General features: G+C 38.9%; 52 protein-coding genes, 1 tRNA gene, 2 pseudogenes and 2 other annotated features (2 of these 57 cut by a window edge). Of the genes and pseudogenes, 43 read left to right on the forward strand and 12 right to left on the reverse strand.

Going from position 1 to position 57671, the window contains the following annotated elements; all coding sequences use genetic code 11:
• From nusA to glyA, 16 genes and pseudogenes are all read left to right on the forward strand, one after another.
• Positions 1-785, forward strand: the 3' portion of a protein-coding gene (gene nusA, locus AC3XNE_RS09400) for a transcription termination factor NusA (RefSeq protein ID WP_489831811.1). Its footprint begins 406 nt before the window's first position; the window shows 785 of its 1191 coding nt (coding positions 407-1191); its start codon lies beyond the left edge, outside the window; its stop codon occupies positions 783-785.
• Between the two features lie 18 nt (positions 786-803).
• The gene (gene rnpM / locus AC3XNE_RS09405) at positions 804-1100 is read left to right on the forward strand and encodes an RNase P modulator RnpM (RefSeq protein WP_489831812.1); all 297 of its coding nucleotides are present in this window, start codon (positions 804-806) and stop codon (positions 1098-1100) included.
• A complete protein-coding gene (locus AC3XNE_RS09410; RefSeq protein ID WP_489831813.1) occupies positions 1090-1395 on the forward strand; it encodes a YlxQ-related RNA-binding protein in 306 nt (101 codons plus the stop codon). Before rnpM ends, AC3XNE_RS09410 begins: the two co-directional genes overlap by 11 nt.
• Positions 1396-1471: 76 nt before the next feature.
• On the forward strand, positions 1472-3796 hold the full coding sequence (gene infB / locus AC3XNE_RS09415) for a translation initiation factor IF-2 (protein WP_489831814.1): 2325 nt from the start codon (positions 1472-1474) through the stop codon (positions 3794-3796).
• A gap of 55 nt (positions 3797-3851) precedes the next feature.
• Positions 3852-4208 (forward strand): 30S ribosome-binding factor RbfA, encoded by a 357-nt coding sequence (rbfA, locus tag AC3XNE_RS09420; protein ID WP_489831815.1) that lies wholly within the window; start codon positions 3852-3854, stop codon positions 4206-4208.
• A gap of 198 nt (positions 4209-4406) precedes the next feature.
• A complete protein-coding gene (gene truB, locus AC3XNE_RS09425; protein ID WP_489831816.1) occupies positions 4407-5327 on the forward strand; it encodes a tRNA pseudouridine(55) synthase TruB in 921 nt (306 codons plus the stop codon).
• A gap of 11 nt (positions 5328-5338) precedes the next feature.
• A complete protein-coding gene (gene ribF, locus AC3XNE_RS09430) occupies positions 5339-6319 on the forward strand; it encodes a riboflavin biosynthesis protein RibF (protein ID WP_489831817.1) in 981 nt (326 codons plus the stop codon).
• A 108-nt stretch (positions 6320-6427) separates the two neighbouring features.
• Positions 6428-7459 (forward strand): heat-inducible transcriptional repressor HrcA, encoded by a 1032-nt coding sequence (gene hrcA / locus AC3XNE_RS09435; protein ID WP_489831818.1) that lies wholly within the window; start codon positions 6428-6430, stop codon positions 7457-7459.
• Positions 7460-7476: 17 nt separating this feature from the next.
• Positions 7477-8064: a nucleotide exchange factor GrpE gene (gene grpE / locus AC3XNE_RS09440; RefSeq protein ID WP_489831819.1), complete on the forward strand. Its 588-nt coding sequence runs from the start codon at positions 7477-7479 to the stop codon at positions 8062-8064.
• A gap of 50 nt (positions 8065-8114) precedes the next feature.
• Positions 8115-9983 carry a molecular chaperone DnaK gene (dnaK, locus tag AC3XNE_RS09445; RefSeq protein ID WP_489831820.1) on the forward strand — a complete coding sequence of 623 codons (1869 nt, stop codon included), beginning with the start codon at positions 8115-8117 and terminating at the stop codon, positions 9981-9983.
• A gap of 113 nt (positions 9984-10096) precedes the next feature.
• Complete coding sequence (gene dnaJ / locus AC3XNE_RS09450; RefSeq protein WP_489831821.1) at positions 10097-11221, forward strand: molecular chaperone DnaJ; 1125 nt, start codon at positions 10097-10099, stop codon at positions 11219-11221.
• A gap of 93 nt (positions 11222-11314) precedes the next feature.
• The gene (locus AC3XNE_RS09455; RefSeq protein WP_489831822.1) at positions 11315-11827 is read left to right on the forward strand and encodes a nucleoside 2-deoxyribosyltransferase; all 513 of its coding nucleotides are present in this window, start codon (positions 11315-11317) and stop codon (positions 11825-11827) included.
• Positions 11828-11889: 62 nt separating this feature from the next.
• Complete coding sequence (locus AC3XNE_RS09460) at positions 11890-12441, forward strand: GNAT family N-acetyltransferase (protein ID WP_489831823.1); 552 nt, start codon at positions 11890-11892, stop codon at positions 12439-12441.
• A gap of 122 nt (positions 12442-12563) precedes the next feature.
• A complete protein-coding gene (locus AC3XNE_RS09465; protein ID WP_489831824.1) occupies positions 12564-13415 on the forward strand; it encodes an alpha/beta hydrolase fold domain-containing protein in 852 nt (283 codons plus the stop codon).
• A 251-nt stretch (positions 13416-13666) separates the two neighbouring features.
• Positions 13667-15060, forward strand: a pseudogene (locus AC3XNE_RS09470) (thiamine pyrophosphate-dependent enzyme).
• 148 nt (positions 15061-15208) lie between these two features.
• Complete coding sequence (gene glyA / locus AC3XNE_RS09475) at positions 15209-16468, forward strand: serine hydroxymethyltransferase (RefSeq protein WP_489831825.1); 1260 nt, start codon at positions 15209-15211, stop codon at positions 16466-16468.
• A 60-nt stretch (positions 16469-16528) separates the two neighbouring features.
• On the opposite strand, the gene AC3XNE_RS09480 is transcribed toward glyA, so the two are convergent.
• Complete coding sequence (locus AC3XNE_RS09480; protein WP_489831826.1) at positions 16529-17032, reverse strand: GNAT family N-acetyltransferase; 504 nt, start codon at positions 17030-17032, stop codon at positions 16529-16531.
• A 216-nt stretch (positions 17033-17248) separates the two neighbouring features.
• Between AC3XNE_RS09480 and AC3XNE_RS09485 the strand changes: the two genes are divergently transcribed.
• Entirely contained in the window at positions 17249-18088 is an 840-nt protein-coding gene (locus AC3XNE_RS09485; RefSeq protein ID WP_489831827.1) for an aldo/keto reductase, read from the forward strand.
• A 76-nt stretch (positions 18089-18164) separates the two neighbouring features.
• On the opposite strand, the gene AC3XNE_RS09490 is transcribed toward AC3XNE_RS09485, so the two are convergent.
• From AC3XNE_RS09490 to spxB, 8 genes and pseudogenes are all read right to left on the reverse strand, one after another.
• On the reverse strand, positions 18165-19322 hold the full coding sequence (locus tag AC3XNE_RS09490; protein WP_489831828.1) for a site-specific integrase: 1158 nt from the start codon (positions 19320-19322) through the stop codon (positions 18165-18167).
• 139 nt (positions 19323-19461) lie between these two features.
• Entirely contained in the window at positions 19462-20190 is a 729-nt protein-coding gene (locus tag AC3XNE_RS09495; protein WP_489831829.1) for a hypothetical protein, read from the reverse strand.
• Between the two features lie 270 nt (positions 20191-20460).
• Entirely contained in the window at positions 20461-21054 is a 594-nt protein-coding gene (locus AC3XNE_RS09500; RefSeq protein WP_489831830.1) for a DUF5067 domain-containing protein, read from the reverse strand.
• Entirely contained in the window at positions 21054-21416 is a 363-nt protein-coding gene (locus tag AC3XNE_RS09505; protein WP_489831831.1) for a transporter, read from the reverse strand. The genes AC3XNE_RS09500 and AC3XNE_RS09505 overlap by 1 nt, the downstream gene beginning before the upstream one ends.
• Before the next feature lie 68 nt (positions 21417-21484).
• On the reverse strand, positions 21485-22261 hold the full coding sequence (locus tag AC3XNE_RS09510; protein ID WP_489831832.1) for a hypothetical protein: 777 nt from the start codon (positions 22259-22261) through the stop codon (positions 21485-21487).
• Positions 22262-22406: 145 nt separating this feature from the next.
• Positions 22407-23111, reverse strand: coding sequence for a hypothetical protein (locus tag AC3XNE_RS09515; protein ID WP_489831833.1), 705 nt, complete (start codon positions 23109-23111; stop codon positions 22407-22409).
• 53 nt (positions 23112-23164) lie between these two features.
• Positions 23165-23749 (reverse strand): LOG family protein, encoded by a 585-nt coding sequence (locus tag AC3XNE_RS09520; protein ID WP_489831834.1) that lies wholly within the window; start codon positions 23747-23749, stop codon positions 23165-23167.
• 113 nt (positions 23750-23862) lie between these two features.
• Positions 23863-25637 (reverse strand): annotated as a pseudogene (spxB, locus tag AC3XNE_RS09525) (pyruvate oxidase).
• Between the two features lie 331 nt (positions 25638-25968).
• On the opposite strand from spxB, the gene lepA reads away from it, so the two are divergent.
• Together lepA and AC3XNE_RS09535 are read left to right on the forward strand one after the other, a co-directional pair.
• The gene (lepA, locus tag AC3XNE_RS09530) at positions 25969-27798 is read left to right on the forward strand and encodes a translation elongation factor 4 (RefSeq protein ID WP_489831835.1); all 1830 of its coding nucleotides are present in this window, start codon (positions 25969-25971) and stop codon (positions 27796-27798) included.
• 323 nt (positions 27799-28121) lie between these two features.
• The gene (locus tag AC3XNE_RS09535; RefSeq protein ID WP_489831836.1) at positions 28122-28574 is read left to right on the forward strand and encodes a hypothetical protein; all 453 of its coding nucleotides are present in this window, start codon (positions 28122-28124) and stop codon (positions 28572-28574) included.
• 451 nt (positions 28575-29025) lie between these two features.
• Here AC3XNE_RS09535 and AC3XNE_RS09540 read toward each other — a convergent pair whose 3' ends face one another.
• Positions 29026-29991 carry a hypothetical protein gene (locus AC3XNE_RS09540; protein WP_489831837.1) on the reverse strand — a complete coding sequence of 322 codons (966 nt, stop codon included), beginning with the start codon at positions 29989-29991 and terminating at the stop codon, positions 29026-29028.
• 448 nt (positions 29992-30439) lie between these two features.
• Here AC3XNE_RS09540 and AC3XNE_RS09545 point away from each other — a divergent pair.
• The 14 genes from AC3XNE_RS09545 to AC3XNE_RS09610 all read left to right on the forward strand — a co-directional run bounded on the left by AC3XNE_RS09545 (position 30440) and on the right by AC3XNE_RS09610 (position 44493).
• Positions 30440-30527 (forward strand) — tRNA-Ser (locus AC3XNE_RS09545).
• 304 nt (positions 30528-30831) lie between these two features.
• Positions 30832-32076: a DNA/RNA non-specific endonuclease gene (locus AC3XNE_RS09550; RefSeq protein ID WP_489831838.1), complete on the forward strand. Its 1245-nt coding sequence runs from the start codon at positions 30832-30834 to the stop codon at positions 32074-32076.
• A gap of 281 nt (positions 32077-32357) precedes the next feature.
• On the forward strand, positions 32358-33656 hold the full coding sequence (locus AC3XNE_RS09555) for a Y-family DNA polymerase (RefSeq protein ID WP_489831839.1): 1299 nt from the start codon (positions 32358-32360) through the stop codon (positions 33654-33656).
• A 519-nt stretch (positions 33657-34175) separates the two neighbouring features.
• Positions 34176-34826 (forward strand): hypothetical protein, encoded by a 651-nt coding sequence (locus AC3XNE_RS09560; protein ID WP_489831840.1) that lies wholly within the window; start codon positions 34176-34178, stop codon positions 34824-34826.
• A 25-nt stretch (positions 34827-34851) separates the two neighbouring features.
• Entirely contained in the window at positions 34852-35622 is a 771-nt protein-coding gene (locus AC3XNE_RS09565; protein ID WP_489831841.1) for a TrmH family RNA methyltransferase, read from the forward strand.
• 120 nt (positions 35623-35742) lie between these two features.
• On the forward strand, positions 35743-36252 hold the full coding sequence (locus AC3XNE_RS09570) for an HD domain-containing protein (RefSeq protein WP_489831842.1): 510 nt from the start codon (positions 35743-35745) through the stop codon (positions 36250-36252).
• Positions 36253-36354: 102 nt separating this feature from the next.
• Positions 36355-36705: a winged helix-turn-helix transcriptional regulator gene (locus AC3XNE_RS09575; RefSeq protein ID WP_489831843.1), complete on the forward strand. Its 351-nt coding sequence runs from the start codon at positions 36355-36357 to the stop codon at positions 36703-36705.
• 40 nt (positions 36706-36745) lie between these two features.
• Positions 36746-36976, forward strand: a binding site (T-box leader).
• A gap of 175 nt (positions 36977-37151) precedes the next feature.
• Complete coding sequence (pheS, locus tag AC3XNE_RS09580; RefSeq protein ID WP_489831844.1) at positions 37152-38198, forward strand: phenylalanine--tRNA ligase subunit alpha; 1047 nt, start codon at positions 37152-37154, stop codon at positions 38196-38198.
• Positions 38199-38207: 9 nt separating this feature from the next.
• On the forward strand, positions 38208-40622 hold the full coding sequence (gene pheT, locus AC3XNE_RS09585; RefSeq protein WP_489831845.1) for a phenylalanine--tRNA ligase subunit beta: 2415 nt from the start codon (positions 38208-38210) through the stop codon (positions 40620-40622).
• A gap of 272 nt (positions 40623-40894) precedes the next feature.
• Positions 40895-41995 carry an endolytic transglycosylase MltG gene (gene mltG, locus AC3XNE_RS09590; protein ID WP_489831846.1) on the forward strand — a complete coding sequence of 367 codons (1101 nt, stop codon included), beginning with the start codon at positions 40895-40897 and terminating at the stop codon, positions 41993-41995.
• 19 nt (positions 41996-42014) lie between these two features.
• Entirely contained in the window at positions 42015-42662 is a 648-nt protein-coding gene (gene udk / locus AC3XNE_RS09595; protein WP_489831847.1) for a uridine kinase, read from the forward strand.
• 226 nt (positions 42663-42888) lie between these two features.
• Positions 42889-43362, forward strand: coding sequence for a transcription elongation factor GreA (gene greA, locus AC3XNE_RS09600; RefSeq protein ID WP_489831848.1), 474 nt, complete (start codon positions 42889-42891; stop codon positions 43360-43362).
• Between the two features lie 83 nt (positions 43363-43445).
• Entirely contained in the window at positions 43446-44204 is a 759-nt protein-coding gene (locus AC3XNE_RS09605; RefSeq protein ID WP_489831849.1) for an NADPH-dependent oxidoreductase, read from the forward strand.
• A gap of 61 nt (positions 44205-44265) precedes the next feature.
• On the forward strand, positions 44266-44493 hold the full coding sequence (locus AC3XNE_RS09610; RefSeq protein ID WP_489831850.1) for a hypothetical protein: 228 nt from the start codon (positions 44266-44268) through the stop codon (positions 44491-44493).
• Between the two features lie 143 nt (positions 44494-44636).
• Here AC3XNE_RS09610 and AC3XNE_RS09615 read toward each other — a convergent pair whose 3' ends face one another.
• Positions 44637-45596: a nucleoside hydrolase gene (locus AC3XNE_RS09615; protein ID WP_489831851.1), complete on the reverse strand. Its 960-nt coding sequence runs from the start codon at positions 45594-45596 to the stop codon at positions 44637-44639.
• A gap of 246 nt (positions 45597-45842) precedes the next feature.
• Here AC3XNE_RS09615 and prmA point away from each other — a divergent pair, with 246 nt between their 5' ends.
• From prmA to AC3XNE_RS09650, 7 genes are all read left to right on the forward strand, one after another.
• A complete protein-coding gene (prmA, locus tag AC3XNE_RS09620; RefSeq protein WP_489831852.1) occupies positions 45843-46727 on the forward strand; it encodes a 50S ribosomal protein L11 methyltransferase in 885 nt (294 codons plus the stop codon).
• Between the two features lie 16 nt (positions 46728-46743).
• On the forward strand, positions 46744-47517 hold the full coding sequence (locus AC3XNE_RS09625) for a 16S rRNA (uracil(1498)-N(3))-methyltransferase (protein WP_489831853.1): 774 nt from the start codon (positions 46744-46746) through the stop codon (positions 47515-47517).
• A 61-nt stretch (positions 47518-47578) separates the two neighbouring features.
• Complete coding sequence (locus AC3XNE_RS09630) at positions 47579-47881, forward strand: hypothetical protein (protein WP_489831854.1); 303 nt, start codon at positions 47579-47581, stop codon at positions 47879-47881.
• A gap of 182 nt (positions 47882-48063) precedes the next feature.
• Positions 48064-50298 carry a RelA/SpoT family protein gene (locus AC3XNE_RS09635; RefSeq protein ID WP_489831855.1) on the forward strand — a complete coding sequence of 745 codons (2235 nt, stop codon included), beginning with the start codon at positions 48064-48066 and terminating at the stop codon, positions 50296-50298.
• 25 nt (positions 50299-50323) lie between these two features.
• A complete protein-coding gene (gene dtd / locus AC3XNE_RS09640) occupies positions 50324-50770 on the forward strand; it encodes a D-aminoacyl-tRNA deacylase (protein WP_489831856.1) in 447 nt (148 codons plus the stop codon).
• Between the two features lie 66 nt (positions 50771-50836).
• Positions 50837-51784: an alpha/beta hydrolase fold domain-containing protein gene (locus AC3XNE_RS09645; protein WP_489831857.1), complete on the forward strand. Its 948-nt coding sequence runs from the start codon at positions 50837-50839 to the stop codon at positions 51782-51784.
• 31 nt (positions 51785-51815) lie between these two features.
• Entirely contained in the window at positions 51816-52460 is a 645-nt protein-coding gene (locus tag AC3XNE_RS09650) for an HAD-IA family hydrolase (RefSeq protein ID WP_489831858.1), read from the forward strand.
• A gap of 49 nt (positions 52461-52509) precedes the next feature.
• Here the strand turns inward: AC3XNE_RS09650 and AC3XNE_RS09655 are convergent, their stop codons facing one another.
• Positions 52510-53370 carry an N-acetylmuramoyl-L-alanine amidase family protein gene (locus AC3XNE_RS09655; protein WP_489831859.1) on the reverse strand — a complete coding sequence of 287 codons (861 nt, stop codon included), beginning with the start codon at positions 53368-53370 and terminating at the stop codon, positions 52510-52512.
• A gap of 191 nt (positions 53371-53561) precedes the next feature.
• Positions 53562-53741, forward strand: a binding site (T-box leader).
• Between the two features lie 174 nt (positions 53742-53915).
• On the opposite strand from AC3XNE_RS09655, the gene hisS reads away from it, so the two are divergent.
• The 3 genes from hisS to AC3XNE_RS09670 all read left to right on the forward strand — a co-directional run.
• Entirely contained in the window at positions 53916-55214 is a 1299-nt protein-coding gene (gene hisS, locus AC3XNE_RS09660; RefSeq protein WP_489831860.1) for a histidine--tRNA ligase, read from the forward strand.
• Positions 55215-55220: 6 nt separating this feature from the next.
• Complete coding sequence (gene aspS / locus AC3XNE_RS09665) at positions 55221-57011, forward strand: aspartate--tRNA ligase (RefSeq protein ID WP_489831861.1); 1791 nt, start codon at positions 55221-55223, stop codon at positions 57009-57011.
• Between the two features lie 187 nt (positions 57012-57198).
• A protein-coding gene (locus AC3XNE_RS09670) for a YitT family protein (RefSeq protein ID WP_489831862.1) crosses the window boundary here: on the forward strand, positions 57199-57671 show its 5' portion. Its footprint extends 400 nt past the window's final position; the window shows 473 of its 873 coding nt (coding positions 1-473); its start codon is at positions 57199-57201; its stop codon lies beyond the right edge, outside the window.

Genomic DNA, 57671 nt, shown 5'->3' on the forward strand with positions numbered 1-57671 from the left:
AAATCGTGACTGGTGAGGTCGAACGTCGTGATAACCGTTATATATACGTTAACTTGGGTAAAGTTGAGGCTTTGTTGTCTCGTCAAGATCAAATAGACGGCGAAGAGTACAATTCACATGATCGAATCAAAGTTTATATCTATAAAGTAGAAAACTCTTCGAAAGGGCCGCAAGTATTTGTTAGTCGTTCACACCCAGACCTTTTGAAACGGTTATTCGAACAGGAGATCCCTGAGATCTATGATGGAACAGTTGAAATTGTTTCGATCGCCCGGGAAGCTGGAGATCGTGCTAAGGTGGCTGTGCGTTCAAATAACGAAAATGTTGATCCTGTCGGAACTTGTGTTGGACCACGTGGTGAAAGGATCCAAACGATCGTTAATGAACTTAAAGGCGAAAATATGGATATTGTCCAGTGGGAAGAAGATCCGGCTGATTTTATTTCTAATGCTTTAAATCCAGCTGATGTACTTGAAGTTCGCTTTGATCCAGAAAACGAACGTGCATGTACTGTTGTTGTGCCAGATGATCAGCTTTCTTTAGCAATTGGTAAGCGTGGTCAAAATGTTCGTTTAGCTGCAAGACTTACTAGTTATAAAATTGATATCAAGTCTGAATCCGATATGCAAGAGCTTGATGAGCAACAGGAAGTAACTGGATCTGATGCAAAAATTGAATCAAAAAATGATGGTAATGATGGTGTGGAAGAATTTGGAGAAGATAATGAAAGCTCACTAGATGATACCGTTGATTCAAATGATGCTTCTTCAGATCTTGATAATTAATTTAGGAGGTGGTCGACAATGGCAAGAAAGATCCCGATGCGTAAAGATATTGTGTCCGGTGAAATGTTTCCCAAAAAAGAATTAGTCAGAGTTGTTAAGAATAAAGAGGGGCAAGTCAGTATTGATCCCACTGGTAAAAAACAGGGACGCGGTGCATATATACGTTTAGATGTTCCAATTGCAAAAAAAGCAAAAGAGAACAAAACATTTGATCAGACTTTTGGTATTAAAATCGAATCTTCGTTTTACGAAGAATTGATTGCTTATGTTGATCATCAAGTTGCACGGATGGAATTATTTGGCAATGGAAAATAAACAAAAAGTTTTAAACCTATTGGGCCTCGCACGTCGTGCTAGAAAGGTCACTACCGGGACAGATATGGTTTTAAAACAAGTAAGAGCACAGCAAGTAGTCTTAGTTTTTGTTGCAAGTGATTGTGCTGAAAATACGCGTAAAAGATTTAATGATAAGTGCCGAAGTTATAATGTTGACTTATCACAAGCTTTTAGTGAGCTTGAGTTGAGTAGCGCGATCGGGCAAAAAAGAAGCGTGATCGCCGTAACTGATAAAGGTTTCGGTCGTAAAATGCTTGAGTTACTGTCGACTTAGGCGGATCAAACGGAGTATCGTTTGGTTCGTTGTGGTCGGACAGATGCTCCGCAGAATCTAATCGGAGGTTGATGGTATGAGCAAGAAACGAATTTATGAGTTAGCAAAAGAATTAAATGTAAATAGCAAGGATATTATTAAAGTTGCTGAAGATAAGGGCTTTAGTGTGGGTAATCACATGTCAGTTCTTGGTGAAAATGAAGAACGGCAGATCCGTGAATTTTATCAACCTAAGAAAAAGTCTCCGGCTCAGAAAACAACTAATAAGAAAAATGACCATTCCAGAAAAAACGGAGCTGTCAATAACCAGCGCCCAGGTCATAAAAATACCAGAAATAGCGGTCAAAAGCAGAATAGTCAAAATCGTAATGCGAATAAGACTGTTCGTAATAGTTCAAATAAACGTCCGGTAAACCAGCAAAGTGCTCATTCAAAGAATGAAAATAATCAGAAAAATAATGATACACGCACTGCTCGTTCCGGTAATCCACGTTCAAATAACCGTTTTAACAATTCAACTAACAATAGTAATAATCGCAATAAGAATTTTAAAAAGAAGAACAGACGGAATAATAACCGTAAGAACAATCGTAATGTGAAGATCAAGCACAATCCTGTCTCACAACGTAAAAATAAGCCGTTACCAGAGAAGTTGGTCTATACGGTCGGCATGAACGTTGCTGATATTGCTAAAAAGATTCACCGTGAGCCGGCAGAAATCATAAAGAAACTCTTTATGATGGGAGTAGTAGTTAATCAAAACCAGTCTCTCGATAAGGATACGATCGAGATCTTGGCGGCAGATTACGGGATCGAAGCAGAAGAAAAAGTTCAAGTTGATGTTTCTGATATTGATAAGTTCTTTGACGATGAGCAGAAAAACCAAGAACATCTGGTACCAAGACCACCAGTTGTTACGATCATGGGTCACGTTGATCATGGTAAGACGACCTTGCTTGATAGATTGCGTAACTCGCATATTACCGAAGGCGAAGCTGGAGGGATCACACAGCATATTGGTGCTTATCAATTGCACCATGACGATAAGACGATCACATTCTTGGATACTCCAGGGCACGCAGCCTTTACAAATATGCGTGCACGTGGCGCAGACATTACTGATATTACCATTTTGGTGGTTGCTGCTGATGATGGAGTAATGCCACAGACGATTGAGGCTATCAACCATGCCAAAGCCGCGGATGTTCCGATTATTGTCGCTGTGAATAAGATCGACAAACCAGGTGCCAACCCGAACCATGGTATGGAACAATTGGCTGAATATGAGCTGATCCCTGAAAGTTGGGGTGGCGACACGATCTTTGTTGAAATTTCAGCCAAGTTTGGTAAGAATATTGATGAATTATTGGATATGATCTTGCTGGAATCAGAAATGCTTGAATTAAAAGCTAACCCAGAACAACATGGAGCCGGCTCTGTAATTGAAGCTCGTTTAGATAAAGGAAAAGGGCCAGTAGCATCTTTGCTCGTGCAGCAAGGAACGCTGCATGCTGGTGATCCGATCGTTGTTGGGGATACCTTTGGTCGTGTCCGTACCATGACCAACGCTCGTGGCAAACGTATCAAAGAGGCAACGCCAGCAACGCCAGTTGAAATTACCGGTCTAAGCGATGTTCCTGATTCAGGGGATAGATTTGTGGCCTTTGATGATGAAAAAGCAGCTCGGGCAGCTGGCGAGAAACGTGCTGAACAAGCTGTTTTACGCGAACGGCATAAGACTAATCATGTTACTTTGGACAATTTGTTCGATACCTTAAAGGAAGGCGAGTTGAAAGAAGTTAGCGTGATCATTAAGGCTGATGTTCAAGGCTCGGTCGAAGCTTTGGCACAAAGTTTCAGAAAAATCGATGTCGAAGGTGTGCGTGTCAACATTATTCATGAGGCAGTTGGTGCCATCAACGAAAGTGATGTTACCTTGGCAGAGGCTTCTAACGCCATTATTGTTGGTTTTAACGTTCGCCCGACACCTAGAGCTCGTGCACAGGCTGAAACTGATAAGGTCGACATTCGGTTGCATAATGTTATTTACAAGGCGATCGATGAGATAGAAACAGCTATGAAGGGTATGCTTGAACCTGAATATGAAGAAAAAATCACTGGTCAAGTCGAGATCCGTGAGACTTATAAAGTTTCTAAGCTTGGAACGATCGGTGGCGGTTACGTTACAAATGGTTATATCCAACGGGATAGTGGTGTTCGTGTGATCCGTAACGGTATCGTGATCTATGAAGGTAAATTAGCTAGTTTGAAACGCTTTAAAGATGATGTCAAGCAAGTTAAACATGGTTATGAATGTGGCTTGATGATCGAAAAGTATAATGATCTCAAGGTTGGAGATCAGGTCGAAGCATATGTTATGGAAGAAGTGCCAGTCCAATAATGGCTAACTGGCAGTTTATTACTAGCCTTAGAAAAGTAGTTAAAGGAGGATAATGATGGCACAACAGATACGTGTTGGCAGATTAGCGCAGGAGATCCAACGTGAAGTCAATGATATATTGCAAAAACGAGTTCGTGATCCACGTGTTCAGGGCATAACGATCACAGGCGTTGATGTTACTGGTGATCTGCAGCAGGCAACAATATATTACAGCATTTTATCTGATTTAGCTTCTGATCAGGAAAAAACTGCTAAGGGCCTTAAAAAAGCTACAGGTTTGATCAGAGGAGAACTTGGACATAGACTGAGCATTTATGTCACTCCAGAAATTGAGTTCAAACAGGATAGATCAGAACAATATGGTGAACATATTGATGAATTGTTGCGTAAGCTGCACCAAGAAGAACAATAGATATTACTGGAGTTTCTTGGGTAAAGTAACCGGGCAGTTAGCTACTTTATTTGAAAAATAGCTTCGGTGATAGGCCGCTACAAAACATTGTTTTGTAGCGGTTTTTTGTAAGAATAACGGTAATCGTTTTAAAGCGAAACTATTAGTTTTATTTTGTATGAGCGCTAAAAATTTGTAGCCAAAAATGAGGGGATCTTGATGGAAGGTATTTTACCTTTGTATAAAAAAAGAGGAATGACAAGTAACGATGCGGTTTTCAAGTGTAGAAAAATCTTTAAAACTGGTAAGGTCGGTCACTCAGGTACACTTGACCCAAATGTAGATGGTGTCTTACCGATCTGTATTGGTAAGGCAACTAAAGTGGTTAATTATTTGATGGATTCTGGCAAAGTATATCAAGGAGAGATCACACTTGGCTTTGCAACCGAAACTGAAGATCTTGAAGGCAAAACCGTCGCTAGAGACAAAATTGAAAAAAAGATATCTTCGTTCCAAATCGATGAGAAAATGGCTGAGTTAACGGGCACGATGATTCAGATCCCACCAATGTACTCAGCTATTAAGGTAAATGGTCGTCGTTTGTATGACTACGCTCGTCATAATGATCCTGTCGTGCGTCCAGAGCGCAAGGTGACTATCGATTACTTCAAACAAACGCGCCCAACCATTTATGAGCCAGAAAAAAAGCAGCAAAAAATATTCTTTGAAGTAGGTTGTCAAAAAGGGACATATGTCAGGACACTTGCTGTTGACTTAGGAAAGAAGCTAGATGTACCTGCAGTAATGTCTGATCTGACCAGACTAGAAAGCGGCGGTTTTTCGCTCGAGCAGTCGATAAGTCTAAAAAAACTGGCGGAAATGGATGACCAGCAGCTTGCTGCTACTTTAAAACCAGTCAGTTATGCTTTAAGAAAGTATGCTGAGTATGAACTGTCTGTGGATGAATGGAAGGTCATTAAAAATGGTGGTTTTTTAAAACCCGAGAGTGTACAAAACAAAATAAGTGGCAGTTTGCAGGAAAAAATTGTTTTATTTTATGAAGGGCGAGCACGCTGCATTTACTTTTATAATGCTCCTAAGAAAAGATATCAACCTGAACAAATGATCGATTTAGTCTGAGAGGAATGAAAATGCAAGTTATTAATTTAAAAGAGCCGTATGATAAAAATCTGTTGCCTGACAAACCAATTGTTTTGGCTTTAGGTTTTTTCGACGGAGTACATCGTGGCCATCAAAGAGTTATTAAAACTGCTAAAAAAATAGCTCAGAAAAAAAATATTGAATTGGCAGTCATGACTTTTGACCGGTATCCTAAAATTGCATATCAAAAACTTGATCCGTCCGAGGTACGTTACCTGACACTTTTGGACCGTAAATTAGAATTATTTTCAGAGATAGGTGTTGATTTGACTTATGTTGTTGAATTCAATCAAAATTTAGTACCAATGAGTCCCGAAGATTTTGTTGATAAATATATTGCAGGATTAAATACGATCGAAGCTGTTGCCGGCTTTGATTTTACTTATGGTAAACCTAGGGTCGCAAATATGAAAACTTTAGTAAGTTATGCCGCCGGAAGATTTGAAGTTTGTGAGGTACCTGAGCTTCAAGAACAGGCAGAAAAAGTCGGGTCAACACAGATCAAGAATGCTTTGGATCAGGGGAAGATGATGAAAGTCAATGAATTATTAGGTTATCCATTTGAGATTTCTGGCTATGTTGTTCACGGAAAGGCACGTGGCAGGAAGTTAGGTTTTCCTACTATCAATGTTGCGAGTGATGAGCAGCAAAAACTCCCTACTATTGGTGTATATGCGGTCAAAGTCAAAATAGATAATGAATGGTTCGATGGTATGGCTTCTGTTAGTCACAATGAGACTTTTGGTTCAAGCAACGAGTTGACCGTCGAGATCAACTTGTTTGATGTGAAACGTGATTTTTATGATAAAAAAGTAAGGGTCCAATGGTATAAGTATTTGCGGCCTTCAGTCAAATTTGCAGGAGTTGATCAATTAATTGATCAAATGGAAAAAGATGAAAAAGATTCACGTATTTATTTGCAGGATAAACAACCAGTAGAGGCGTTAACGTCGGCTTTTGAGGCAAAATGAAAAATTTACAAAAAACATTGACTTTCCTTGACGTTTAAGCCGATGTCGTGTATATTAATAATTGACTTAGCACTCAGGAGTGTTAAGTGCTAAAAAGAGGTGATTGTAATGTTAACAGAAAGACAATTACTGATTTTGGAGACAATTATTCAAGACTATGCTAATATCGGTCAGCCGATCGGCTCAAAAAAATTGCAAGAGCAATTGCCTGTACATGTCAGTTCAGCGACTATTCGCAATGAGATGGCAGTTTTAGAACGGGCAGGTTATATTATGAAGGAACATTCAAGTTCTGGACGGGCTCCATCGTTCAGCGGCTATCGTTATTATATCGACAACATGGTCAAGCCGACAAAGATCGATCAAGGAGTATTAGACGTGATCCATGGTGCTTTGGCTAGTAACTTTTCAAAAGTTGATGAGATCATCGCTATGTCCGCTAGGCTGTTATCTGAAATGACTGATTATACTGCGATATCTTTAAAGCCTGGCTCAAAAGACGTCGAGCTTGAAGGTTTTCGTTTGGTACCATTAGGCAGTTCGCAGGTCATGCTGATCATGGTGATCAGCGATGGAACTGTAGACAGTCAGATTTATAATGTTCCTGCTGGCATTCATAGTGATCAATTAGAAGCGGTCGTTCGTTTGATCAACGAAGAAGTAGTCGGATTGCCGCTTGACCAAGTAAGCATTAAGTTGCAGTCGAATGCGCCTAAGTTGCGTAATTACTTGCGTGGGTCGATCAGTTTACTCGATGTTTTTGATAATGTCTTGGGTAGAGCTGTCCACTCGCAGGTATTTGTCGACGGTAAGAAAAACCTGTTAAACTATTTGACTAGCGATAACATTGAGCAGGTCAAGTCAATTTATAGTTTTGTCGATCATGCTTCCGATTTAGGAGAACTCTTGAATACTAAGCGTGATTTTGCCGTGATGATCGGTGATGAATTAGCAGATAATTTATTGACTGATTATAGTTTGATTTCTGCTAAATATCATGATGGTAATAATGGTGAAGGGTTAATTGCTATTTTAGGACCAACCAACATGCAGTATTCTAAGATCTTTGGTTTGGTTGATGCACTGCGGTCTGAGTTATCGCAGCGTCTCAGCAATTACTATCGTGACTTTAATGATTAAAGAAAAGGGGTGTTGATTTGGCCGATGAACAAGATTTGAGCAAAAAGGCAGAAGAAACAGAAGATAATGCTGCTTCTGCCAATGGATCTGAACAACAAGAGGATGTCAAAAACTCATCTGCTGATGCTCAAATAGAAAAGAAAGATCCAAAACAAGATAAAATAGATGAATTAACAAAAAAGCTGAATGATACGCAAGACAAGTACTTGCGTGTTCAAGCCGAAACTGTTAATATGCAAAACCGCTACAAAAAAGAGCAGGAACGTTTGTTAAAATATCAAGGTCAAGATATTGCCAAGGGGATCTTACCTGCCGTTGATAACCTGCAACGTGCTTTACAAATCGAAGTTAATGATGAGAATGCTAAGCAGTTGAAAAAAGGCGTTGAGATGGTTGCTAACGACATTCAAAGTGCACTTTCAAATAACGATGTTGTTAAAATGAATGCGTTGAATGAAAAGTTTGATCCGAACTTTCATCAGGCTGTTAAAACAGTTCCAGTGGAGAAAGGACAAAAAGCAGATACTATCGTTGAAGTATACCAAGAAGGCTACATGCTTAAAGACCGTGTCTTGCGCCCTGCCATGGTAGTTGTTGCTCAATAATGTTGTTAAGGAATATTGAAAAAAATAATTTTTAAGAGAGGTAGAATTGTATGTCAAAAGTTATTGGTATTGATTTAGGGACCACAAACTCTGCAGTTGCTGTTCTAGAAGGTAAGGATGCAAAAATCATCACTAACCCCGAAGGAAATCGGACAACACCTTCTGTAGTGTCCTTTAAAGATGGTGAAACTCAAGTAGGTGAAGTTGCTAAACGTCAGGCAATCACTAATCCTGATACAGTTTCTTCGATCAAGAGCCACATGGGAGAAGCAAATTATAAGGTTTCAATTAATGGCAAGGACTACACACCACAAGAGATCTCTGCAATGATCTTGCAACACATTAAAGAATATGTAGAATCATACTTGGGTGAATCAGTTTCTCAGGCTGTTATCACTGTTCCCGCATATTTTAATGACTCACAACGTCAGGCAACCAAAGATGCTGGTAAGATCGCTGGCTTGAAAGTTGAAAGGATCGTTAACGAACCAACTGCTGCTGCTCTGGCTTATGGTTTAGATAAAACTGATAAAGACGAAAAGATCATGGTTTATGACCTTGGCGGTGGTACATTTGATGTTTCCATCCTTGAGTTAGGCGATGGTGTTTTCCAAGTTCTTTCTACAAATGGTGATACTCACCTTGGTGGGGACGACTTTGATAATAAGATCATTGACTGGTTAGTCAGTGAATTTAAACAAGAAAATGGTATCGATCTTTCTAAAGATAAAATGGCTTTGCAACGTCTAAAAGACGCTGCTGAAAAGGCTAAGAAGGATCTTTCTGGTATTTCTTCAGCACAGATCTCATTGCCATTTATTACTGCTGGCGATGCAGGTCCTTTGCATTTGGAAACAACACTAACACGTGCTAAGTTCAATGAATTGACATCTGACTTAGTTGAAAAGACTCGTGAACCTGTTAAGAATGCCTTGCATGATGCCGAGCTGTCAACAGGTGACATTGATGAAGTTATTTTAGTTGGTGGTTCAACTCGTATCCCAGCTGTTAAAGAATTAGTAGAAAAAGAAACAGGCCACAAACCTAACGAATCAGTTAACCCTGACGAAGCTGTTGCGTTGGGTGCTGCTATTCAGGCCGGTGTTATCACTGGTGATGTTAAGGACGTTGTTTTACTTGATGTTACTCCGCTTTCATTAGGTATTGAAACAATGGGTGGTGTCTTTACTAAGTTGATCGATCGCAATACTACGATCCCAACTTCAAAATCACAAACATTCTCGACTGCTGCGGATAACCAACCAGCTGTAGATATCCATGTTTTGCAAGGTGAACGTCCAATGGCTGCTGATAATAAGACATTAGGTCGTTTCCAATTAACAGATATCCCTGCTGCTCCTCGTGGTGTACCACAGATCCAAGTTTCATTTGATATCGATAAGAACGGTATCGTTAATGTTTCTGCTAAGGATCTTGGTACAAATAAGGAACAAAAGATCACTATCAAGAGTTCTTCCGGTCTTTCTGATGATGAAATTGATCGTATGGTCAATGAAGCTAAGGAAAACGAAGAAAATGATAAGAAGCGTAAAGAAGAGGTCGATTTGAAGAATGAAGTCGATCAGTTGATCTTCCAGACGGATAAGACCTTGGATGAAGTTAAAGACAATAGTACTGTCGGCGAAGATGAAGTTCAAAAAATCAAAGATGCTCGTGATGATCTGAAGAAGGCACAGGAAGCCGATAATGTTGATGACATGAAGGCTAAGAAAGATGAGCTTACAAAATTAGTTCAGGATATGTCAGTTAAACTTTATCAACAGGCTCAAGAAGCACAGAAAGGTCAGGCCGATGCTAACGGTGATACTGACAATTCATCCTCAGATAATAATGGTTCTGGTGATGATGATACAGTAAATGGCGATTTTAAAGAAGTCGATCCGGACGATAAGAACTAATTAGCTAATTGTAATTTAAAAGGTCGAAGTCCGTTAGTGGACTTTGACTTTTTATTTAAATAGAGATGTGATAAGCTTAAGAGACGCAAGATGAATTAATTTGGAGGACGGATATGGCTGAGCAAAAAGATCCATATGAAGTTCTTGGAGTTTCCAAGGATGCTTCCGCTGATGAGATAAAGAAAGCATATCGGAAATTATCTAAGAAATATCACCCAGATCTAAATCATGAACCGGGTGCAGAAGAAAAGTTTAAAGAAGTTAATGATGCCTATGACATTTTGGGCGACGAGAACAAGAAGGCCCAATACGATCAATTTGGCGCTACTGGACAGCAAGGTGGTTTTGGTGGAGGCGACTTCGGCGGCTTTGACCAGGGCGGCTTTGGCGACTTTGGCGGTTTTGACGATATTTTTAGTTCATTCTTTGGTGGCGGGGGCCGTGGACGTAATCCGAATGGCCCTCGTCAGGGACGTGACTTACAATATGAAATGCACTTAACTTTTGAAGAAGCCATTTTTGGTAAGAAAGCTACTGTTGATTATACCCGTGAAGCACAGTGTAAGACCTGTGGCGGTAATGGGGCTAAACCAGGAACAAATCCAGAGACCTGTTCTAAATGTGGTGGTCGTGGCTTTGTTCAAGTACAACGTCAAACACCACTTGGACGTGTGATGACCCAGCAACAATGCGACAAGTGTAATGGTACTGGTAAAGAGATCAAGGAAAAGTGTGAGACGTGTCATGGTACTGGTAGAGTTCAAGAAAAGCACGCAGTCGAAGTTACTGTCCCTGCAGGTGTTGAAGATGGTAACCAGATGCGTCTACAAGGACAAGGTGAAGCTGGTCAAAATGGCGGACCTTATGGTGATTTATATGTTATCTTCACTGTGGCACCAAGTAAGATCTATAAACGTGATGGTGCTGAAGTTTATTTGGACCAGAATATATCCTTCGTACAGGCGGCACTGGGTGATGAAATTGAAGTTAAGACGGTCCATGGGAAGGTTAAATTGACTATTCCTGCTGGAACGCAAACTGATACTACTTTCCGTTTGCGCGGTAAAGGAGCACCTCGCTTACGTGGTAAGGGTAATGGTGACGAACGTGTTACTGTTAAAGTTGTTACACCACAGAAGCTTAATAAAAAACAAAAAGAAGCTTTGCAGAATTTTGCATCTGTATCAGGAGAAAAGCCTTCTGGTGATGGCTCGTTTTTCGATCGGTTCAAAAAATAAAATACTTTTGTAGGATCTCTTGTCAGAGATCCTATTTTTTTATAAAATTGGTTTGCATGAGTAGTTTATTAAAACATAATAAGGAGCAAACAAATGACGCTTTCAAAAGAAAAAAATGTCGAATTTGATCCAGAGGTTTCCCCAGTCAAGGCTTATATTGGATGTGCTTGGTTTAGTGAAGAACAAGATAAATTACGCCAGGCCGGCTTGAAAGCCATTGCTAAAAACCCCTCTGTTAGTCGAAAATTCTCGCATTATCCGTTAGATTTTCAATATAAAGATTTGAATGTCACCGACCATCCTGAACTTATGGATGACGTTGAATGGCAAGTCCAAACATTTAGAGCGGATATTGCAGGGATCCAGGGTTCTGATATTGGGATCATGCTTTTCAATCCTGGTGCTATTGATGATGGCATCGCCTATGAATGTGGTGTTTTGGCTACAATGAATAAGCCAATTGTTTTAGTGATACCTGATGATGATGATACACCGTTAAACTTAATGATGGCTCACGGTGTAACACAAATCATCAAACTTTCCGAACTAGCCGAATTTGATTTCCGCCATATTACACTAGGGACTTACGTTGGTAAAGTATTTTAAGTATATTTAAGCGGCATAATGTTTATGGCATTATGCTTTTTAATTTAAAGGAGAAAAATATTATGGATTTAAGACTCAAGTCAACTGATCCTTCCAGAAAGGATTTTGACAAAGTTTATTCTTTATATAAAGAAGCTTTTCCGGAAGAAGAATTATATCCAAAAGATTTACTTTTTGATCATTTTTCTGACTCAAGTGATGAATTTTGGAGCATATATGATGATACAAAGTGGGTCGGTCTAGTCTATTGCATGACTGAAAAAGATTTAACTTATGTTGGATTTCTGGCTATTGCACCGGAGTTTCGCGGAGCAGGGTACGGTAGTGCTGCATTGGCGTTAGTCAAAGAAAAATACTCGTCGAATCGGGTTTGTCTTTTGATCGAAGAAGTTTCACCTAAGTATGCTGATTACAATGCTCGCAAAAAAAGACTTGCATTTTATGAAGCTAATGGTTTTCAGTTAGCGGGTTTTAAGATCTCCGAGTTAGATGTCCATTATGATTTTCTAGTGGCAAGTGGCCAGTCTTTGAACAGTAACGAGTATCTTTCATTAATCAAACATTACTGTGGTGAAAAGTATTCCCAAATAATAAATCCGCATGTTGTAGGTTAATTTTCATAGTCGATAAATTTTGTAAAATTTATCGAACTCTAATTAAAAGTTAGTAAATCATTTGTTACAATAAGTATGTTTGAATAAGTAAAATTCATCTTTTAATTGGAGGTTCAATAAGAATGAAGAAGACTATTAAAGTCACTAAGCAAAGAAGCGGGTTATGGCAAGACAGCGATATAACTTATGCGCAAGTTCCTGGGTGGTTAGGTCATGCAACACGTGATCTCAAGTTAACAGTCATCAGACATTTCGAACAACAAGACAAAACAATGCCGCTGCTGGTTTGGTTTGCCGGCGGGGGTTGGATGGATGTCGATCCAGACGTCCATTTACCAAACTTGGTTGATTTTGCAAAGGCTGGTTTTGTTGTAGCAAGTGTTGAGTATCGCCATAGCAATATTGCAAATTGGCCAGCACAACTTGAAGATGCCAAAGCTGCGATCAGGTATTTGAAGGCACATGTCGCTAAGTACCAAATCAATAAAGAGCAGGTTGTCGTAATGGGAGAGTCAGCTGGTGGACATTTGGCTAGCATGACAGCATTGACTAATAACATGCCCGAATATGATAAAGGAACTTATTTGGAAGAAAGCAGCGCTGTCACAGTAGCTGTACCGTGGTATGGTGTAGTGGATCCATTATCCGCTAAGCAGAATAGTACTTCTAATGATTTTGACTTTGTGTACCGTAATTTACTGGGAGTTGAACCAGAAGATGCGCCCGCACTGGACGCTCAAGCTGATCCGCTTCAGTTCACAGAAAAAAATAAGGTCCCTTTCTTGATCTTGCATGGGACTGAAGATGAGGTAGTTCCAGTGGCTGATGCTGAAAAATTCTATGAAAGTTTAACTGAAAATGGACATATGACTGATCTGGTTGAACTAGAGGGTGCGGTTCATATGGATGAATTATACTTACAGCCTGAGGTCAGTGGGTTGATCATTGAGTTCATTCGTAACGCATTAAAATAAGAGGTTAAAACTTTGACTAAAATTATTTTCAAAAGTTTTTCATTATATAGTGAAAATTCTTTGAAAAAATAAGTAGATTGAGGTAAACTGTATCTTGCGCAACATTTTTGTGTTGGTAATATGAAGCACGGCCACAGTACCAACGATCGTCGATAAGAGCAAATATTCCCAGTAAGAACATTTTTCTTTTCTCGTTAGTATCTTACAAAAGGAAGCCGTGTTCCTAGTAATTTTTAACAGGGAGATAATATATTATGAAAAATGGAGCAGATAGATTAGTAGATGTTTTGACAGGTTGGGGAGTCGACCACGTCTATGGTATTCCTGGTGATTCGATCGATACCACAGTTGATGGTATTCGTCGCCAGTCAGATAAAGTTAAGTTTATTCAGGTGCGTCACGAAGAAGTTGGTGCCTTAGCAGCAGCGGCTGAAGCTAAATTGACCGAGAAACTAACAGTGTGCTTGTCGATCGGTGGTCCTGAGTGGAAGAAGCAGTCGGTTTGTTAAACAGGGCGAAGAAGCCAGTTGCTTTATTTGGTACTGGGATCAAACATTCTGGTGAGATCATGCAACGTTTTGTAGAGAGCTATAGGATCCCATTTATTGAAACCTTGCCTGCAAAGGGTCTTGTACCGGATGACCATCCTAATTCTTTAGGGCAGGTCGGGAAACTCGGTACTAAAGCTGCTTATCAAGCAATGAAATCTGCTGATCTTGTTTTGATGATAGGTACAAATTACCCGTATACAGATTATTTACCGAAACCTGGTCGTACTAAGAGTATTCAGATCAATTTAAAGCCAAGTCATTTAAACAAACGTTTTCCAGCAGATGTTGCTATTCACGGCGATTCTGGTGAAGTCGTAGAAGCAATTTTAAATAATGGCTTACAACCAACAGACGGGTCGTTTTTGTCTGAGTGCCAGAAGCACATGGCTACTTGGAATTCTTGGGTCGAAGCTAAAAAGGGACTGAAGGGTTCACCTTTGGCTCCTGAGGTCCTCTTTGACCAAATCAAGCAGACGGCTCCTAAGAATGCGATCTTTGCGATCGATGTTGGAACGGCAACTTCTTGGAGTGCACGCTACCTACCAGTTGGATCACAACAGCGGTATACGATCTCTTCTTGGTTAGGTACGATGGGGTGTGCTTTGCCCGGAGCAATTGCTGCTTCACAAGCTTACCCGGATCGTCAGGTGATCTCGATCAATGGTGATGGGGCATTTGCCATGGTGATGGAAGACTTTGTAACAGCTGTTAAATACAAGATGCCGCTGCTCAATATTGTTTTAAATAATAAGAAATTAGCGTTTATTCAATATGAGCAGCAGTCTGCCGGTCAGTTGAATTATGCAATAGACCTAGAAGATATGGACTATGCTAAGTTTGCTGACGCTGCTGGGGGTATTGGTTATACTGTAACTAATAAACAAGAGTTTGCTGCAGCACTGAAGAAGGCCTATAAAGTTAAGGACCGGCCAGTTTTGATCAATGCCTATGTGGCTGACGATGCACCACTTCCTGGTCAGATCGCAAATAGTGAAGCAAAAGGCTACACAAAATTTGGTACACAGTATCTTGCAAAGAAACACCGGATCCCTAAGTTGCCACCGATCAAAGACATTATTCGTCATTTCTTCTAAATATAGCTAACGAAAGAGTGGAAGATGGTCTTCCACTCTTTTTTATTTAGTTTTATAAATTGAAAACGTTGCTGTATCAAGGATAGTATACAATTGAGTTCCTTTAATGTATACTATAATTTAGAAAATATAGGGAGCTGGTGTTTAGTTGAATTATAAAAAATTAGATCCAGAATTATGGCAGGCAATAGAAAACGAACAACAAAGACAACAAGACAATATTGAATTGATCGCGTCGGAAAACATTGTTTCACCTGCTGTTCGGGTCGCCCAAGGTTCCGTTCTAACTAACAAGTATTCTGAAGGATATCCAGGCAAACGTTACTATGGTGGTAATGAATATATCGATGTTATTGAAAATCTAGCAATAGCCAGGGCAAAAGAACTTTTTGGTGCCGAATATGCTAATGTTCAGCCTCATTCCGGCTCACAAGCAAATCAAGAGGTGTACACTGCATTTTTACGACCTGGAGATAAGATCTTAGGTATGGATCTTAATGCTGGTGGGCATCTATCTCACGGGGCAAAAGTTAATTTCAGTGGTAAGTTATATCGCTCTTTTTCTTATGGTTTAGATCCCAAAACTGAATTACTTGATTATGACGAGATCTTAAAAGTTGCTCGTGAAGTACAGCCAAATTTAATTATTGCAGGGGCATCAGCTTATAGCCGAATAATTGATTGGGCAAAATTCCGCGAAATTGCGAATGACATTGGTGCTTATTTGTTAGTTGATATGGCTCATATTGCAGGCTTGGTTGCTGCTGGGATCCATCCAAATCCAGTACCATACGCAGATGTTGTAACGACGACTACGCACAAAACTTTAAGAGGACCACGCGGGGGATTGATCCTTGCAAAAGAAAAATACGCTAAAAAAATCAATTCCGCTGTTTTTCCAGGTTCACAGGGTGGCCCATTGGATCACGTTATCGCGGCTAAAGCAACAATGTTGCATGAAGATCTGCAGCCTAAATTTAAAGTGTATGCTCAACAAATCGTCAAAAATGCTCAGGCCATGGCTGACGAATTTTCTCATTACGAACAAGTCAGAGTCGTTTCTGGCGGTACAGATAATCATTTGTTGACTTTAGACCTGTCACAAACTGATCTGAATGGGAAACAAGCTCAGGAAGTCTTGGATTCAGTGTCTATTACGACAAATAAAGAAGCGATCCCGGCAGAAAAGTTAAGTCCATTTAAGACCTCAGGGATAAGATTAGGGACTCCGGCTATTACCACTCGTGGATTTAAGGAAGAAGATTGTCGTCAGGTCGCACGGTTGATAATGAAAGCTCTGGGAGCTAATGATGATAGAAATGAATTAGTAGAGGTAAAAGCAGCGGTCCATAATTTAACTGCCGCTCATCCGCTCAATGAATATATTGCACCAATCGAATTTAAATAATAATAAAAGATGTTGTTATCTTAGTAGCAACATCTCTTTGTGTGTCCCATAAGTAGTAGACTATTCAGGAAAATGTTTGCCCATAATGACAAGGTCAAGAAGGTTTCCGTCTATCTGAGCAATTTGCGGTAAAAAGCCCCATTCATTAAAAGAATGTTTTTTAAATAACTTAAGGCTAGCTGTATTTTGTTTAAAAATAAAAGCAACTATATTATAAATAGCCAGCTTTTTTAATTGGCTTGCGACAAATTCAAGTGCTTTAGATCCTATGTGCTGACCGCGGTATTTTTCGGCTAAATAAAGACTGATCTCTGCCGTATTTTTGTAAGCTGCTCTGCCATAAAATGGTTCTAAGGAGATCCAGCCGACAATATCTTTTGTGTCGTTTACAATGACCCATAACGGATGAGAATCTGAAGAAAAAGATGCAAACCATTTTTTTCTGTCTGAAACAGATACAGGTTCGATGTCAGCTGTGACATTTTTCAATTTGATAGTTTGGTTGTAGATTTCAACAATTTTTGGCAGATCATTAATTTGAGCGTATTTAAAATCTATATTCATCAAGTTCCTCCTGTGAAAGAAATTGCAACATACAATTAGTGGTTGGGATCGCCCCTTTGCTTTTATATTGGGGGGGGGTACGATCTCACTTGTATAATACAATTTTAAGAGTTGTTTTGTTGTGTAGTCATATGGATATACAAGCATATTACATTATTTTAATAGAATTTTGCGTTACACTATAATTAATAAATATATTAAAGGAGGAATTAGTAAATGACAATACCTGAAGTAGTGTTGAATGATGGTTATAAGTTACCTCAAGTTGGTTTAGGAACATATCAGTTACGTGGTGGAGTAGGCTATCATCAAATCGTATCTGCAATTAAAGATGGTTATCGTTCCATTGACAGTGCAACGAACTATGATAATGAGGGGATCGTTGGTCAAGCTATTCGCGATTCTGGGGTCCCACGTGACCAGATTTTTGTTTCCTCTAAGCTTCCTGGTAAATATCATCATTACGATGATGCTTTAAATGCAATTAAAGAGTCGCTAGCTAGAATGGGACTAGACTATTTTGACCTTTATTTGATCCATTGGCCATTACCTAAGAGAGGTTTGTACGTTGAAGCTTGGCAGGCTCTTGTTACTGCAAAAAAACTTGGACTGATCAAGTCGATCGGTGTTTCCAATTTTGAACCTGAACATTTGGATAAGATCATCAGTAAAACTGGTGTGACGCCTTCAGTCAATCAGATTGAGATCCATCCTTATTGGATAAATGATCAGCGCGTCAAAGAAGATGCCAAACGCGGGATCGCAACCGAGGCCTGGAGTCCATTAGGGCGTGGCAGTTCGGCTTTAACCGAGCCGATCGTGAAGAAATTAGCTGAGAAGTATGATAAAAATGCTGGTCAAATTTTGCTGAGATGGCATGTTCAACGTGGTATCGTACCTTTGCCAAAATCAACCAACTTACAACATCAACGGGCAAACCTCGACATCTTTGATTTTGAATTGACAGATGAAGAGGTCAAAGCTATCAATACCTTGGACCGTGAAGATGGTCGGATCGATGGTCAAGATCCTAACGAGTATGAAGAGTTCGAATAACAAGCTCAAAAGTGCCAGTATACAAAGACTTTAGGGATGTAAAATAAAAATGACCCAAAAAATGACCCAAAGAAGTTTAATTATTCATGTACTGGGCGAAACGTTCACCTGTTTCAGACTTGCGTGAGCTCATAACGTGAGCATAAATATCGAGCGTCTCCTCGCTTGTCGCATGCCCCAAACGATCTTGAACTTCTTTGATGGTAGCACCAGCTTCAAATAATAAGGATGCGTGTGTATGACGAAAACCATGCACACGTATCTTTTTTTGTGGGAATTTTTTATATAATAGAGCAAGCCAAGTGTTAGCAATTTCCGGAGAGCAAAAACCGTTAGTTGTGCTTTGAAAAATGGGTTGTTTTCCTCCACAGTGAATGAAGCCATGCTGCATTATCCATTTCGATTGTTCCAAGTGCCATTTTTGTAAGGTCGAAACAGTTTCATTATCAAGGAACAAAACACGCTTTGAAGCTTCGGTTTTTGGCGTGGTTATTTTTATTTGCTTTTCAAGCGAATAATAGACGATGTTTTTGTCGATGTTGATTGTTTTATTTTCAATATCGAAATCATTCCAAGTTAATGCCAATGATTCACCTCGGCGCATGCCAGTATATGCTAGCAATCTAAAGTAAGCATATTTTTTAAACTTGTCATTTTCTTTGATCGTTTGTAAGAAATAAGTGAGCTCATCTTTATCGTAGTAGTTATCTCGGTCTGCGTGTATGGACTTTTTTCCTTTGGGACGTTCAACCTTATCCATTGGATTAACAGCCATTATTTCCATCTTTACTGCATACCTAAATATTATATTCAATGTCCTAGTAAAACGAACCATATCAGAATATTTTTTACTCAGATCGTTGAGTGCTTCTTGAATAATATAAGGGGTCAACTTGTTAAGTCTGATATTCCCTAACACAGATTTGAGATGTTTTTCATAAGGATATTGATATGTTGCAAGACTAGTGTTTTTAATATTACTTTTTTTGACTTCAAACCAAGCATTAAATAGATCATCCACAGTCTTTATATCCAATTCGTTGCCGTTATGCCAACCATTCTTATCATAGTCCACTCTTAGCCTGTCTAGCGCGCGTTGTGCCTCTCTGGCTGACTTGAACCCTCGGCGTGTGGTTTCGATGCGTTTGCCGGTTATCGGGTCAGAGCCTAAGTAGGCCTTGAACATATAAGCTTTAGTACCGTTTTTCTTTTTGTATTGCTTAACGTTTTTCATGTTTTCCTCCTTTTTTGTGTGGGTCAAAAGTAGGGTAGGCAGCAACTTCTTTCTGCGGTATAATAACAAAAGGGTGCACTGCACCTGTATAACAATGTGGGCGTATCTCAATCTTGGCGGAGGGGGATACGTTTTTAATTTATTTTAGTTTCAAATCAATGTGATCAAGTGCACCGTCAGTATATTGATCTTGATCTTCGTTGGAAACACCTGCTGGACGGATGGTTAATGTGTTTTGATCTATTTTATTGTAAGCCTCTTTGAGATCCTTGCCAGTCGAAAGTACTATAACCATGCTTTTATCTTCAACGGTTTTTCCACTTTGAACTTCTTGGTCCGTTGTGTCATCGTTATAGAGAACATTTTCCCTATCGATTTGATTTCCGTCTGGCGTAGAAAAATCGTATTCACCACCTGCATATCCTGAAAAACCATCGTAGGATAGAGTTTGGTCAGACGTATTTTTAAAATCAGTTTCGACAACTGTAAAAATCACTGCTTCATTACCAGTAATCTCATCATCATCTTTATTAAATACAGGCTTAACTTCGTCAAGAGAACCACCGCCTAAATTTTCTATCATATCATAAGACGCTCTATCGATAGCGGCAGTCCAATATTGAGTATTAGATACTTTCATACCGTTGATGTTTTGGTCTGGAACATCTGCGATATCAGCTAAGTAAGTCAAAATAACACCTTGGTCATTTTCAGAAGTCCATTGTCCTTTTTTGGGAAAACTGGGTTCTTTTTTTACGTATTGTTTGTGGAATTTGTCTCCTGTTTTAGAATAGTCTTTTTTCAACTGTGTGATGTATTTTTTGAATTGGCTAACGTGGTAATCATCACCATCTCCTTCTTGAAGCATTGCGATATCTTGACTGGGAACCTTAACACTAGAATCTTTTTTGATGAAGCTCTTTTTTCGGTTTGAGCAGTCTTACTAGAAGTATCTTTCTTTTTGTCTTTTGTAGAATTAGAACATCCCACCAGAATTAAACTGATTCCTAAAACTGATAAACCCGAAACGATATGTTTTTTCATTTGAAACTCCCCTTAATTAATATTTCCCCTTGGTTTTTATTGTCCACAAGGTGCGGACAAGCATTGCTTATTCTCCTAGCATTTATATTTATTGTTATTCAACGTCATATGTTTTTGTAGCGATCGTATCAAAACCAGCGTTATCGAATCTAACAGTGACAGGGTTGTTGTTATTGTCTAAATCGAACATAAAGACACCTTGAACTGTCTTGTCTGGCAAAACTGAGTTGCTGACCATGGTATCTTCACGTGCTTGTTCAGGCGAATTAGCGTTATCGTCTAAGGCCAAAGTACCAGGTTGCAATTGCTTGTTTGATTTACCATCTGTAGCCTTTTGTTTAGCATGGATATACATAGAAGAATCGTCATCCGACATTAAATCGATTTCCTTACCAGAAGTGTTTGTAATATCAGTTTCAAAAACAATAGTCTTCTTGTTTTCATCTGCTGCTGAATTCATAAATGTAACCTTAGTGATTTTATATGTTAATTTATCAGTGGTAAAAGTGTTTGTTTTATCATTGAATGAGAAGTTACCACTTTTATGTGTTTCATCTGCAACTTTCTCAGTTTTAGGTTTTGAACTACTGGATGACTTTTTAGCACTATCTGCATCTGAACTACTGCAACCAGCAATTAACAACATTAAAGCCAAAAGTGATGTTGAAATTACTAATCTTTTTTTCATTATTTGGTATCCTCCTGCGCGTAATTCTTAGATGGGTGTTGTAGCATGATAAAGACCGCTGCGACAATCAGAACGACAATAGCTGGAAAAGCAAGCGCAGCAGAAAAGCCATAAAATGCACTCCCGATAATTCCAAGAACAGAACCAACTAATGAAATGCCGTGCCTTTTGGACTGTATAAGTGCCACGATGTTTAAAGCAACTCCGATCCAAGCCATTACATAAAAGAAGTCACCACTGTTAGTTGTGCCTTCAGCGAAAGCCTCACCAAAAACTACAAACCAAGACACTGTAAACAAGACACAGTTAACTATGTCTAAAATGCCAGTCCAAGTATTTAATGCTAAACGATTCTTCTTCATAAGTAAGAATCCCCCTTAATTAATATTTCCCCCGGTTTTTAACGTCCACGAGGTGCGGACAAAATTATTTATTCATTCAGATTTGGAAAAGCGTTCGACTGCCAGTAATAATCGGCGTATTTAGGGACATTGATGTATTTAAAATGTTTTATATTAAATTTTTGTATGTTAGCGCCACTTAAACTAGTCCGTAGGACGTGTTCCATTGAAGAATTACCCGCTGTGTCTTCAAGTTCAGTATCAACTGTGATTACAACTTTATTGAAATTGCTTGCGTCTCCCGACTTTTTAAGTGCTTTCCAAATAGATGCAGTATCTCGCCAAAAACCACGCAAGGTCATTTTTGCTGTAAAATTATCAGAACCTTTTAAATCAATGTTTAGTTCTTTACCACTATCAGCATAATCACCATATAAGTCTTTTATCTTTAAATAAGGATCGTATTTTTTAAGTATCATTTTAGCCTGATCGTCATTTTTTATACCAGCTTTTTTGGCTTTGCTAACTTCGTTTGATTTACTAGCCTTGGATGCTGCAATACTTGAGCTTTTGGCATTTTTCTTTGACTCTGACTTGCTTTCGGAAGCTGACTCTTTTTTAGACTTAGCTTTTTCAGAGACTGATTCTTTTTTAGATTTAGCGTTTTTTGATGATTCAAGCTTACTTGAACTAGCAGCTTGATCTGCTTCACCCTGTGTGTAGTCGTCTGTTGTGCTATATAATCCTCCAAAAACGAAAGCTAAAATAACGCAAGCAATTAAAGCTTTTTTATTAGGTTTTTTCTTCCAGAAATACCACGCTCCAATTAATAAAATAACAGTTACTACGACAACAAAATTCCCCACAAAATAACCTCCTAAAGTGTTGTGCTGTTAAATCAACGTCTTCGTTGTCTCATAAAAACTATACAATAACATGATAATTTTTATTTATAGAACGCAAGTTCCCTTAAATTTTAAAATAAACGGCATACCTTCGTTTTACATTTTTTCAGAGTTGTTTTAATAAGGTCTTGTCAGAGAGAATGTCTTCACAATTTTGACGCCAGTTACTATTTCTTTTGTTTAGATCTGATAAAACAGGAGTGATCCACTGGTTTGTTGGTAATAATTTTAATAAATTGTGGCCAGCAAATTGAGAAAAGAGGAAGTTCCTGCCGTACAAACGAGCGATTATTTGCCGAAACTTCTTATCTTTGATAGGCAACAACAAATGATTAAGATTATTTCTTTTTCCTAGGTAAAAAAAGTATTGTATTAAAGCTGTCCCTACATTTAATGGTCTTGCTTTATGATCAGCTGCAATTTCATCGGGTAAATGAAGAACACAAATCAGCCCTTGTTGCTCCAGGGTAAGCAAAAAGTTCATTATTGCTATTTCATCTGCTGTCAAAGAAAAATATTTTGCTTTTTGTTGTGACAGACGTTTTCTTAGATGAGATTTAAAATGAACCAGGTCTGCGGGAGAACCTAGGTCAATTTGTAATTGTTGGGCATTTTTAAGCCACAGCGCATGATCAGCAGTTCTGAGTGTTAACCAAGAGTTTGTGCCACTTTTTATTAAGAAATACGCACTAATATCAGACTTTGAAAAATTAACTGCACGAATAAAGTCACCTGAAGGTAATCCCTGAGAAACACTAGTGTACAAATAATTAAAAAGAAGTGAATTATTATCTATAGTAGAATTAGTCATGGCTTTACACCTCCTAGTGGCACGGCAAAAAGTAGCTTCATGACGTAAAGAGCTTAATTTGCAGCCTCTTTTTCATTATAGTTACGAACCTGTGGTGTAGTATGATTTTTCATAAAATTTAATATTTCAGGTAATGAATCAGAAAAAAGTAGGTTCTGGCGATCATTACTTGTTAAAAAACCATTCTCAACCATGGAATCATACATTTTTTCTAAAGGAGAATAAAAACCGCCAACATTGTACAAAACGCAGGGGTCAAAGTTCTCGCCGACTCTAGTCCAAGAAAATGCCTGAGAAATTTCTTCTAGAGTTCCTGGGCCTCCTGGAAGAGCAAGGGAAGCATCAGAAATTTTGAGCATTTCTTTTTTACGTTCTGACATATCGTTAACGACATTTAGTTCAGTTAAACGGCCGAATGTCACATCACGTTTGTAGAGAGCTTCAGGTACTATTCCATACGCTTTGCCTTTATTATCGATGATCGTTTTCGCTAATGTGCCCATCAAGCCGTATTTTCCGCCACCATATACTAGTTCAAAATTATGAGCCACCATCCATTTGCCCAATTTGATCGTGGCTTTTTCGAATTCGGGTGATTTTCCTACTGAAGCACCACAGTAAACTGCTAATTTTGTCATTTCGTCATTCCTTTGTTATCGATCAGTATTCAATTTCATCAGTATAGTATATTTACTTTAACACAAAAAAATCACACCATGAAAAAGTGTGATTTTTTTTCAAACTTAAACTTTTAAGCTTTTACGCCGTATTTATCCAAGTAATAAGGGAAGGGTTTTAATTCTGAGGCATCATACTCTGCAAAGAATTCATCAATAGAACGTTTGCCATGAGCTTTTTGATAACCATCAGAAATGTATTCTACAAAGTGATCACCGTCAATTTCTAATTGGAGTTCTTCAACTGGGATCCCACGTTTGCCAGTGATGTTAGCGTCGATCAAGACAGGTTTGCCGGAATTCGAAGTTGCGAGTGCTTCATCAAAGGCAGTTGCAAGGTCTTCAGCCGTGTTAACTTCGATACCATGTACACCCATTGCTTCAGCGATATCCTTGAACTTGGCATCCTTTAAGTCAATACCAAAGTTGTTCATTGTCAAATCGTCCTGTTCAGATTTGATAAAGCTAAGGTATTGATTTGAAGTAATAACATTGATAACAGGCAAGTTGTACTTGTTCAATGTTAACAAATCTTGCATGACCATGGAGAAAGCACCGTCACCAGCAATATTGAAGACTTGACGTTTTGGATAAGCAAATTGTGCTGCGATCGCACCTGGAAGGCCGTAACCCATAGTTGCAAATAAAGCAGAAATTGTCATCTTTTGGCCATGTTTCATATCTAAGAAACGGAAACTGTTAATGATATTATCACCAACATCAACTGAGAAGAGGGCGTCTGGTTCTGCGATGCGGTTGATCTCACGGTAAACTTGTTCGTATTCAAGCGCACCTTCAGTTTTGCTCATCAAGCCAGCGAGATAAGCTCTCCAGTCTTTCATATCTTCAACAGCTGCTTTATAAAAGGGAGATTCTGGTTGCTGTTCACTTAATTCCAAGGCCTTATCCAGGAATTTACCAGAATCAGACCAGATGCTGTAATTGAGGTAATGATGACGACCAAATTTTGATTTGTCATTGTCGATTTGTACAAACTTAAATTCATGTGTACGATAAACTAAGTTAGCAAATGGGAAGTTAGCACCTAGTGCAATAACTAAGTCAGCAGCACCAAACACCTCGTCAGCTGCCTTTGATGCAGCACGGTTAGAAGTTCCCATATTTCCGGCAAACTTATCATCGACTTTACCTTTAGCAAGTCCAGTGATAACAACTGGGATCTGAAGTTTTTCTGACAATTTTGTAATTTGTCCTGGTTGTCCTTAATACCTGAGCCAACGTGGAAAACAGGGCGTTTAGCTTCCTTGATCATTTCAAGTAAGTGATCAACTTCTTCCTCTGTTGCTTCAGGTTGCGGATCTGGTTTTCGGTCTGTTATCTGTGCAGAAGAGAATGGCACATCTTCAATTTCTTCGAAACCAATATCATTTGGAATAACAACAACAGAAACACCCTTGTTCTTATAAGCTTCACGAATAGCCTTGTCAATAACATATGGCAAACTTTCTGGTGTCATAACGATCCGGTTGTAATCCGCAACATCGGTAAACATTGGTACTTCTGGGAATTCCTGGAAGTAGTCATAGTTTACATTTGAACGTGGAACTTGACCAACAATAGCTAAAACAGGTACATTGTCTTCTTTTGCGTCGTATAAACCATTCAACAAGTTTACAGCACCAGGAGCAGCTGAACCAAAAGTTACACCAACTTCACCAGTAGCTTTAGCATGACCTGCAGCAGCTAATGCACCAACTTGTTCATGACGGACCTGAACGTACTTAATGTTTTTTTGTTCAACTTCCAAGGCATGAAGTGTCGAACTGATAGATCCACCAGGATAACCATAGACGTGTTTGACCCCCCAAGATTCTAGAACTTTGACCATCGCAACGCCGGCTTCCACGGTTTGTTGTTTTTGCAAAATAATACATCCTTTCTCTCTGATAAGCTAAAAAATCAACACTTTCCATTCTACCTTAAATGAAAATCGCTTACAAGGTTGTGTGCAATATTTTTTTTAATTTTATCTAGAAAACCTAAAAACCCAGCAAAAAAGTTGACAAAGCACATTTGCTTAAGATTTTTTTGAACATTATTTTTAAACTGGAAACATATTTACAAAACAAGTTGAAATTAACTAAATTGACTGTCAAGCCCCTAACAGGCTATAATATAACGTTAGGAAGATAACAGAAGAGAAAGCAGGAATTTACTAAATGAATATAGAAGAAATGAAGGAGCGTCAGAAGCATATACGCAATTTTTCGATCGTAGCTCATATCGACCATGGTAAATCAACCATTGCTGATCGAATCTTAGAATTGACGGATACTGTTTCTCATCGTGAAATGAAAGCTCAGCTTTTAGATTCCATGGATCTTGAGCGCGAGCGTGGAATTACTATTAAACTGAATGCTGTTGAACTAAAATATCACGCCGAAGATGGTGAAGATTATATCTTTCATTTAATAGATACACCTGGCCACGTTGATTTTTCTTATGAGGTTTCTCGTTCATTAGCGGCCTGTGAAGGGGCGGTGTTAGTGGTCGATGCTGCCCAAGGTGTGGAAGCACAAACTCTAGCAAATGTTTATCTTGCTATTGATGACGATCTAGAAATTATTCCGGTTATCAATAAAGTCGATCTCCCTTCAGCTCAGCCTGATATGGTTCGACAAGAGATCGAAGATTTGATTGGATTAGACGCATCTGAGGCGGTCTTGACATCAGGAAAAACTGGCCAAGGCGTTCCGGAAATGCTGGAACAGATCGTCACGCAGGTACCTGCACCTTCTGGCGATATTGAAGCACCTCTTAAAGCACTGGTGTTTGATTCGATTTACGATGATTATCGCGGAGTCGTTTTGAGTATTAGGATCACTCAAGGGACAGTTAGACCTGGTGAGCGGATCAAATTAATGAATAGCGGAATGGAATATGAAGTCGCTGAAGTCGGAGTAAATTCACCGAAGCCACTCAAACGTGATTTTCTGCTGGCCGGTGATGTTGGTTATTTGACTGCCAGCATCAAGAATATTAAGAATACACGAGTAGGTGACACAGTTACAAATGCTGATAAACCCGCAGACAGGCCTTTATCAGGCTATCGTGAAATGCACCCGATGGTTTATTCTGGTTTATACCCAACGGATAATGCTAAGTATAATGATTTACGTGAAGCGCTTGAAAAGCTGCAGTTGAATGACGCTGCTTTAGAATTCGAACCGGAAACGTCACAAGCATTAGGTTTCGGTTTTCGTTGTGGTTTCTTAGGTTTGTTGCATATGGATGTTATTCAAGAACGGTTAGAGCGTGAATTTAACATGGATCTGATCACAACGGCACCCGCCGTTACCTATAATGTGGAATTGACTGATGGTTCCTATGTTAAAGTGTCGAACCCTGCGGATATGCCAGAAGTCGCTAATATTGCTCAAATCAATGAACCATTTGTGAAAGCAGAGATCATGGTGCCTAATGATTATGTCGGAGCGGTGATGGAACTATGTCAGCGCAAGCGGGGGCAGTTCGTTACCATGGACTATTTGGACGATACACGCGTCAATGTGATCTATAAGATGCCGTTAGCAGAAATCATTTTTGATTTCTTTGATAAGTTAAAATCAAATACACGTGGCTATGCTTCATTGGATTATGAATTTGACCAAGAGCAGCCGAGTGATCTGGTCAAGATCGATATTTTGTTAAACGGTAGCAAGGTAGATGCTTTGAGCTTTATTTCCCATAAACAGTTTGCTCAGGAACGTGCACGTGTGATCACTAAAAAGCTTAAAGAAATTATCCCGCGGCAAAACTTTGAGATCCCGATTCAAGCAGCAACGGGATCTAAGATCATCGCGCGGACAAATATCAAGGCTTATCGTAAGGATGTAACATCGCGTATTCACACTGGTGATCCCGATAGAAGAGCTAAATTGTTGGAGAAACAAAAGCGTGGGAAGAAACGCATGAAAGATGTCGGTACCGTTCAGATCCCACAAGAAGCATTCATGGCTGTTTTGCAATCTGAAGATGAAAGTAATTAAAGTTTGTTCTTAGCTAGGTTGGACACGGGTCGGCCTTCAACGGCAATCTAAATTATAGTTAAGAATCGCAAAAGGGTGTTTGACTAGACAAGGGGACATAATAAAATGAGGTGGGTGGTGAAGACCACCTGATTTCTATAACTGTTTAAGGATAAAGTGATTTTAGAATCACTTTATCCTCCTTTTTACATAAAGATTTTATTTTGATTTGGATAATTGTAGTTGTTGTGTAAATGGATACACTTACAAAAAGTAATTTTTATTTGAATTATTCGTGCAAGATTGATAGGATGAATACCAGCATATTGAGAGAGGATTTTTGTATGGCAGTATATCAACTTAGCGCAAACAATTTTTTGGGAGTAGATAAAAATAACAGTTATCTGTATGTCCTAAAAATCAAACTTCCAAAGTTTGTCGGTATCAACGAAGAATTTGTTAGCGGACACAGCTATAATTATGTTGACTATGAATTCCTTAAAACACTTGATATTAAGTTTCATGAAGGGAAGTTCACGCGCTTTAAATTATGGCTTGATTTTCCTAAAAATGAGCAGCAAAATCAAAGAAGTTTTGCGGTCAATCTAATGTTTCATCCGGAATTAATGCAGATTCAAAAATATGCGTTTCATATTGATCCGCAATTTTCTATTGAAACAAAACCACAGGAAGGCAATGTTTCGCTAGATGAATTAGAGGAGAATTTTGGTCATTTTCAAATGATCAATTTATTTTTTGGTTCTCAGTTCGAGAGAGTTGGAGTAAGGAATCAATAAAAAGCGTTGCTGTAACAGTAAAAAGCAGTGTAATGGAATTTTATATTTTCCGTTACACTGCTTTTTTGGCATCATCACTAAATTGTTTTCGTGAATGTTACCAGTTTTGTCTGAATTATTTTGCGGGTATAACTTTGACCGACGTCTAACTGCTTTTGCATTTGCGATTATAACTTATACTGACTTTTAACCGCTTTTGAATTTGTAGTTATAACTTTGGCTAAGTTCTGACCGCTTTTTGCGTTGCGGTTAAAACTTCCTCCGACTTTTAACTATATTTGCATTTGCGGTTATAATTCCTACCAATTTTTAGCCACATTTCGTTTCCCACTACGACCTTCCAAAACCCCTAGCAGCAAACAAACATTTTGCAAGAAGCAGTGGGAGGATATAGACATTGTTAACACAAACGGAAAATGCACAAGGGTAGTAATTTTAATCTAATACCTTTTTATCTGCGCCTGTTTTCGTGTGAGTGATTTTCAATTTTATATTTGCGACTGTCTTGAATTTCTGCATAGAAAGTATATATCAATATTATCAAAAAGACGGCGGCAAAATACAAGAACGAATTTAAAGTAAAGTGTGAGTCATCTTTCAATATAGTTGAAGAAGGTGGTGCATAGGCGGTCGATCCATTTGTGAAATCAACGATATTGGCATCCGGCTTTTCACTTTGTTCGGGGTTTTTGTCAGAGCTTGAATTATTGTTATAATTTCCAGCAGCTAAATTTTGTGCCTTACTATAAGTGTCAGTTATTTTTCTAACTTCATTATTTTGGGAGCCTATTGAAGTCTTATCGGTTTCCGAGACCGAAGTAGATGAACTTGTCTGAGTTTTTTGACTATTTCTACTTGGTCGTAGGGGGGCGTTTCTGACCGAATCAGCACTTGAACTTGGGCCGCTTCCCGAACTAGAATTAGCTGCTGGTGCTTGATTTTCAGCGGATGAATTATTTTCACTTGAAGCAGATCCATTTGAACTATTTTCAGATGAAGTTTCAGTTGAACTATTCTCAGAACCAGTAGATCCAGAGCTGGAATCAGAATTTGAACTGGAATCAGAATTCGAACTGGAACTGGAGTCAATAGACGAACTAGTAGACTCGCTTTCAGAAGATGAGTTAGAAGGTTCGCTTTCAGAAGATGAACTAGAAAATGAACCTGATGCAGAGCTGGAGCTTGTTGAGCTGGTCTCAGATAGTCCTGAGCTGTTCTCAGAGGTACTTTGATCAGATCCATTACCATTTTCTTCACTTTCAGATGTTATTGTTTCAGACGTTTCCGAATTTTGAATGTCATCATTCTCTTGGGATCCATCACTCTGTGACTCTGAAGATTCTTGGCTGACAATACTGTTCGCCTCACTGCTGGCTGCGTTTATATTTGGCTCAAACATGGGTAAGAAGAAAAACATTACCAAGGAACTTATACAGAAAGACAAGGTTATGGAGGGTATTTTATGTTTAACCAAAATTTCACTTCCTAATTTTTATAACTGAGGGATACGACACTAAATACAGAACGTATGGTATATGTTAGCACATTTTATGCTATTTCTAAAGTCAATAAAAGTTGTGCTATCTAAAGAAAGTACTGAAATTTTTTGCTGAAAATATAATGAATTAGCAAAAAGTATAAATTTTTCCTTACGTCTTGAGTTGACTAAGAACATAAATTACCTTATCATAATACTAGACATAAGGTCACGCGCCTGAAGATTTATCTTCATTGCTGCTTCGGTAGTGCACATAGTTTTAAACCCATCCTTGCTGGAAGGATGGGTATTTTTAAGCGACATATACAGATCACATTAAATTTATATTGTCATAATGTTTAATGTTTGGTATAATTATTTTTGTTGTGGAGAGTTGGCAGAGTGGTAATGCACCGGACTCGAAATCCGGCGAACCGGCTAATACCGGCGCGCAGGTTCAAATCCTGTACTCTCCTTTTTAGTATAAAATAGAACCACTGTAGAAGCCTTGGAATACCTATTCTAAAGGCTTTTTATTTTTGACTTACCGTTAAAAACAATAAAAATAGTAGGTCATGTGCACAAATGGTGCACGAAAAATGTCTGAGCGTTTTTTATCGAGTGCCTAAAATCCCTGCGCGGGCTCATTAATGCTATCATTAGTATGAAGTTAAGAGCTAATAACTTAAGGGTTTATATGAAATGTTAAATAATTTGACACACCAAGTTATTTAATAAGCCGCTAAAGTTAGTAGTTAAGTTTTTAGGAGGGGAAATTTAATGGATACTTTTTTTATGTTAATAGCACTTGGAGCCTTATTCTATTTTGTTTTTTGTCTGTTTAGCAAAAAGAGGCGTAGGGGGAAAATTAAATGGGCAGTACTTGTGACCTCGATCTTATCTTTTTTCATATTTGGAATGCTGACTCCTGAAGAACCTGAAAAAGCAGATAGTGGAGAAAAAAATGAGCAGGTATCTTCACAGAAAAAGCTCCAAAAAACCAAAAAGACAGTCAGAAAAGGGAAAACTTCTGTACCACGAACGTCCGAGAAAGCAAAAAAAGCTGAGCAAAAACGGCAAGAGCCTGACAAGCAGCAGGGATCAAAGAAACAGGATTCGCGTAAGCAGACACGGTTGGCAAAAAAACAGGCTCAAAGTAGAGTGCGACAGCAAAACCGTGCAGCAAATAAAAACCTTGCGACTTTAGAGTACCAAGGAACCCAAACTATCAATGTTAATAATGGAATACCGACGTTTAGCCAGGCTGATATGTCTACTAAGAATGGGTCGTGGGAAAAATATGGTGAACTTGATAGTTTGAATCGTGCTACTTCTGCTGAAGCAATGTTGAGTCAAGCAACAATGCCACGCTCTGGTGAAGAACGTGAAAGTATTTCTGATGTGACTCCTACTGGTTGGAAGAATAAACGAATATCAAGTGGCTACCTTTATAATAGGTCCCATTTGATTGGTTGGGCGTTATCCGCTGAAAATGATAATTGGAAGAATTTGATCACTGGTACACGGCAATTAAATAGTCCCGAAATGTTGCGTTTTGAGATGGATACCAAGGCATATCTTGAGCAGAGTAGTACTAATTATGTTAGATACTCGGTTACTCCAGTATTTCGTGGCAACGAATTGTTAGCTCGAGGAGTACATATGATGGCCAGGTCCGTTGGTGATAACCAAATATCGTTTAATGTTTTCATTTTTAATGTGCAAGACGGTGTTAAACTAAATTATTCTGATGGTTCAAGCAACGTTTCCGGCGCGGTCCAGGCAAGGAGAGCTTCTAATTATTCTAAACCAAAGGCTAATAGTAGTAGTCAAGAACAACAAAGTGCAGAAAACCAGCAACAAAATCAGCAAAATGATCAACAAAACGTACGAGTATATGTAACTCCTACAGGAGATAAATACCACACGCATCCTCATGGTCGAGGAAATTTTACTTCGACTACACTGAAAGATGCTAAAGCACGAGGATTACAACCATGCAAAGTATGTAACCCTCCAGCATAGAAAAATTAACTTTCAACGGTAGTTAAAGTCCACGGTCTATTGTGGGCTTTTTTTACTCTAAATGAAACAGGAGGCTCAGTCTATCAAATAGCAAGTTCACATAGATAGTTTGTGATATAAACTTGGTGCTCGTTAGTGCTAGCTTGCTGAAGTTTTACTACAGCTTGTCTTTTTAATGGTCATTTGTGAAATACAATAAGGATTTGGAGATATTTACTATTTACATTCCGAACAAAGGTTCCTATAATGGTTATTAGGAACAAACGTTCGGAGGGACAATCATGGATTATTCAAATGAGCCACACGGTGTTTTCTTTCTAATAGATAATAAATCTTTTTATGCTAGTGTTGAATGCGCACAGAGAGGGCTTGATCCACTAGAGGCTCCCGTAGTTGTATTATCCGAACAGGAAAATACCAATGGGGGGCTTATTTTGGCTGCTTCGCCAGTCGCTAAAAAAATGTATGGGATCAGCAATGTTAGTCGCCAGCGTGATCTGCCGAAAGATGATGACCTGTTGATAGTGCCTCCGCGCATGAACTTGTACATTGAAAAGAATCTTGAGATCAATGAAATTTTTCGACATTATACCCAAGGTATCGATTGTGTCCCGTATTCTATTGATGAAACGATCCTTGACTTGACTTATTCATGGCAGTTGTTTGGCAATAACCCCATAGAGGTTGCTAAACAGATCCAAGCAACTGTTCGTGCACAGTTAGGATTGTACACTACTGTTGGTATTGGAGAGAATCCACTCCAAGCTAAATTAGCACTAGATCTATTTGCCAAGCATTCTCCTAACTTGATCGGAAGACTAAGTTATGCTGATTATGCCGAAAAAATTTGGCCGATCACTAAGTTGTCAGATGTGTGGAGCATTGGGAGCAGGACTGAAAAGCATTTGCATAAAATGGGGATTTATTCAATGAAAGATCTAGCCCATGCTACTCCATATATGTTAAAGGAAGAAATGGGGATAATAGGAACACAACTTTTGGCGTTAGCTTGGGGGATCGATCGGACTGACTTAGAAAAACCGGTCAGGGTCAAAAACGACAGCTTAGGAAATTCACAAGTATTACCAAGAGATTATCGCAAGCAAGACGAGATCGAGGTCGTTATCCAAGAAATTGGCGAACAAGTTGCAGCTCGTTTGAGAAAAAGGCATAAGCAGACGATGTGTGTCAGTTTAAGCATTGGTTATTCATACTCTTCAGCTGAAAAAACAGGCAGAAATGGTTTTTCCCAACAAGTAAAGGTTGATCCTACCAGTGACAACCGTATTTTAAACCGTTATCTATTAAGGTTATTTAGAAAAAACTGGGAGGGAGAAACTGTTAGAAATATTGCGGTCAGTTATGGCAAGCTGCTCGCTACACAAGATTTGCAACTGAATTTATTTACTTCTGTAAAAAAACAAGAAAAGCATGTAATGCTGGAAAAAACGTTAGACCAAATAAGAAATAAATTTGGTACAAGTGCGTTGTTCTTCGGTCATAGTTTGCAACATGGTGGGACCATGTTAGAACGTTCTGGTCTGGTGGGTGGTCATAACGGAGGTAATTCTTACACTTAAACCGTGAAAGATAATTTTTGAAAGCAGGTGGTTGTTGGAAATGTAAACAAAAAGAAATGTATTTGTAATAGACTTTTTCTGAAGAAAATTATATACTACTTGCATAGTCAATTGCAGGAACACAAACTTTTTAGCAATTTATTACTAACTATCACATAATTCAGCTGTTTCGGTGACTATGCACATATTATATATCTGTTCTTCCTGTCGCTTATTATGACAGGATTTTTTTGTGCTGATCTTCATCATAAATTTTTAATATTCATTTTTTGAAAAGGGTTGTTGTTGAATTTTCGTTATGCTATAATTATTGCGTTGACATTAAAGGCACTGCTTTTATTGACAACTATTTAATTTGTCCCCCTAAACAAATTAATACAACCCCTAAGGCCTTGCTCCAGTATTGGAGTAGGTTTTTTTTGTAGATTCGATCTACTAAAGTTAAAAAGACAGAAGCATATACGCGATGGTCTTTTACGTTGTATAATTAGTATAGGAATGAGTGAGGGGTGACCTATCGTGAATATTAAGTATCAAGCTGTTGGCAATGTGGTATATGAACTTTATATGAGTAAAAATATTGAAAAACATATCGCAAAGTCTGTTGAAAACAAAATACAGGATCCATCGTTGAGAATAGAAATTATCTCTTATCGACAACTAAAGCAAGAGGGTAAATTAAATTTATTAAATGACATCGAACCTTTGCTAAATATGCGCGGGCGCAACATGGAATTAAGTTGTTTATACTTATTACTGTATTCAAAGGATGATCAGGATAGTGGGAGGATCCGTCTTTTAGATTGTGCGCCTTTTTCAAAGCGCGGGCTAGCTTTTATTTTCCATAATCCAGGTATGTCGTTTCGAAATGAGGATGACCTACTTGACACTGCAACAAATTGTGTTGAAGCTGCTGCTAGGATCAGTGCGCATTTCTTTGCTGGCGATCTAGCGCTAAGTAAGATCCAAGCTAAAACATATCGCTCTTTTTATGCAGAAGAAAATAATTCTGTCACTGCAATTTTGCTAACGGCTGAAGAAACGGCTGCAGATACAAAATTAATCAAAGAAGTTACTAAAACCTATCAACTCCAAGTAATTACCGGCACTCAGAAAGACTTGAACGGTAAACAATGTGCAGTTTTGCGCTTTACAAAGAAGTTGTCTTAAAATATCTTAAAAGTGAGAAGATAAAATGAAATATATTCAATCAACTGGTAACCAGACAGTAAAAACATGGAAAAAATTACAAACAAAAAAGGGTAGAAAAAAGCAGGGTAAATATGTGCTGGAGGGGTGGCATTTACTAGATGAAGCTCTAAAAGCACACGAATGTATCAGTGAAATAATGGTTACTTCAGATGCTTTGGCGCAAACTCAGCAACAAAGTTTGCCTGAAGAAGTCGATATATATGAAATTTCAGACGAAGTTGCTCAACAGTTGAGTGCGACTCCAAGTCCACAAGGGATATTTGGCGTAGTTGCTATCGATGAAACAAAAGAAATGGTACCCCAAAAAATGTCTGGCGCCTGGCTTTTTTTAGACACGATCCAAGATCCTGGTAATGTTGGCACGATGGTAAGAACAGCAGATGCTGCCGGCTTTAAGGGCGTGGTATTAAGTGAAGGCTCTGTTGATATTTATCAGCCCAAACTTGTGCGTTCGATGCAGGGAAGTCAGTTTCATATAGAAGTCTTAGAAGGTGACTTATCAGCATGGATAACGGCATTTAAAAAGAATCATTTTCCAGTTTTCGGCAGTGAGCTCAATGAACAAGCTCGAAGCTATGATGAAGTTGGTCAGCATGAAGACTTTGCTTTAGTGATGGGAAATGAAGGAAATGGCGCGAGTCAAGAAATATTAGGGCAAACCTCTATGAATCTATACATTCCGCTTAAAGGGCAGGCTGAATCTTTGAATGTAGCTATGGCGGCTGGTATTTTAATGTTTGCGTTAAGATCTTGAATATTAAGAATAGCTTAACATTGTTATTTTTAGCGGTTATGATTTGCAAGTTGAAGGTTACCAGACTATGATTAGGTCATGAAAATCAATAAAATAATTAAGTGAGGTAATTTGACGAATATGATGAATGTCAAATGGAAACAAGATCCCGAATATATGAGTTATGTGGGTGAATTGTTGCAAGAGCCAGCGGTTCAAAAACTTTCTGAATATGAGCAACATCATGCTACTACGCGCCTGGATCATTGCATTAATGTTTCTTATACCAGCTATCGGATCGCTAAAAAACTACATTTGAATGCAAGAGCTACTGCTCGTGCAGGGTTATTGCATGATTTATTTTATTATGACTGGCGGACTACTAAATTTGATCGTGGTACCCATGCGTGGATCCATCCGCGGATCGCTTTAAAAAATGCTGAAAAAATTACAGACCTTAGTCCATTAGAAAAGGATATTATTATCAAGCATATGTGGGGTGCAACTGTTTGCCCTCCTAAATATCCTGAAGGTTTTATTGTCACAGCAGTCGATAAATACTCTGCATCTTCTGAATATGGTGGACATTTAGCCGATAAGGTTGAAGGAGATCTAAGGCAACGATTAAGCTTTGCAAAAGTAAGTAAATAGGAGTAAAATTGAAACAGATGCTAGAAAGCTCGAATGTTACTAATGCGGGCTTTTTGTTTACTGTAATTAATTTTGATGATTTTTGCTTGGAGGTGGATCGTTATGGCAGTAGAAGTCAAAAAGGATAGCGATTATGAGCTGTGTCCGCGTTTTGAAAAAACCTTTGGGATTCTTGGTAAGAAATGGAATGGGCTGATCATTGACGTATTATTATCTGAAGGCCCACAACGCTTCAAAGACATTGCTAATAAAGTTGATAAGTGTAGTGACCGTGTCTTAGTTGAACGCTTAAAGGAACTGGAAAGCGAAGGATTAGTTACTAAAAGTCCGTTGGAGGATAGTTGTCGTGATGTTTACCAACTGACCGAGCAAGGTGAAGATTTGGCCGGAATTATTGGTCAAGTCCACGACTGGGCAGAAAAATGGTATACTTTAGCAGATTGTACAGACTAACTTGACTATCATTTTTAATAAAGGTAAACTGGTAATAATATTTGAAACGAAGACGGAAAAAAGTAAGCTACTTGCCCATCACAGGAAGAAACGGTTAACTGAGAACGTTTTGTTGGGAAATAGTTGAAGTTCACTTCCTGAGTTGGCACTGGGAGCTATATTTTGGCGAAAAGTGTCACGGTCGGTACTGATCGTTATCAAGCTCCAAGTGTTGTTATTAGCTGTTATTAATAATAAAACAAGGGTGGTACCGCGAAGCCTCGTCCCTTTTTCAGGGACGGGGCTTTTTCGTTTTCCGAACAAATATTAGTAAATAAAAATAGCAGTTTAAGTGGTTCTTTTTTGGTCTCATCAGTAGGAATGCTGGACATTTTTTAACCGGCTGGTAAACCTGCTTTGCTGTTATTTGAATTGACGATCTTAATAATTTTAAGGAAGGAAAAATAATGAATCTAAAAAATAAACTTGAAGAACTCAAGGATAAAGGTTTAACAGAGATAAAGTCTGCTCCGGATGCCAAGAAGGTCAATGATATCCGTGTGCACCTATTAGGCAAAAAAGGACCGATCACGGAGGTCTTGCGTGGCATGCGTGACTTACCTGCAGAAGAACGTCCTAAAGTTGGCAGTTTTGCAAATAAAGTTCGGGATGAGCTCAGTGAAGCCATTGCGCAACGACGTGATGAATTAGAGATCGAACGGACTGCTGTCAAACTAGAAAAAGAAAAAATTGATGTGACTTTGCCTGGTACACCCGTAAAACAAGGACAACCACATGTGCTTGAACAAGTTATCAACCAAATTGAGAAGTTGTTTTTGGGCATGGGTTATCAAGTTGTTGATGGCCCAGAGGTCGAAGAAGACCATTATAACTTTGAAATGTTAAATTTACCTAAGGATCATCCGGCAAGAGATATGCAGGATACATTTTACATTACAAATTCAATATTAATGCGTACCCAGACATCTCCAGTTCAGGCTAGAACTATGGAAAAACATGATTTTTCTAAGGGCCCGCTGAAAATGATCTCACCTGGAAAAGTCTACCGTCGCGATACCGATGATGCTACTCACTCACATCAATTTCATCAAGTTGAAGGTCTAGTTATTGATAAGCATGTAACAATGGCTGATTTAAAAGGAACACTGCAACAATTAGCCCAACATTTATTTGGCGAAGGACGTGAGATCAGGATGCGTCCAAGCTACTTTCCGTTCACAGAGCCTTCTGCAGAAGTAGATGTTTCTTGCTTCAAGTGTGGTGGTAAAGGATGTTCAGTTTGCAAATATACAGGTTGGATAGAAACTCTTGGAGCAGGGATGGTCCATCCCAATGTTTTAAAAATGGCTGGGATCGATCCAGAAGAATATGGCGGTTTTGCTTTTGGCTTAGGGCCAGACAGGTTTGCCATGCTGAAATACGGAGTGAATGATATCCGTGAGTTTTATCTCAATGATGTTCGGTTCCTCGAACAATTTTCGCAGAAAGGTTAGGTCATCTTAATGAAAGTTTCAAAGAAATGGTTGAATGAATATGTGCCAGTTGATGACATTGACGCAAATTCTTTGGCTAATAAGATAGAATTGAGCGCCGTAGAAATTGATGATGTATCACGGTTAGAAGAAGGGCAAAAGAAAATTGTGGTTGGGCATATCAACAATTTAGTCTCTCATACTAACTCAGATCATTTGAAAATTTGTCAAGTCGATGTTGGTGAAGAAGAACCTTATCAGATCGTATGTGGAGCCCCCAATGTAGCGAGCGGCCAAAATGTGATCGTTGCTCTTCCAAACTCATGGATCGCAGGCCACAATAAAATCAAAAAGTCGAAAATGCGCGGTGAAGTTTCAATGGGTATGATCTGTTCATTACAAGAGATCGGCTTTTCTGATAGTGTTGTCCCTAAACAATACGCTGATGGGATCTATATTTTGCCGGACGATGCAGTCCCAGGAGAAGCGATCTTTTCTTATCTTGGAATGAATGAAGATGTGATCGATATTGATATAACACCTAACCGTGCTGATCTCTTAAGTATTCGTGGAGTCGCAAATGAAGTTGCAGCCCTATACGATAGGAAAGTAACTTTCCCACAACCGAATTTTTCCGAAACGAGTGAAAGTGATGTTTCTGATTATTTAACGGCTGAAGCTCCAGAAGAGCTAGCTCCAACCTATCTGATGAGGATCATTAAGGATGTTAAGGTAACAGAAAGTCCACTTTGGTTGCAAAAACGGTTATGGAATGCGGGCATTCGACCAGTCAATAATGTTGTCGATGTCACTAACTATATTTTAATGGATTACGGACAGCCATTACATTCATTCGACTACAACAAATTAAAGACCAAAAGAATCGTAGTCCGGCTTGCTGAGGCGGGTGAGGAGATCACGACTCTAGATGGTGAGAAACGTGAGTTAAATACTGATGATATTGTGATCACCAACGGTAGTGTTCCAGTCGCATTGGCAGGTACAATGGGCGGCGAAAATACACAGATCGATAGAGACTCACAGACGATCGCACTAGAATCTGCTGTTTTTGACGGCCACCGAATCCGTAAAACTGCTCGGAAAGAAAAATTACATTCTGAAGCATCACTGCGCTTCGAACGTGGGATCAACGTGGCAACTGTCAGGCAAGCTTTGGATAGCGCAGCTCAGTTGATCGCACAATTGGGAGATGGCCAAGTCGTAGCGGGTGTTGCTGGTGAAGAACGTGCAGATCAAAGCTCTAAAAAAGTAAAAATTTCACTGAACCGGATCAATCACGTTTTAGGAACAGATTTGAGTTCACAAGAAGTTAAACAAATTTTTGCTAGACTCGACTTTGGAGTGGTTGAAGATGATGAGACTTACATTGTTGAGGTTCCCGTTAGAAGATGGGATATCCAGATCGATGCAGACTTAGTCGAAGAAGTAGCTCGTTTGTACGGGTATGATAACCTGCCGGCCACATTACCGGAAGGAAAAGCCACTCCTGGTAAATATACTAAAGTTCAACAAGTAATTCGAGATACGCGTAGCTTACTGGAAAGTGCGGGACTTGATCAGGCTATCTCGTATGGGCTAACGACTCCTAAAAAAGCGCAGCGTTTCGCAATGGAGCCAGCGGTACAAACGGAGCTCGATTTTCCAATGAGTTCTGATCATACTACACTGAGAATGAATCTCCTTAGTGGATTACTGGATGATCTTGCATATAATAGTGCACGTAAAGTGGAAAATGTTGCTTTGTACGAACAAGGTCGTGTTTTCTTTAGAGATGAAGGTCATGACAAGCCTCGTGAAGTTGAACATGTGGCTGGCGCACTTACCGGGCTGTTCCATGAAGCTACTTGGAACGAAGACAAAAAGCCGGTTGATTTTTATTTGACTAAAGGTATCATAACTTTCTTACTCTCTTCTATAGGTATTACCCGAGGGGGCCGCTTTACAGCAACTGCCCAACATGAAGAAATGCACCCAGGGCGGACCGCAGACATTTATTTGAATGATGAAAAGCTGGGGTTTGTTGGTGAACTTCATCCCGGCTTGGCCAAAGAATATAAGTTGAAACGGACTTATGTTTTTGAATTAGACCTCGAAAAAATCATTGCTGCTCCTAAAAATGACCTAATATATCAGGAAATTTCAAAATATCCAACGATCACACGGGACGTTGCTTTAGCTGTTCCTAATGAAATTACAAACCAGCAGATCTTGAGTTCTATCTGGTCCAATGGTGGTCAGCATTTGGTTGATGTTTATTTGTTTGATCATTACCAAGGCGAACATATTACTAAAGGGTTCAAATCTTTAGCTTACACACTCGTTTATCAGGATAAAAATGCTACCTTAAAGGACGAAGATGTGACTGTTGAATTTGATAAGGCTATTACAAAATTGCAGAAAGAATTAGAAGTTACTGTACGTTAATTGAGTAGTGAATAATTTAACAAAACTTTAAAATATTAATTTATTGCGCCTTGTATATTGTTTATGAAACCGCGGGTTTTGGTGTGTATTTGTTAAGGTGTATCAGCATCTTGATATAATCTCACTAAAATGACTGTGGTTTTTTGGCAAACAAAGGATCAGCTCCAATTCTGAAAAATAAAACAAAAAACAAAATGGTGCTAAATCAAGGACTATATACATTAGGCCCTACGTTTGGTATACTAGTTTGGAGAGTTTTTCTAGGAGGTTAAATGTTGGATTCGAAAGGCAAAAAAAATACTTTAGCATCACGTGTGATTTGGACTGTGGTATCGATCATAGTTGTGTTGTTGGTAGTTGTAGCGGTTTCGGGCTACAGCTACTTTAAATCTGGTTTAAAGCCATTGGCACCGGGATCTAATAAAAGGATAGAAGTCAAAGTTCCAGTTGGTAGTACCAGCAAGCAGATCGGCTCGATCTTGGAAGAAAAAAAGGTCGTCAAAAGTGGTTTTGTGTTTGATTATTACGTTAAATCAAAGAAAATTGCTAATTTTAAAGCTGGATATTATGAGCTAAAACCGTCAATGACTTTGAATACAATTGCACATGACTTGCAAAAGGGTGGTTCACGCGAACCATTAAATTCGGGTCGCGTATTGATCAGAGAAGGTGTTACTGCAGAGACGATCGGGAAGGTCGTTCAACAAAGCACCCGTTTCTCGCAAAAAGATTTTTTGGAGTTGTTGAATGATGAGCAGTTTATTAGTGACCTGCAAAAGAAGTATCCTGACTTGCTTTCATCTGCTGCTAATGCTAAGAAAGTTCGTTACCGCTTAGAAGGATATTTATATCCAGCAACATATACGGTTACTAAAAAAACAACATTAAAGCAGTTAGTTGAAGAGATGGTTTCAAAAACTGACCAAGAAATGAGACCATATTATTCACAGATCAAGAAACAAAAACAAAACGTACAAAAAGTCATGACATTGGCCTCTCTAGTTGAACGTGAAGGCGATAGTGATAAAGATCGTGCTAAGATCGCTGGCGTTTTTGAAAATCGTTTAGATGAAGATATGAAGTTACAAACAGATATCTCCGTTCTCTATGCGCTGAACAAACATAAAGAGACAGTGACATACAAAGATTTAAAGGTAGACTCTCCGTATAATCTATATAAAAATGAAGGTGTTGGGCCCGGTCCGTTCAATAATCCTAGTATAGCTTCTATTAAAGCTGTATTATCTCCACAAGATAAAGATAAGGATTACTTATATTTCTTTGCTGATACAAAAACTGGTAAAGTATATTATTCCCAAACTTATCAGCAACACCAAGAGATAATCTCTAAAATAGAAAACAAAAATAACTAGGATAGGAGCTCTACACGAAATGACAGAAAAAAATACAAAAGAAAGGCCAATTATTATTGGTGTTACTGGCGGTTCTGGTAGCGGAAAAACCTCTGTTTCTCACGCAATATTTGATCAGTTGCATGGGCATTCGATACTCATGTTGGAACAAGATTCTTATTACCGCGATCAAAGTGATATGAGCCTTGACGAAAGACGAGCGGTTAATTACGATCATCCTGCGGCTTTTGATACTGATCTATTGATCGACCAGTTATCAAAATTAGCACACTGGGAATCAATCGATAAACCTATGTATGATTATTCAACTTTTACTCGTAGTGATATGACTGAGCGAGTAGATCCACGCGAAGTCATCATTTTAGAAGGGATCTTTGTTTTAAGTGATCCGACATTGCGTGATTTGCTGGACATTAAGGTTTTTGTTGATACTGACGATGATATCCGGATCATTCGTCGGATCCAACGGGATATGAAAGAACGTGGCCGTTCATTGCAATCAGTGATCGACCAATATCTGAAGACTGTTAAACCAATGTATCATCAATTTATAGAACCAACTAAGCGCTATGCAGACGTTATTGTTCCCGAGGGTGGAGAAAATAAAGTGGCGATCGACCTTCTAGTAACAAAAATTAGGGATATCATTCGTGAGGCCCAAAAGTAAAAAAGCGACCAAGTGCACAAACGGCATGCAATTTGCGGTTTGTGTTTTCTTTTAATGATAGTCTGTACTGAGATTGTTAGACTTGCAAAATATTTTAAATTGAATTAGGATATATTTTTGTTATACTAATTTAGGCGTTGGATACCAACGTTTAAGATAAGTGGTACAGTAGGTTTTAAAAACAATAAGAATAATTATAAAATTTTGAATTGAAGGGATTTTTAGAATGGCTGAAGAAAAGACATTTCCAATGACATTGGAAGGTAAAAATAAGTTAGAAGCAGAATTAGAAGATTTAAAAACGAACAAAAGGTCAGAAGTCATTGATCGTATTAAAGTTGCACGTTCTTTTGGCGATTTGTCAGAAAATTCTGAATATGAATCAGCGAAAGATGAACAATCCTTCGTTGAAGGGCGGATCAAAGAAATTGACCACATGTTAAACTATGCCGAGATCATCGACAGTGAATCAATTGATAAAAATGAGGTTGCTGTTGGTAAAGAAGTTACTTTTCAAGAAGATGATGATGAGCCTGAAACGTACCAGATAGTTGGTGCTGCTGAAGCTGATCCATTTGAAGGTAAGATCTCAAATGATTCCCCGATCGCTAAGGGCTTGATCGGACATAAATTAGGCGAACAAGTTGAGATCGAAACACCAGCTGGGAAAATGTCAGTTAAGATCGTTGAAGTGAAATAAATAGTTTTAAAGTCATAAAAAACAAGTCATTTGTTGCTTATAAATGGTTTGTTTTTTTAATTTCTTGAGGAAGTGTAAATAAGTTGACTGATAAGAATAATCAAATTAAAGATCTGTTGCTAAACAGGCGGACGATCAGAGCCTTTAAGGATCGATCATTGTCAAAAGAAACGATTGAATTGTTAATGGAAACGGCTAGGCAGACTGCTACTTCGTCGTTTTTACAACAATCTTCGGTAATACACGTAACTGATTTGGAAAAAAGGAAAAGGATCAGGAATATTTGCCAACAAGAATATGTTGGTGCAAACGGAGATTTATTTATTTTTATAGTTGATCTTTATCGTAACCAACAGATCAGGAAGCATCATGGCAAAGATGACGGCCGTCTGCATAATACGGATGTCTTTTTTCAAGCATACGATGATACTGTACTGGCAATACAAAATGTTGCTGATATGGCTGAAAGTTTAGGCTTGGGAACCGTATTTTTGGGGAGCATCGTAAATGATTCTGCAAAAATGGTAGAAATTTTAAATCTTCCTCAACTAACTTTTCCGATTTTGGGGCTGCAGGTGGGAGTGCCTGACCAACAACCTCAGTTAAAGCCGCGTATACCACTGGATTTCAAAATATTTGAAAACGAATATAGTTACACTCCGGACTTTGCGGAGTTAGACAAATATGATGCTATCGTTCAGACGTATTATGATCTGCGTGATACTAATCGAAGGATCGATTCATTTTCTGAGCAAGTCAATTCTGCTAAATTGGATCATAAAGTCACGAAACGTGATGAGGTTTTGACTACCTTGCATCAGCAGGGATTGTGTTTGCATTAAAAAAAGTCTTTATCATCAAACTCAGCTTGAGTAGGGTGATAAAGACTTTTTATTTTAAAGGATGAAGACAAAAACACACGAAAAAATAATTACTAACAAATTTAAACCAGACAGCCAGACGGAATTGGAAGCAGGTCCGACCCTGTATTTCAAATTACGTAAACAAAGGATCAAAAACACTAGTGAACTGATCAAAAGTAGTAAGAAAATTGTTTTAATTGATGCAAAGATCTCTACTAGTGCAAGAGAAATTATCAACAACCAGTTACGAAAATTCCTATACCAATAAATTTGGCCAAAAAATGCTCGTTTATACGAAAAGTTTCTTTGCCTAACCAAATGCAAAAATTTATTTGTAGTTAGTAACAACCAAACGATGAATAAAAAAATTCCAACATACTTCCAAATCATCCAGCCACCTGCTTTATTTAACTAATTATTTTTGAATAGTGTCGTCAATTTCGTCATAAATTCTTGGACAAACCGATCTTTGTCTACGTTGAGCGCAACTTGTGTTTGAGTAGCGGGATCATTGATCCTTGTCTCATCACCAATAGTTCGACCAGCATATTGTTCTTGGGTGTCAACTTTCATATTTAGATAGATAGTTGACACTAGGTCAGGCTCAACCGCAACGGCGACTGCCAATGGATCGTGCAAGGCACAACCTCCTAAGTGGGGACTGGTTACTTTGTATGCGTCAATGTAGAAGTCGACGATATCAGCATATTTTTCGCCAGCAACAGTTTCTAGATCACGCCATTGCTGCGTTTCTTTGATAGTTAAGAGAGTCCGCGTAGTAACATCGAGGCCAACCATGGTTAATGGGAGCGAACTCCGAAAAACTCGGTCGGCAGCTTCTGGATCTTGATTGATATTAGCCTCAGTCACTGGAGTTACATTACCTGGAACAGTCAGTGCCCCACCCATTAAAGAAACTTTGCCTATCAGATTTGAAATTTCGGGGTCTTTGTTTAACGCTGCGGCTAGATTGGTCAATGGCCCAGTCGGAACTAGTATCAAATCTTTTTTGTATTGATGTGCAGCTGAGATGAGAAAATCAATGCCTGAACCATTTTCTACTTTCCTGTCAGCTTGTTTCAAAGAAACTTCTCCAACGCCGTTGACACCATGGATCTGTGCACTAACAGGCATCACTTCAAAATGTTCCGTAGTTGAAGAATGATCGGCTCCCATGTAAACGGGTACTTCTGGATGCCCCAATAATTCTAAAAGGTCGAGACTATTTTGTACCCCTCGTGAAGTAACTACATTACCGTATGAACCGATTATACCGATCAGGTCGACCTCAGGTGTAGCCAAAGCGTAAGCGATTGCTAAAGCATCATCGATCCCTGTATCTAGATCCAAGATCATTTTATATTTTGCCATCTGATCCACTCCTCATATTGTTAAAATAACTGTTCTTACATTTAAGTGTAGCAAAAAAAAGAGGCTTGCAATTAATTTTGCAGTATTTGTGTAAATATTATTGTGTTTTACCGTTTTTCGTTTATATTGGGTCAAGAGAAAAGCTAGCAGTTGTTTGTGCAAAAGTAATGATATTCCTGTAAAATGGTTGAGGTAAGCAAATATATTAAAATGGGATCTAATTGATAGTGAAAGGGAGAATATAGTTTGAAATGGACAAAATTTTATGTTCGTTGCACGATTCAAACACAAGAAGCGGTCAGTAATTATTTGCTGGAAAATGGCGCTGGCGGTATTGAAGTCGATGACAGTCTCACCGCAGAAAAGGTTCTTTTATCAACTTATTTTACAGATGAAGAAGTAATTGCGCCGCTTACTAAAAAAGTGCAGCATTTTCTTGAGGGCTTGAAAGAATATGGCTTAGATCCTGGTACATATCAGGTCGGTTCCGAGACTTTAGATGACAGTCAGTGGTCTAATGAGTGGAAAAAATATTATCATTCACGCCGGATCAGTCGTCATTTAGCCATCGCGCCTAGTTGGGAAGATGGTGAGAAATTCGATGACATGACGAAGGTGATTTATTTGGATCCTGGAAAGTCATTTGGGACAGGAACACATCCAACAACGATCCTTGCTTTACATGCTTTGGAAGCGGCGGTGACTGGTCAAGAAAAGATGATCGATGTGGGGACAGGCTCAGGAGTTCTGAGTATAGCTGCTAAATACCTAGGTGTGGATCAAATTGATGCCTATGATGTTGATGATGAATCTATCAAAGCGGCCGAAGAAAATTTTGTTTTTAATGCAGTCGCCACTGGGATCAACTTAAAGAAGAATAGTTTACTGGACGGAGTATCTGGTAAGGTAGAACTAATAGTCGCAAATATTTTGGCCGAGATCATCGTACCGCTTGTTCCCCAAGCTGCGCAGCATTTAAGTCCAAGTGGGACATTGATACTGTCAGGTATCATTGAAGATAAATTATCTTTGATCAAGGAAACCTTAAAAGCTAATGGTTTTTTGATCGAAGAAATATTAAATATGAAAGACTGGTATGGAATTATTGCTACCATACCACAAGATGAATAAGTAGTAGGAGACTAATATGCAACGTTATTTTGTAAAAGAAAATATCACTGACGAAGAATTTGTATTAACTGATGAGGTATTCCATCATGCTGTTGATGTTATGCGCAACAAAGTTGCAGATCAATTTGAAGTCGTTGGTCCTGATCAACAGGTCAAAGTTGTTGAGTTGATCTCTGTGGAAAATGATAGTGCACGTGGTAAAAGTGTGGGGCATCTTGACGATGATCCTGAGTTGCCTCTTCAAGTTACCATTGTTTGTGGGATCTCTAAAGGTGATAAAACAGAAAAGATCGTTCAAAAGGGGACAGAACTTGGAGCAGCGAGATTTATTTTTTATAATGCTGAGAGATCTGTGGCCCAGTGGAATGAAAAGAAAGCTGCTAAAAAATTATTGCGACTGCAAAAAATCTCTCAAGGAGCTTCAGAACAGTCTCACAGGACGCAGATCCCTGAGGTTTTGTTTGCCAAAGATTTGGATGACGTTATGCAAAATATTTCTGCGGAGGATTACCGAGTTGTGGCATATGAGGAATCTGCTAAACAGGGTGAAACTGGACAATTAGCGCTTATTTTGCAAAATATTCACAGCAAAATCAAAGCTTGTGGGAATAGTAGACAGCTAGCGCTAGCTGCTTTTTTCGGCCCCGAAGGTGGATTTTCAAAGCAAGAGATCACATTTTTAAATCAGCAAAACGTGTCGACTATCGGTTTAGGGCCGCGGATAATGCGGGCAGAAACCGCGCCTTTATATCTGTTGGCTGCACTTTCTTTTAAATTAGAATTAGAGTAAAATACTAACTAACAAATTTTGAAAAGCGGTGTCTTTTATGAATGTCAAAGGACTTTTTACAATGAAAACACTTTGGTGTGTGGCGTTTGGAGCAGTTTTTTCGTTTATCATTCCAATTATTGGCACAACGTTGGACTTGAATGATATTATGAAGCTGGGATTTATTTTATTAGGTACGAATGTGGTTTATGCGATCATCTTAGGTCTCTACGCTGGAGCTAAGGGGTCTTCATGGCTTGTACTTTTAATTTTTCCATTGTTGTATTTAATTGGATACAGATATTTCTTTGATAGTTATGCGTTATATTTTACGCTGGTCTATCTTTGTTTAACTTATCTTTCCTATGGGATCACCAAAGATTGAGAGTAGTTGCACGTTTGTTTATCATTAGTAGACATACGTGCTTTTATTTTAAAAAAAGTTATTAATTTGCGGGCTTAAAAACATTTTTCTGCTAGCTGATTTGGTAATAGAACTGCTAGTTATAATGAACTTTAACTTTTAAGCGTTCTTTATTTTATAAGTTTATTTTGGGGTGAATAATTATGGAAAAAGAAACAATTTGGAGCGCAGAAGACGTGCTCGCTATGTGTCGGGACTATATGAATCAAGAACATGTTGCTCTGGTTCAAAAAGCATGTGTTTTTGCGACGTATGTTCATAAAGAACAAGTTAGAAAATCAGGAGAACCTTATATTATTCATCCGATCCAAGTAGCTGGGATCTTGGCAGATTTAAAAATGGACCCAGCTACTGTTTGTGCGGGCTTCTTGCACGATGTTGTCGAAGATACCGAGGTCACTTTGGGTGATGTCGGTGAGCTTTTTGGTAAAGATGTTCAAATTATTGTGGATGGCGTGACCAAGCTCAGCAAGATCAAGTATATTTCCCACCAGGAAGCTCAGGCCGAAAACCATCGTAAATTGTTGTTGGCTATGTCACAAGATCTGCGGGTGATCATCGTTAAATTGGCGGACCGTTTGCATAACATGAGAACTCTTAGTCACTTGCGTTCAGACAAACAACGGCGGATAGCCAATGAAACACTGGAGATCTATGCTCCATTGGCTGATCGTTTAGGTATTAGTACCATAAAATGGGAATTAGAAGATACATCTTTAAGATACTTGAATCCGCAACAATATTATCGCATAGTGCATCTGATGAATTCTAAGCGAACTGAACGAGTAAAGTATATTGATCAAGTGATCGAACAAATCAAAAAAGCTATCGCTGATCTAGACTTAAACTGTGAAATATACGGCCGTCCTAAGCACATTTATTCGATCTACCGTAAAATGCGGGATCAGCATAAACAGTTTGAACAGATCTATGATCTGATCGCTATTCGTGTGGTAGTCGAATCTATTAAAGATTGTTACGCTGTTTTAGGTGCTATCCACACGCGATGGAAGCCAATGCCAGGCCGTTTTAAAGATTACATTGCGATGCCAAAGGCAAATATGTATCAATCATTGCATACAACTGTTTTAGGCCCAGCAGGCCGGCCTTTTGAGGTTCAGATCCGTACGGAAGAAATGCATCAAGTCGCTGAATATGGTATTGCTGCTCATTGGGCATATAAAGAAGGCAAAAAAGATGCAGTTAATTCAACAGATACTGGCGATAAACTAAATTTTTTCAAGGAAATCTTAGAATTTCAAAATGAGTCAGAAGATGCCAGTGATTTTATGGAAAGTGTCAAGGGCGATCTTTTTTCTGATAGGGTATACGTCTTTACACCAAAAGGCGATGTACTTGAGCTTCCTAAAGGTTCGGTCCCACTTGATATGGCTTATTCGATCCATACAGAGATCGGAAACCATACCACCGGTGCTAAAGTCAACGGTAAGATCGTACCACTAAACTATCAAATTAAAAATGGTGACATTGTTGATATTTTGACTTCTCAAAATTCTGCAGGTCCAAGCCAGGATTGGCTTGACTTAGTTCATACTAATAAGGCGCGAAATAAAATTAGGCGTTTCTTTAAGCAGCGAGACCGGGATGAAAATATTGAGACTGGACGTGACATCTTGCAAGATGCACTAGTCGATGCAGGTTTTGATCCGCATGAGGTCCTAAATGATAAAAATATCGAACGTGTTTTAGGAAAAAAACATTTTAAAACAGCTGATGATCTTTATGCGGCGCTCGGTTTCGGGGAACTGACTCCGATCGGTGTGGTAAACGTCTTAGTTGAAAATATTAGGCAGGAACAGGAAGAAAAGAAGCGTCAGCAGCAAGAAAAAGAGCTGCTTGAAGAACACAAGTCGATCAATAATGAAAATAAGAGTAACCCTAAATCAAAGAAATCTACTAGTAAGGAAGACAGCGTGGTTATTGCAGGGATCGACAATATGTTGGTCCGTTTAAGTCACTGTTGTAATCCGGTGCCCGGAGATGATATTGTTGGGTATATTACTAAGGGCCGCGGTGTTTCAGTGCATCGGGTCGATTGCCCAAATGTGAAAAATGAAGAGAAGAACGGGACAAGATTGATCGATGTGTCTTGGAACAATATTCCTGAAGAACATCCATTTTATGATACAGACTTAGAGATCGAAGGTTATAAGCGTTCTGGACTTTTAAATGACATCTTGCAAATGGTCAATAACTCAACTAAAAACTTGAATTCGGTAAATGGTAGGGTCGACAATAATAAAATGGCGATTATCAGCATTACAGTAGGAGTCCGCAATAATACTGAATTGGAACGCTTGATCGATAATATTAAGCGGGTCCCAGATGTGTATGTTGTTAAAAGAGTGATCCATTAAAAATGTTTTGAAGGGAATGTTATTTTTGCGAGTAGTCGTGCAAAGAAGTAAGAATGCTCAAGTTGAGATCAACGAAAAAGTTATTGGTCAAATCAGCCAAGGACTTGTTTTGTTGGTTGGTTTTACCAAGGGTGATGGACAAAAGGAAATTGACTATTGTGCCAATAAGATTGCTAAACTGCGAGTCTTTAGCGATTCTGAGGGGAAAATGAATCAAAGTCTATCTCAGGTCGGCGGCAGCGTTTTATCCGTTTCGCAATTTACATTATATGCAGATACAAGAAAGGGAAACCGACCGGGTTTTTCAAAAGCACAGGATCCAGATATTGCCAGCAAAAACTATGAACTGTTCAATGAATGTTTGCGTGATCTTGGTTTGACAGTCGAGACAGGAGTTTTTGGAGCTGATATGCAAGTTAATTTACAAAATGATGGCCCCGTCACAATTATTTATGACACTGCTGAAATTTGAACAAAGTGTCGGTTAATAATAATGGCCTGTTGAAAAGAACAGAATTCAAGGTAAAGGAGTAATATTATGGCTTTAATTTCTTTAGAACCGGAAGCCCGTGAAATTTGTGAACGTGCTAGTGAAAAAGTTTTTGTTCCAACTACGATCACGATCAATGTGATCAGGAAAAGACTGGCCCTTGAACAAAAGTCACCAGTTTATGTACACCCAACCAATGTCGCGTGCGAAACTTTTGATCTCGGTTCCGAACTTGGACAAGTCAAAGTACATCTTCTTTTTCCCGTCGATGTTAAACCAGGTGAACGTTTACCAGTTGTCTTTTATATTCATGGAGGGCAATTCATCTCTGGGGATGAACTTAGTTACCATAAGTTAGTGAGCGAATTGACTGCAAGAAGTCGAGTTTGTTTAATTTTTCCTGAATATAGTTTGGCTCCTGAGTCTCATGTTCCAATACAACAAAAGCAATTATTGGCTGTTTTTAAGAAGTTGCCGGAGCTTGCGAAGAAATATGGGTTGGATCTTGAGCGGTTAATTATAGGTGGTGACGACACTGGCGGCGGTCTAGCGGTTTCTTTGGGCCTTCAAAAAGAAGTACAAGAGCTTAATATTTATAAAATGTTTTTATTTTATCCGATCGTCAACTATAATTTTGATACTTTCTCATACGTTAGTTTTGCTGGTGGCTATTATTTAACGCGAGAACAAATGAAATGGGCTTGGGATCAATATCTAGGCCCTGATTTGGATAGTAGAAAAAAATTATCGTCACCTTTATTAGCACCACAAGCCGAGATAGCATTATTGCCTGAGACTTTGATCATTACCGCAGAAGCTGATGTTGTACGTGATGAAGGAGAGTCACTTGCTAGAAAGATCCGTGATGCTCACGTTAAGTCTGCTCAAATTAGAGTTCAAGGGACTATTCATGATTTTGTATTGAAGAACAAATTAGATAAAACGAATGCTTGTCGTTTGGCAATGAATGTTGCCGTTGATTGGATCAAACCGTGAATTCAAATTTTTATGTGAAGGAGAAAATCTAATGCGATACCAAAATTTTTTCTGGGATTTTGACGGCACACTGTATGACACCTATCAAATTATGCCGCTGGCTTATTACGAAGCGTGGGGTGATGAGGGCTATTGTGTTTCTCAAGCTGAGGCTTATCGCATGATGCGCGTAGGATCATTGGGGCAAACTTTTAAATACCATCAAGAAAAATATGATGTTTCTTTAGCGAAACTTGCTGAGATCAAAGGGAAGTATGAAGTCAGTGAAAGCAATTATTTTTCAAAAGTTAAAAAGTTTGCTGGCGCAACAGAGATACTAAAACAAGTCACCGATGCAGGCGGACAAAACTTTTTACTAACTCATCGGTCAAGTGGAGCCATTGAACTATTAGAACGTGGTAATTTAACTCAATTTATTTCTGGAAGTGTTACTGGACAAGACAGTTTCCCACGCAAGCCTGACCCGCTCTCGTTGAATTATTTGTTAGATAAATTTGCGATCGAGCGTTCAACTGCGGTCATGGTTGGTGATCGTAGTTTAGATATCGAAGCCGGGCATAATGCCAGAATTGCGGGGGCATTGTTTGACCCAGACGGGTTGATGACTGAACAAAAGGTCAATGCCGAACTTAAAGTGCATTCATTAAAAGAGTTAAACAAATACGTTGGGCAGTAGAAAAAATTTTTTGATAAAAAAGGGCTTTGCGCATCCAGTGCGAAAGTCCTTATTTTTCGTCGCGGTGAAAATACTTGGTCAAACCGTCGACTATCTGACTAGTAGTTTTATTTTCATAGCTGCGCGCTGTTATCCTGTCAAAATCGCGCTCAGAGTTAATGTAGCCCATTTCAAGCAAAATTGCAGGGCGAGTATTGTCTCGAATAACTAGAAAGTCACCAACATCTACCCCGCGATTGTCTAAGCCAAGCTGACTAAATTGTTGGTTCACCACATTTGCTAGCTTGAGAGAGTTTTTATTATAGTAATAAGTCGTGTAACCAGATGCAATGTTTTTCTTTGGAGCAGAATCAAAATGAAAGCTGATGAAAGCATCTGCATGGACTTGCTCAGCTAGCAGTGGACGTTCGTTTAAGCCGACAGTTGAATCGTTGTCGCGAGTCAGATAAACTTTTGCACCTTTTGCACGCAATTTTCTAGCAGCCTGTTTTGCATAACGTAAAGTATATTTCTTCTCATCTTTATTGGAGTTTGACACGGCGCCGGAATCTCCGCCACCGTGTCCGGGATCAAGGACTATCGTCGCATTTGATATAGAAGTGATCGGATTTTTATAAGCGGACGAAACTACCCAATCTGCGACCCAACCAAATTTATTATCATCTGTTTTAACATACAACCAGTGATATTTTGCTTTGATGACCTTTAACCTTGTGCCTTTTTCTAAAGAGGTTTTATCTTTATATTCTATTCCTGGGCCCTTTCTGATAAAGGCCTGAGTTGTTTGAATCTCAACTTGCTTAAAGTAAGCTGTTGTGCGATAAAATAATACCCCAACTAGAGTTAAAATAATTAAAGCCAAAATGATTTTATTTAATGGGATACGTTGCCCGTGATTATTTTCTTGCATCAGTTCCACCATCCACTTAGTTACCTGTTCATTATTTGCACAGATATAATTATACAAGACTTCATAGTTTTTTTCAGAAAAAGCTGACGAATTTTTTGATTATTTCATTTTACACCAGGAGACTTTAATTGGTTTCACCGGAAAATTAAGGAAATATCTTGATTTTACTTATTATTGTTTGTACAATAAAAAAAAAGCCGTTGATGAAGACTAGTAATTTTTGAAGAACTTGTCAGAGAACGGACGCTAGCTGAGATGTCCGTCAAGTCCAATAAATGAAGACACTTTTAAGGTGTATGGTAACATACCGTGTGCAGCGTTATTGCAAAGTAATAAATTAAGGTGGTACCGTGCATAACTGCGCCCTTGTTCAAGTAAATAACTTGGCAAGGGCTTTTTTAGTGAGATTAATTATTAATATATGTTTTCGATGCATTGTTTCTGAAAAAATGTGTCAAAAACATAATTTCACACTGTAATAAAATGGCATATTGGTCAAAGGTAAATCAACTGCGATACTTGGTTTTATAATGAGGAGGAGTATTATGAAATATCAACGTCCAAAAGGCACGGCGGATATTTTGCCAAATGAAGCGCGAAAATGGGCAGCAATCGAAAGCAGAGCTCGTGAAGTCTTTAAGAAATACCGTTATCAAGAAATGCGGACACCTATATTTGAAAGTTTTGACGTTTTTTCCCGAACATCTGGTGAAACTTCGGACATTGTTACTAAAGAAATGTATGATTTTTATGATAAAGGTGATCGCCATATTACTTTACGGCCTGAAGGAACAGCCGGCATCGTTAGGGCTTATGTAGAAAATAAATTATATGGTCCCGAAGTACAAAAGCCTTTTAAAACTTTTTATATGGGCCCAATGTTTAGATATGAACGTCCTCAATCTGGCAGGTTACGTCAGTTCCATCAAATCGGAGTCGAGGCCTTTGGTGCAGATGCAGCTGCTTTAGATGTAGAAGTTATCTCACTCGCAATGGCCTTGCTAAATAGTGTAGGTCTGCATAGTTTGAAATTGAGTTTGAACACTTTGGGAGATAATGAATCACGGCAAAATTATCGGCAAGCGCTGATCGATTTTTTGGAGCCGCATGAAGCAGAGCTGTCTGCAGATTCACAGGAAAGATTGCATAAAAATCCGCTACGTGTGCTGGACAGTAAGGATGATAATGATAAAAAAATAGTCGCAGACGCGCCATCGATCTTAGATTATTTAACGCCTGAAGCAAGCAAACATTTTGCATCAGTTAAACGCTACTTGGAAGCCCTTAAGATCCCGTATGAAATAGATTCAAATATGGTCCGTGGTCTCGATTATTATAACCATACTATTTTTGAAGTCATGTCCGATTCCAAGGCGTTTGGAGGTAAGTGGACCACTGTTTGTGCAGGTGGTCGTTATAATGGCTTGGTTGAACAGTTAGGCGGTCCAGATACATCTGGCATCGGTTTTGGGTTAGGGGTCGAACGTTTATTGTTGATCTTGGAAGCCGAAGGGATCGAATTAAATGAACAAAGCGATCTTGACGTCTATGTAGTCGGTATCGGCGAACAAGCAGATCTCGAAACTTTGAAGCTGGTACAGTCATTGAGACAGCAAGGCTTTAGTGCCGAACGTGATTATTTGAATAAAAAACCTAAAGGACAATTTAAAGCAGCAAGTAAGGCAAATGCTGCTTATACTTTGACCATTGGACAAGAAGAATTAGAGGAGCAAAAAGCTAATTTGAAGAATATGAAAGATGGTCACCAAGAATCAGTGTCCTTGCGCCAAATTTATACTAACTTTGGCAAAGCTAGGCAAGATTTAGATGAAAAGGAGAACTAATTAGCTATGAAAAGAACAACGTACGCAGGCTCAGTAGATGAGTCGTATTTAGGCAAGGAAGTTGTTTTAAAAGGATGGGTTCAAAAAAGAAGGGACCTTGGAAACTTGATTTTTATCGATCTTAGGGACCGCAAGGGGATCGTTCAGCTTGTGTTTAGCCAGGAATTCGATACTGATGCTTTAGCTGCTGCAGATACCTTGCGTAATGAATTTGTGATCGAAGCGGTGGGAAAAGTTGTGCCTCGTGCAGATGGAGCGATTAATCCAGATATGAAAACTGGTAAGATCGAAGTTGAAGTTCATCAGGTCAATATTTTGAATAAAGCTAAAACCCCGCCATTTTACATTCAAGATGACATTAATGCCTCTGACGATCTGCGGTTGAAATATCGTTATCTTGATCTACGTCGCCCTGAAATGCAGCGCGGCTTATTGATCAGAAATCGGATCACTCAGGCGGTCCATCGTTATTTGGATAGCAACGAATTTGTGGATATTGAGACACCTTACTTGACTAAATCTACACCAGAAGGAGCTCGTGATTACTTAGTGCCATCACGTGTTTATCCAGGTCATTTTTATGCATTACCGCAGTCACCACAATTGTTTAAACAATTACTGATGGGTGCTGGATTTGATCGCTATTATCAAATTGCGCGTTGTTTTCGAGACGAAGACCTTCGTGGAGATCGGCAACCTGAATTTACTCAGATCGACCTTGAAATGTCCTTCATGACTGCCGAAGAAATTCAAGAAATGACAGAAGGACTCTTGAAGGCTGTTATGAAAGAAGCAGTCGCTTTTGAGCTCAAGACTCCGATCCCTCGGATCACGTGGAACGAAGCAATGGACCGATTTGGTTCAGATAAACCTGATATTCGCTTTGCTATGGAATTGCATGATATGTCTGAAGTAGTTAAGGGGGCAGGCTTCAAAGTTTTCGATTCAGTTTTAGAAAGCGGTGGCCAAGTCAAAGCGATCGCCGTTCCTGGTGGAGCAGATAAATATTCACGTAAGCAAATCGATGGTAAACAAGATTATATCAAACGCTTCGGTGCGAAGGGTTTGGCTTGGGTCAAAGTCACTGCTGATGGTCTGCAAGGGCCGATCGCTAAATTTTTCAAAAATAAAGCGGATAGTATCATGAATGCGGCTGAAGCAAAAGAAGGCGACTTGATCTTATTTGTTGCTGATAAACGTCAAGTCGTTGCCGACTCATTGGGTTACTTGCGTACATCGATCGCCAAGGAAATGGATATGATCAATGAATCGGCTTTTGCCTTTATTTGGGTAGTGGATTGGCCTTTGTTCGAATATAGTGAAGATTTTGGTCGGTATATTGCAGCTCATCATCCATTTACAATGCCAAATGAGGAGGATCTTGAATTATTAAAAACTGACCCGCATAAATGTCACGCACAAAGTTATGACATTGTGTTGAATGGTTATGAGTTAGGTGGCGGGTCGATCCGTATCCACCGCCGTGATATTCAAGAGCAAATGTTTAAAGCATTAGATTTTACTAAAGAAAAAGCTGAAGAACAGTTTGGTTGGTTCATGGAAGCTCTTGATTATGGTTTCCCACCACATGGTGGTTTAGCGTTAGGTTTGGATCGTTTTGCGATGTTGTTAGCTGGTAAAGATAACATTCGCGAAGTTATCGCCTATCCAAAGAATTCTAAGGCATCAGAACCACTGACTAATGCTCCAAGTTTTGTTTCGGATAAGCAACTGGCTGAATTATACCTCAAGCCAGAGCTCCCAGTTGATGCAAAGGTCAATAAGTCCGAAGAATAATTTTTATTAAGCCTGCTTTGGCGATTTAAGGCAGGTTTTTTTACATTTAGCAACAGTTGAAAACAGAGCAAAATAAAGCAAGACAGGAGATGGCTTGGTAATTTTTATACTAGATTGTTATAATTAAAGTGTTATATTTAGAAGAATGGAATAGCCAATAAATAAGCAAAAGGGGAAACACAAGTAAATGGATGAGCTGCAGCGGATATGGAAAAGGCATGCCTATGTTATGAGGGCATCAACTGCTTTTATGTACGGAATAATAGTTTCGGTGGCAATGAATTTTTTTTGGACACCGGGACATATCTATTCGTCCGGGATCACGGGGTTAGCCCAATTACTAGCGACCATTAGTAAAAATAATTCGATCCCATTAACAACAGCGTTTTGGCTATTTGCTTTAAACGTTCCTTTATTTGGTATAGCTTGGAAACAGATCGGCCATCGCTTCAGTATTTTTACGTTTTTGGCTGTTATTTTTTCTAGTATCATGATCAAGGTAATGCATCCCATAAATTTAACAAGTGACCCGATTATCTGTGCGATCTTCGGTGGAGCTGTGAACGGATTTGGCACAGGACTGGCCTTAAAAAATGGTATTTCGACAGGTGGTTTAGACATTTTAGGGCTTGTGATCAAGAAACATACCGGTAAGTCCAT

This window comes from Ligilactobacillus sp. JN-6 (Y).1, from assembly GCF_058111525.1.

Coding starts and splice junctions, on each gene's coding strand:
- pheS (WP_489831844.1), top strand. CDS start 37,152: ATGAATCTAAAAAATAAACTTGAAGAACTCAAGGATAAAGGTTTAACA.
- AC3XNE_RS09410 (WP_489831813.1), top strand. CDS start 1,090: ATGGAAAATAAACAAAAAGTTTTAAACCTATTGGGCCTCGCACGTCGT.
- rbfA (WP_489831815.1), top strand. CDS start 3,852: ATGGCACAACAGATACGTGTTGGCAGATTAGCGCAGGAGATCCAACGT.
- mltG (WP_489831846.1), top strand. CDS start 40,895: ATGTTGGATTCGAAAGGCAAAAAAAATACTTTAGCATCACGTGTGATT.
- AC3XNE_RS09625 (WP_489831853.1), top strand. CDS start 46,744: ATGCAACGTTATTTTGTAAAAGAAAATATCACTGACGAAGAATTTGTA.
- AC3XNE_RS09460 (WP_489831823.1), top strand. CDS start 11,890: ATGGATTTAAGACTCAAGTCAACTGATCCTTCCAGAAAGGATTTTGAC.
- AC3XNE_RS09520 (WP_489831834.1), bottom strand. CDS start 23,749: ATGACAAAATTAGCAGTTTACTGTGGTGCTTCAGTAGGAAAATCACCC.
- lepA (WP_489831835.1), top strand. CDS start 25,969: ATGAATATAGAAGAAATGAAGGAGCGTCAGAAGCATATACGCAATTTT.
- AC3XNE_RS09505 (WP_489831831.1), bottom strand. CDS start 21,416: ATGAAGAAGAATCGTTTAGCATTAAATACTTGGACTGGCATTTTAGAC.
- dnaJ (WP_489831821.1), top strand. CDS start 10,097: ATGGCTGAGCAAAAAGATCCATATGAAGTTCTTGGAGTTTCCAAGGAT.
- AC3XNE_RS09565 (WP_489831841.1), top strand. CDS start 34,852: ATGAAATATATTCAATCAACTGGTAACCAGACAGTAAAAACATGGAAA.
- pheT (WP_489831845.1), top strand. CDS start 38,208: ATGAAAGTTTCAAAGAAATGGTTGAATGAATATGTGCCAGTTGATGAC.
- AC3XNE_RS09480 (WP_489831826.1), bottom strand. CDS start 17,032: ATGAATATAGATTTTAAATACGCTCAAATTAATGATCTGCCAAAAATT.
- AC3XNE_RS09635 (WP_489831855.1), top strand. CDS start 48,064: ATGGAAAAAGAAACAATTTGGAGCGCAGAAGACGTGCTCGCTATGTGT.
- hisS (WP_489831860.1), top strand. CDS start 53,916: ATGAAATATCAACGTCCAAAAGGCACGGCGGATATTTTGCCAAATGAA.
- AC3XNE_RS09535 (WP_489831836.1), top strand. CDS start 28,122: ATGGCAGTATATCAACTTAGCGCAAACAATTTTTTGGGAGTAGATAAA.
- infB (WP_489831814.1), top strand. CDS start 1,472: ATGAGCAAGAAACGAATTTATGAGTTAGCAAAAGAATTAAATGTAAAT.
- hrcA (WP_489831818.1), top strand. CDS start 6,428: ATGTTAACAGAAAGACAATTACTGATTTTGGAGACAATTATTCAAGAC.
- AC3XNE_RS09615 (WP_489831851.1), bottom strand. CDS start 45,596: ATGGCAAAATATAAAATGATCTTGGATCTAGATACAGGGATCGATGAT.
- AC3XNE_RS09485 (WP_489831827.1), top strand. CDS start 17,249: ATGACAATACCTGAAGTAGTGTTGAATGATGGTTATAAGTTACCTCAA.
- AC3XNE_RS09465 (WP_489831824.1), top strand. CDS start 12,564: ATGAAGAAGACTATTAAAGTCACTAAGCAAAGAAGCGGGTTATGGCAA.
- AC3XNE_RS09555 (WP_489831839.1), top strand. CDS start 32,358: ATGGATTATTCAAATGAGCCACACGGTGTTTTCTTTCTAATAGATAAT.
- AC3XNE_RS09455 (WP_489831822.1), top strand. CDS start 11,315: ATGACGCTTTCAAAAGAAAAAAATGTCGAATTTGATCCAGAGGTTTCC.
- AC3XNE_RS09570 (WP_489831842.1), top strand. CDS start 35,743: ATGATGAATGTCAAATGGAAACAAGATCCCGAATATATGAGTTATGTG.
- dnaK (WP_489831820.1), top strand. CDS start 8,115: ATGTCAAAAGTTATTGGTATTGATTTAGGGACCACAAACTCTGCAGTT.
- AC3XNE_RS09540 (WP_489831837.1), bottom strand. CDS start 29,991: ATGTTTTTCTTCTTACCCATGTTTGAGCCAAATATAAACGCAGCCAGC.
- AC3XNE_RS09630 (WP_489831854.1), top strand. CDS start 47,579: ATGAAAACACTTTGGTGTGTGGCGTTTGGAGCAGTTTTTTCGTTTATC.
- rnpM (WP_489831812.1), top strand. CDS start 804: ATGGCAAGAAAGATCCCGATGCGTAAAGATATTGTGTCCGGTGAAATG.
- AC3XNE_RS09550 (WP_489831838.1), top strand. CDS start 30,832: ATGGATACTTTTTTTATGTTAATAGCACTTGGAGCCTTATTCTATTTT.
- ribF (WP_489831817.1), top strand. CDS start 5,339: ATGCAAGTTATTAATTTAAAAGAGCCGTATGATAAAAATCTGTTGCCT.
- AC3XNE_RS09610 (WP_489831850.1), top strand. CDS start 44,266: ATGAAGACAAAAACACACGAAAAAATAATTACTAACAAATTTAAACCA.
- udk (WP_489831847.1), top strand. CDS start 42,015: ATGACAGAAAAAAATACAAAAGAAAGGCCAATTATTATTGGTGTTACT.
- AC3XNE_RS09500 (WP_489831830.1), bottom strand. CDS start 21,054: ATGAAAAAAAGATTAGTAATTTCAACATCACTTTTGGCTTTAATGTTG.
- aspS (WP_489831861.1), top strand. CDS start 55,221: ATGAAAAGAACAACGTACGCAGGCTCAGTAGATGAGTCGTATTTAGGC.
- AC3XNE_RS09490 (WP_489831828.1), bottom strand. CDS start 19,322: ATGAAAAACGTTAAGCAATACAAAAAGAAAAACGGTACTAAAGCTTAT.
- AC3XNE_RS09650 (WP_489831858.1), top strand. CDS start 51,816: ATGCGATACCAAAATTTTTTCTGGGATTTTGACGGCACACTGTATGAC.
- AC3XNE_RS09575 (WP_489831843.1), top strand. CDS start 36,355: ATGGCAGTAGAAGTCAAAAAGGATAGCGATTATGAGCTGTGTCCGCGT.
- AC3XNE_RS09655 (WP_489831859.1), bottom strand. CDS start 53,370: ATGCAAGAAAATAATCACGGGCAACGTATCCCATTAAATAAAATCATT.
- AC3XNE_RS09515 (WP_489831833.1), bottom strand. CDS start 23,111: ATGACTAATTCTACTATAGATAATAATTCACTTCTTTTTAATTATTTG.
- greA (WP_489831848.1), top strand. CDS start 42,889: ATGGCTGAAGAAAAGACATTTCCAATGACATTGGAAGGTAAAAATAAG.
- truB (WP_489831816.1), top strand. CDS start 4,407: ATGGAAGGTATTTTACCTTTGTATAAAAAAAGAGGAATGACAAGTAAC.
- AC3XNE_RS09645 (WP_489831857.1), top strand. CDS start 50,837: ATGGCTTTAATTTCTTTAGAACCGGAAGCCCGTGAAATTTGTGAACGT.
- AC3XNE_RS09495 (WP_489831829.1), bottom strand. CDS start 20,190: ATGCTTCAAGAAGGAGATGGTGATGATTACCACGTTAGCCAATTCAAA.